This window comes from Campylobacter aviculae (genome assembly GCF_005406215.1).
GTDB lineage: Bacteria > Campylobacterota > Campylobacteria > Campylobacterales > Campylobacteraceae > Campylobacter_D > Campylobacter_D aviculae.
Genome location: NZ_NXMA01000005.1, coordinates 1 through 54,412, shown reverse-complemented (window position 1 = coordinate 54,412; position 54,412 = coordinate 1). Strand labels below are relative to the sequence as shown.

Annotated in this window: 68 protein-coding genes, 8 tRNA genes and 3 pseudogenes (1 of these 79 cut by a window edge); 16 read left to right on the top strand and 63 right to left on the bottom strand. The window is 29.0% G+C overall.

Annotated features, from left to right (window positions below):
* Both CQA76_RS03775 and CQA76_RS03770 read right to left on the bottom strand, forming a co-directional pair.
* On the bottom strand, positions 1-607 hold the 5' portion of the coding sequence (locus tag CQA76_RS03775; protein ID WP_137622117.1) for a fla regulon two-component system sensor histidine kinase FlgS. 425 nt of this gene lie to the left of the window's left edge; 607 of the gene's 1,032 nt are visible here — the first part of the coding sequence; it begins with the start codon at positions 605-607; its stop codon lies beyond the left edge, outside the window.
* On the bottom strand, positions 600-1,352 hold the full coding sequence (locus CQA76_RS03770) for a DUF234 domain-containing protein (protein ID WP_137622116.1): 753 nt from the start codon (positions 1,350-1,352) through the stop codon (positions 600-602). The genes CQA76_RS03775 and CQA76_RS03770 overlap by 8 nt, the downstream gene beginning before the upstream one ends.
* 175 nt (positions 1,353-1,527) lie before the next feature.
* Here CQA76_RS03770 and CQA76_RS03765 point away from each other — a divergent pair, with 175 nt between their 5' ends.
* On the top strand, positions 1,528-2,802 hold the full coding sequence (locus CQA76_RS03765) for an aminotransferase class V-fold PLP-dependent enzyme (protein WP_137622115.1): 1,275 nt from the start codon (positions 1,528-1,530) through the stop codon (positions 2,800-2,802).
* Between the two features lie 8 nt (positions 2,803-2,810).
* On the opposite strand, the gene CQA76_RS03760 is transcribed toward CQA76_RS03765, so the two are convergent.
* From CQA76_RS03760 to CQA76_RS03725, 8 genes are all read right to left on the bottom strand, one after another.
* Positions 2,811-2,887: transfer RNA gene (locus tag CQA76_RS03760), tRNA-Asp, on the bottom strand.
* 15 nt (positions 2,888-2,902) lie between these two features.
* Positions 2,903-2,978: transfer RNA gene (locus tag CQA76_RS03755), tRNA-Val, on the bottom strand.
* Between the two features lie 6 nt (positions 2,979-2,984).
* Positions 2,985-3,060, bottom strand: a tRNA-Arg gene (locus CQA76_RS03750).
* 12 nt (positions 3,061-3,072) lie between these two features.
* Positions 3,073-3,148: transfer RNA gene (locus CQA76_RS03745), tRNA-Lys, on the bottom strand.
* A 5-nt stretch (positions 3,149-3,153) separates the two neighbouring features.
* Positions 3,154-3,230 (bottom strand) — tRNA-Asp (locus tag CQA76_RS03740).
* A gap of 15 nt (positions 3,231-3,245) precedes the next feature.
* A tRNA-Val gene (locus CQA76_RS03735) sits at positions 3,246-3,321 on the bottom strand.
* A gap of 6 nt (positions 3,322-3,327) precedes the next feature.
* Positions 3,328-3,403, bottom strand: a tRNA-Lys gene (locus CQA76_RS03730).
* A 59-nt stretch (positions 3,404-3,462) separates the two neighbouring features.
* The gene (locus CQA76_RS03725) at positions 3,463-4,236 is read right to left on the bottom strand and encodes an amino acid ABC transporter permease (RefSeq protein WP_137622114.1); all 774 of its coding nucleotides are present in this window, start codon (positions 4,234-4,236) and stop codon (positions 3,463-3,465) included.
* Positions 4,237-4,348: 112 nt separating this feature from the next.
* Here CQA76_RS03725 and CQA76_RS03720 point away from each other — a divergent pair, with 112 nt between their 5' ends.
* Entirely contained in the window at positions 4,349-4,723 is a 375-nt protein-coding gene (locus CQA76_RS03720) for a hypothetical protein (RefSeq protein WP_137622113.1), read from the top strand.
* A gap of 1,418 nt (positions 4,724-6,141) precedes the next feature.
* Positions 6,142-7,949 (top strand): annotated as a pseudogene (locus tag CQA76_RS09470) (putative barnase/colicin E5 family endoribonuclease); the annotation flags it as partial.
* Between the two features lie 336 nt (positions 7,950-8,285).
* Here the strand turns inward: CQA76_RS09470 and CQA76_RS03705 are convergent.
* The 3 genes from CQA76_RS03705 to CQA76_RS03695 all read right to left on the bottom strand — a co-directional run bounded on the left by CQA76_RS03705 (position 8,286) and on the right by CQA76_RS03695 (position 9,265).
* Positions 8,286-8,777: a hypothetical protein gene (locus CQA76_RS03705; RefSeq protein ID WP_137622112.1), complete on the bottom strand. Its 492-nt coding sequence runs from the start codon at positions 8,775-8,777 to the stop codon at positions 8,286-8,288.
* Positions 8,774-9,004, bottom strand: a complete 231-nt coding sequence (locus CQA76_RS03700; protein WP_170999708.1) for a hypothetical protein — start codon at positions 9,002-9,004, stop codon at positions 8,774-8,776. Before CQA76_RS03700 ends, CQA76_RS03705 begins: the two co-directional genes overlap by 4 nt.
* A 90-nt stretch (positions 9,005-9,094) precedes the next feature.
* A complete protein-coding gene (locus CQA76_RS03695; protein WP_232364889.1) occupies positions 9,095-9,265 on the bottom strand; it encodes a hypothetical protein in 171 nt (56 codons plus the stop codon).
* Between the two features lie 134 nt (positions 9,266-9,399).
* Between CQA76_RS03695 and CQA76_RS09325 the strand changes: the two are divergent.
* A pseudogene (locus tag CQA76_RS09325) lies at positions 9,400-10,054 on the top strand (SU10 major capsid protein); the annotation flags it as partial.
* A gap of 246 nt (positions 10,055-10,300) precedes the next feature.
* Here the strand turns inward: CQA76_RS09325 and CQA76_RS03685 are convergent.
* A complete protein-coding gene (locus tag CQA76_RS03685; RefSeq protein ID WP_137622109.1) occupies positions 10,301-11,290 on the bottom strand; it encodes a c-type cytochrome in 990 nt (329 codons plus the stop codon).
* 164 nt (positions 11,291-11,454) lie between these two features.
* Here CQA76_RS03685 and CQA76_RS09400 point away from each other — a divergent pair, with 164 nt between their 5' ends.
* On the top strand, positions 11,455-11,595 hold the full coding sequence (locus tag CQA76_RS09400; protein ID WP_408608971.1) for a hypothetical protein: 141 nt from the start codon (positions 11,455-11,457) through the stop codon (positions 11,593-11,595).
* Here CQA76_RS09400 and CQA76_RS03680 read toward each other — a convergent pair.
* From CQA76_RS03680 to CQA76_RS03660, 5 genes and pseudogenes are all read right to left on the bottom strand, one after another.
* Positions 11,583-12,215: a hypothetical protein gene (locus CQA76_RS03680; protein ID WP_137622108.1), complete on the bottom strand. Its 633-nt coding sequence runs from the start codon at positions 12,213-12,215 to the stop codon at positions 11,583-11,585. The genes CQA76_RS09400 and CQA76_RS03680 overlap by 13 nt on opposite strands.
* Positions 12,212-12,457, bottom strand: coding sequence for a hypothetical protein (locus tag CQA76_RS03675; RefSeq protein WP_137622107.1), 246 nt, complete (start codon positions 12,455-12,457; stop codon positions 12,212-12,214). The genes CQA76_RS03680 and CQA76_RS03675 overlap by 4 nt, the downstream gene beginning before the upstream one ends.
* On the bottom strand, positions 12,438-13,490 hold the full coding sequence (locus tag CQA76_RS03670) for a DHH family phosphoesterase (RefSeq protein ID WP_137622106.1): 1,053 nt from the start codon (positions 13,488-13,490) through the stop codon (positions 12,438-12,440). Before CQA76_RS03670 ends, CQA76_RS03675 begins: the two co-directional genes overlap by 20 nt.
* An 8-nt stretch (positions 13,491-13,498) precedes the next feature.
* Complete coding sequence (gene flhA, locus CQA76_RS03665) at positions 13,499-15,676, bottom strand: flagellar biosynthesis protein FlhA (RefSeq protein WP_137622105.1); 2,178 nt, start codon at positions 15,674-15,676, stop codon at positions 13,499-13,501.
* Positions 15,660-16,075 (bottom strand): annotated as a pseudogene (locus tag CQA76_RS03660) (Rrf2 family transcriptional regulator). Before CQA76_RS03660 ends, flhA begins: the two are co-directional and overlap by 17 nt.
* Positions 16,076-16,243: 168 nt before the next feature.
* Here CQA76_RS03660 and rpsO point away from each other — a divergent pair.
* The gene (rpsO, locus tag CQA76_RS03655; RefSeq protein WP_137622103.1) at positions 16,244-16,516 is read left to right on the top strand and encodes a 30S ribosomal protein S15; all 273 of its coding nucleotides are present in this window, start codon (positions 16,244-16,246) and stop codon (positions 16,514-16,516) included.
* 68 nt (positions 16,517-16,584) lie between these two features.
* Here the strand turns inward: rpsO and CQA76_RS03650 are convergent, their stop codons facing one another.
* Both CQA76_RS03650 and flgL read right to left on the bottom strand, forming a co-directional pair.
* Positions 16,585-19,521: a DNA translocase FtsK gene (locus CQA76_RS03650; RefSeq protein WP_137622102.1), complete on the bottom strand. Its 2,937-nt coding sequence runs from the start codon at positions 19,519-19,521 to the stop codon at positions 16,585-16,587.
* Positions 19,522-19,628: 107 nt separating this feature from the next.
* A complete protein-coding gene (gene flgL, locus CQA76_RS03645; protein ID WP_137622101.1) occupies positions 19,629-21,875 on the bottom strand; it encodes a flagellar hook-associated protein FlgL in 2,247 nt (748 codons plus the stop codon).
* Between the two features lie 153 nt (positions 21,876-22,028).
* Between flgL and CQA76_RS03640 the strand changes: the two genes are divergently transcribed.
* Both CQA76_RS03640 and CQA76_RS03635 read left to right on the top strand, forming a co-directional pair.
* Positions 22,029-22,115, top strand: a tRNA-Leu gene (locus tag CQA76_RS03640).
* 208 nt (positions 22,116-22,323) lie between these two features.
* On the top strand, positions 22,324-23,499 hold the full coding sequence (locus CQA76_RS03635; protein ID WP_137622100.1) for a tyrosine-type recombinase/integrase: 1,176 nt from the start codon (positions 22,324-22,326) through the stop codon (positions 23,497-23,499).
* On the opposite strand, the gene CQA76_RS03630 is transcribed toward CQA76_RS03635, so the two are convergent.
* From CQA76_RS03630 to CQA76_RS03510, 25 genes are all read right to left on the bottom strand, one after another.
* Entirely contained in the window at positions 23,496-23,696 is a 201-nt protein-coding gene (locus CQA76_RS03630; RefSeq protein WP_137622099.1) for a helix-turn-helix transcriptional regulator, read from the bottom strand. The genes CQA76_RS03635 and CQA76_RS03630 overlap by 4 nt on opposite strands.
* A gap of 1 nt (position 23,697) precedes the next feature.
* The gene (locus CQA76_RS03625) at positions 23,698-24,051 is read right to left on the bottom strand and encodes a hypothetical protein (RefSeq protein WP_137622098.1); all 354 of its coding nucleotides are present in this window, start codon (positions 24,049-24,051) and stop codon (positions 23,698-23,700) included.
* 18 nt (positions 24,052-24,069) lie between these two features.
* The gene (locus CQA76_RS03620) at positions 24,070-24,873 is read right to left on the bottom strand and encodes a DNA cytosine methyltransferase (protein WP_137622097.1); all 804 of its coding nucleotides are present in this window, start codon (positions 24,871-24,873) and stop codon (positions 24,070-24,072) included.
* On the bottom strand, positions 24,870-25,232 hold the full coding sequence (locus tag CQA76_RS03615) for a YopX family protein (RefSeq protein ID WP_137622096.1): 363 nt from the start codon (positions 25,230-25,232) through the stop codon (positions 24,870-24,872). Before CQA76_RS03615 ends, CQA76_RS03620 begins: the two co-directional genes overlap by 4 nt.
* Before the next feature lie 61 nt (positions 25,233-25,293).
* Positions 25,294-25,569, bottom strand: a complete 276-nt coding sequence (locus CQA76_RS03610) for a hypothetical protein (protein WP_137622095.1) — start codon at positions 25,567-25,569, stop codon at positions 25,294-25,296.
* A complete protein-coding gene (locus CQA76_RS03605; RefSeq protein WP_137622094.1) occupies positions 25,544-25,924 on the bottom strand; it encodes a hypothetical protein in 381 nt (126 codons plus the stop codon). The genes CQA76_RS03610 and CQA76_RS03605 overlap by 26 nt, the downstream gene beginning before the upstream one ends.
* Positions 25,925-26,146, bottom strand: a complete 222-nt coding sequence (locus CQA76_RS03600) for a hypothetical protein (protein WP_137622093.1) — start codon at positions 26,144-26,146, stop codon at positions 25,925-25,927.
* A gap of 10 nt (positions 26,147-26,156) precedes the next feature.
* A complete protein-coding gene (locus tag CQA76_RS03595) occupies positions 26,157-26,918 on the bottom strand; it encodes a hypothetical protein (RefSeq protein ID WP_137622092.1) in 762 nt (253 codons plus the stop codon).
* Positions 26,876-27,163: a hypothetical protein gene (locus tag CQA76_RS03590; protein WP_137622091.1), complete on the bottom strand. Its 288-nt coding sequence runs from the start codon at positions 27,161-27,163 to the stop codon at positions 26,876-26,878. Before CQA76_RS03590 ends, CQA76_RS03595 begins: the two co-directional genes overlap by 43 nt.
* A gap of 82 nt (positions 27,164-27,245) precedes the next feature.
* Positions 27,246-27,557 carry a hypothetical protein gene (locus CQA76_RS03585; protein ID WP_137622090.1) on the bottom strand — a complete coding sequence of 104 codons (312 nt, stop codon included), beginning with the start codon at positions 27,555-27,557 and terminating at the stop codon, positions 27,246-27,248.
* Between the two features lie 147 nt (positions 27,558-27,704).
* On the bottom strand, positions 27,705-27,941 hold the full coding sequence (locus CQA76_RS03580; protein WP_137622089.1) for a helix-turn-helix domain-containing protein: 237 nt from the start codon (positions 27,939-27,941) through the stop codon (positions 27,705-27,707).
* A 227-nt stretch (positions 27,942-28,168) separates the two neighbouring features.
* Positions 28,169-28,405: a transcriptional regulator gene (locus CQA76_RS03575; RefSeq protein WP_137622088.1), complete on the bottom strand. Its 237-nt coding sequence runs from the start codon at positions 28,403-28,405 to the stop codon at positions 28,169-28,171.
* A 264-nt stretch (positions 28,406-28,669) separates the two neighbouring features.
* Positions 28,670-28,894, bottom strand: coding sequence for a transcriptional regulator (locus CQA76_RS03570; protein WP_137622087.1), 225 nt, complete (start codon positions 28,892-28,894; stop codon positions 28,670-28,672).
* 491 nt (positions 28,895-29,385) lie between these two features.
* Positions 29,386-29,616: a transcriptional regulator gene (locus CQA76_RS03565; protein WP_137622086.1), complete on the bottom strand. Its 231-nt coding sequence runs from the start codon at positions 29,614-29,616 to the stop codon at positions 29,386-29,388.
* 84 nt (positions 29,617-29,700) lie between these two features.
* Positions 29,701-29,931: a transcriptional regulator gene (locus CQA76_RS03560; protein ID WP_137622085.1), complete on the bottom strand. Its 231-nt coding sequence runs from the start codon at positions 29,929-29,931 to the stop codon at positions 29,701-29,703.
* Positions 29,932-29,978: 47 nt separating this feature from the next.
* Positions 29,979-30,437, bottom strand: a complete 459-nt coding sequence (locus tag CQA76_RS03555) for a type II toxin-antitoxin system PemK/MazF family toxin (protein WP_137622084.1) — start codon at positions 30,435-30,437, stop codon at positions 29,979-29,981.
* Positions 30,438-30,500: 63 nt separating this feature from the next.
* Positions 30,501-30,890, bottom strand: a complete 390-nt coding sequence (locus tag CQA76_RS03550; protein ID WP_137622083.1) for a hypothetical protein — start codon at positions 30,888-30,890, stop codon at positions 30,501-30,503.
* Complete coding sequence (locus CQA76_RS03545; RefSeq protein WP_137622082.1) at positions 30,875-31,117, bottom strand: hypothetical protein; 243 nt, start codon at positions 31,115-31,117, stop codon at positions 30,875-30,877. Before CQA76_RS03545 ends, CQA76_RS03550 begins: the two co-directional genes overlap by 16 nt.
* Positions 31,117-31,347, bottom strand: a complete 231-nt coding sequence (locus tag CQA76_RS03540) for a hypothetical protein (protein ID WP_137622081.1) — start codon at positions 31,345-31,347, stop codon at positions 31,117-31,119. Before CQA76_RS03540 ends, CQA76_RS03545 begins: the two co-directional genes overlap by 1 nt.
* Before the next feature lie 9 nt (positions 31,348-31,356).
* Positions 31,357-31,734, bottom strand: coding sequence for a hypothetical protein (locus tag CQA76_RS03535; RefSeq protein ID WP_137622080.1), 378 nt, complete (start codon positions 31,732-31,734; stop codon positions 31,357-31,359).
* Positions 31,735-31,781: 47 nt separating this feature from the next.
* Positions 31,782-32,537, bottom strand: coding sequence for a DNA-methyltransferase (locus CQA76_RS03530; RefSeq protein WP_137622079.1), 756 nt, complete (start codon positions 32,535-32,537; stop codon positions 31,782-31,784).
* Positions 32,538-32,723, bottom strand: coding sequence for a hypothetical protein (locus CQA76_RS03525; RefSeq protein ID WP_137622078.1), 186 nt, complete (start codon positions 32,721-32,723; stop codon positions 32,538-32,540).
* Between the two features lie 73 nt (positions 32,724-32,796).
* A complete protein-coding gene (locus CQA76_RS03520; protein ID WP_137622077.1) occupies positions 32,797-33,528 on the bottom strand; it encodes a phage regulatory protein/antirepressor Ant in 732 nt (243 codons plus the stop codon).
* A 362-nt stretch (positions 33,529-33,890) separates the two neighbouring features.
* Positions 33,891-34,184 (bottom strand): hypothetical protein, encoded by a 294-nt coding sequence (locus CQA76_RS03515; protein ID WP_137622076.1) that lies wholly within the window; start codon positions 34,182-34,184, stop codon positions 33,891-33,893.
* Positions 34,181-34,384 carry a hypothetical protein gene (locus CQA76_RS03510; protein WP_137622075.1) on the bottom strand — a complete coding sequence of 68 codons (204 nt, stop codon included), beginning with the start codon at positions 34,382-34,384 and terminating at the stop codon, positions 34,181-34,183. The genes CQA76_RS03515 and CQA76_RS03510 overlap by 4 nt, the downstream gene beginning before the upstream one ends.
* 71 nt (positions 34,385-34,455) lie before the next feature.
* Between CQA76_RS03510 and CQA76_RS03505 the strand changes: the two genes are divergently transcribed.
* The 8 genes from CQA76_RS03505 to CQA76_RS03470 all read left to right on the top strand — a co-directional run bounded on the left by CQA76_RS03505 (position 34,456) and on the right by CQA76_RS03470 (position 39,421).
* Positions 34,456-34,764 carry a hypothetical protein gene (locus CQA76_RS03505; RefSeq protein WP_137622074.1) on the top strand — a complete coding sequence of 103 codons (309 nt, stop codon included), beginning with the start codon at positions 34,456-34,458 and terminating at the stop codon, positions 34,762-34,764.
* 255 nt (positions 34,765-35,019) lie between these two features.
* On the top strand, positions 35,020-35,664 hold the full coding sequence (locus tag CQA76_RS03500) for a hypothetical protein (RefSeq protein ID WP_137622073.1): 645 nt from the start codon (positions 35,020-35,022) through the stop codon (positions 35,662-35,664).
* Positions 35,665-35,906: 242 nt separating this feature from the next.
* Positions 35,907-36,548: a S24 family peptidase gene (locus CQA76_RS03495; protein WP_232364888.1), complete on the top strand. Its 642-nt coding sequence runs from the start codon at positions 35,907-35,909 to the stop codon at positions 36,546-36,548.
* A gap of 237 nt (positions 36,549-36,785) precedes the next feature.
* A complete protein-coding gene (locus tag CQA76_RS03490; RefSeq protein ID WP_137622072.1) occupies positions 36,786-37,205 on the top strand; it encodes a hypothetical protein in 420 nt (139 codons plus the stop codon).
* Positions 37,187-37,984, top strand: a complete 798-nt coding sequence (locus CQA76_RS03485; RefSeq protein WP_137622071.1) for a hypothetical protein — start codon at positions 37,187-37,189, stop codon at positions 37,982-37,984. Before CQA76_RS03490 ends, CQA76_RS03485 begins: the two co-directional genes overlap by 19 nt.
* A complete protein-coding gene (locus CQA76_RS03480; protein ID WP_137622070.1) occupies positions 37,960-38,367 on the top strand; it encodes a protein-export chaperone SecB in 408 nt (135 codons plus the stop codon). The genes CQA76_RS03485 and CQA76_RS03480 overlap by 25 nt, the downstream gene beginning before the upstream one ends.
* A gap of 18 nt (positions 38,368-38,385) precedes the next feature.
* The gene (locus tag CQA76_RS03475) at positions 38,386-39,039 is read left to right on the top strand and encodes a DNA/RNA non-specific endonuclease (RefSeq protein WP_137622069.1); all 654 of its coding nucleotides are present in this window, start codon (positions 38,386-38,388) and stop codon (positions 39,037-39,039) included.
* Positions 39,040-39,133: 94 nt separating this feature from the next.
* Positions 39,134-39,421, top strand: a complete 288-nt coding sequence (locus CQA76_RS03470; protein WP_137622068.1) for a hypothetical protein — start codon at positions 39,134-39,136, stop codon at positions 39,419-39,421.
* A gap of 6 nt (positions 39,422-39,427) precedes the next feature.
* Here CQA76_RS03470 and CQA76_RS09175 read toward each other — a convergent pair whose 3' ends face one another.
* From CQA76_RS09175 to CQA76_RS03385, 17 genes are all read right to left on the bottom strand, one after another.
* Entirely contained in the window at positions 39,428-39,625 is a 198-nt protein-coding gene (locus tag CQA76_RS09175; protein ID WP_137622067.1) for a hypothetical protein, read from the bottom strand.
* On the bottom strand, positions 39,543-39,962 hold the full coding sequence (locus tag CQA76_RS03460; protein ID WP_137622066.1) for a hypothetical protein: 420 nt from the start codon (positions 39,960-39,962) through the stop codon (positions 39,543-39,545). The genes CQA76_RS09175 and CQA76_RS03460 overlap by 83 nt, the downstream gene beginning before the upstream one ends.
* A 235-nt stretch (positions 39,963-40,197) precedes the next feature.
* Positions 40,198-40,587 (bottom strand): D-Ala-D-Ala carboxypeptidase family metallohydrolase, encoded by a 390-nt coding sequence (locus CQA76_RS03455; RefSeq protein ID WP_137622065.1) that lies wholly within the window; start codon positions 40,585-40,587, stop codon positions 40,198-40,200.
* Between the two features lie 12 nt (positions 40,588-40,599).
* Positions 40,600-41,628 (bottom strand): hypothetical protein, encoded by a 1,029-nt coding sequence (locus CQA76_RS03450; protein ID WP_137622064.1) that lies wholly within the window; start codon positions 41,626-41,628, stop codon positions 40,600-40,602.
* Between the two features lie 3 nt (positions 41,629-41,631).
* On the bottom strand, positions 41,632-41,997 hold the full coding sequence (locus tag CQA76_RS03445) for a DUF1353 domain-containing protein (RefSeq protein WP_137622063.1): 366 nt from the start codon (positions 41,995-41,997) through the stop codon (positions 41,632-41,634).
* The gene (locus CQA76_RS03440; RefSeq protein WP_137622062.1) at positions 41,987-42,451 is read right to left on the bottom strand and encodes a hypothetical protein; all 465 of its coding nucleotides are present in this window, start codon (positions 42,449-42,451) and stop codon (positions 41,987-41,989) included. Before CQA76_RS03440 ends, CQA76_RS03445 begins: the two co-directional genes overlap by 11 nt.
* Complete coding sequence (locus CQA76_RS03435; RefSeq protein WP_137622061.1) at positions 42,448-43,062, bottom strand: DUF4376 domain-containing protein; 615 nt, start codon at positions 43,060-43,062, stop codon at positions 42,448-42,450. The genes CQA76_RS03440 and CQA76_RS03435 overlap by 4 nt, the downstream gene beginning before the upstream one ends.
* A gap of 9 nt (positions 43,063-43,071) precedes the next feature.
* Positions 43,072-43,440, bottom strand: a complete 369-nt coding sequence (locus CQA76_RS03430; protein WP_137622060.1) for a hypothetical protein — start codon at positions 43,438-43,440, stop codon at positions 43,072-43,074.
* A 1-nt stretch (position 43,441) separates the two neighbouring features.
* Positions 43,442-44,737 carry a hypothetical protein gene (locus CQA76_RS03425; RefSeq protein ID WP_137622059.1) on the bottom strand — a complete coding sequence of 432 codons (1,296 nt, stop codon included), beginning with the start codon at positions 44,735-44,737 and terminating at the stop codon, positions 43,442-43,444.
* A gap of 9 nt (positions 44,738-44,746) precedes the next feature.
* Positions 44,747-45,232 carry a hypothetical protein gene (locus tag CQA76_RS03420; protein WP_137622058.1) on the bottom strand — a complete coding sequence of 162 codons (486 nt, stop codon included), beginning with the start codon at positions 45,230-45,232 and terminating at the stop codon, positions 44,747-44,749.
* On the bottom strand, positions 45,229-45,543 hold the full coding sequence (locus CQA76_RS03415; RefSeq protein ID WP_137622057.1) for a phage head completion protein: 315 nt from the start codon (positions 45,541-45,543) through the stop codon (positions 45,229-45,231). The genes CQA76_RS03420 and CQA76_RS03415 overlap by 4 nt, the downstream gene beginning before the upstream one ends.
* On the bottom strand, positions 45,543-45,980 hold the full coding sequence (locus CQA76_RS03410; protein WP_137622056.1) for a head-tail connector protein: 438 nt from the start codon (positions 45,978-45,980) through the stop codon (positions 45,543-45,545). Before CQA76_RS03410 ends, CQA76_RS03415 begins: the two co-directional genes overlap by 1 nt.
* Positions 45,977-46,261: a hypothetical protein gene (locus tag CQA76_RS03405; protein ID WP_137622055.1), complete on the bottom strand. Its 285-nt coding sequence runs from the start codon at positions 46,259-46,261 to the stop codon at positions 45,977-45,979. Before CQA76_RS03405 ends, CQA76_RS03410 begins: the two co-directional genes overlap by 4 nt.
* Positions 46,262-46,271: 10 nt before the next feature.
* A complete protein-coding gene (locus tag CQA76_RS03400) occupies positions 46,272-47,435 on the bottom strand; it encodes a phage major capsid protein (protein ID WP_137622054.1) in 1,164 nt (387 codons plus the stop codon).
* Between the two features lie 10 nt (positions 47,436-47,445).
* Positions 47,446-48,000, bottom strand: coding sequence for an HK97 family phage prohead protease (locus CQA76_RS03395; protein ID WP_137622053.1), 555 nt, complete (start codon positions 47,998-48,000; stop codon positions 47,446-47,448).
* An 85-nt stretch (positions 48,001-48,085) separates the two neighbouring features.
* Complete coding sequence (locus CQA76_RS03390; RefSeq protein WP_137622052.1) at positions 48,086-48,955, bottom strand: hypothetical protein; 870 nt, start codon at positions 48,953-48,955, stop codon at positions 48,086-48,088.
* An 11-nt stretch (positions 48,956-48,966) separates the two neighbouring features.
* On the bottom strand, positions 48,967-54,412 hold a 5,446-nt coding region (locus CQA76_RS03385; RefSeq protein WP_137622051.1), incomplete at its 5' end, for a hypothetical protein.

Sequence of the window (54,412 nt, the reverse complement as noted above, 5' to 3'; positions counted from 1 at the left end):
AAATATTGAAATTTAAAGTATTTATATGCACACCTTTTGTAAATAATAAAGTTGAATTTACTATACGTTCTACCCTATCAATGGCTTTTTTCATCTCAAGTACTATATGTTTATTTTTAAGCTCACTTCGCGAAAAAAGAGTGGAAGCAAGTAAAGATATAGAACCTATTGGATTTCTTATTTCGTGTGCTAAATGTGCAGCAACACTTCCCATGCTAGCAAGTCTTTCATTACGCTTTTCATCGCTAATATCTGTAGCTGAAATAATAGTTTTTTCATTATGTGCTATGATTTTTACAGCATAAAACTTGCTATCAAACTCTAGCTCATCACGTGTTTTTTCAAGGCTAATACTATTTAATAATTTAGGATTTTTTAAAGCTTCTTGATTTTGTAAAATAATGTTTTTTTCCTTATCCAAAATCCAAAGTGCACTAGGCAAAAATTCAATGATTTCATCAACCATAGCACGTAAAGAATTGTAATTTTCATTTAAAATCTTATATTCATTTTCTATAACATAGGTTTGTTCTATTAAGCTTTCTAATCCTTTTTGTAAAGTTTCTTTTTCGTTTGCATCCAAACTTTTTAAAATATTTTCATTCATTTTCATCATCCTCTAGTAAAATTTTAAAATCATTAAAATCCAACAAAAATAAATTTTGTTCGGACATTTTATAAAATTCTTTACTGAAACCATTCTTTGAAATAATAATATAATAATTAGGTATCAAATTTAAAGATTTTGCTTTTAATTTCAAAAGATTTAAAATATTTTTGCAAATTTTTTTATTTTTAAATTTTACCTCCCCGATTAAACTCAATTTTTCATCTTGGTAGTATAAATCTATTTCTAAATTTTTATTCCAATAGCTCTGTACTCCATGAATCTGAAATTTTCTCTCAATCAATTCTCTTGAAAGCTGTTCAAAACAAAAACTTTGATAAAGTTCAAATTTTTCTTTAATTATTTTCATAACTTCATCATATTTCTCTTGTAAGATTAATTTTTCATTAGGTTTTAAAAAATAATAAAAAAAACGTGTAAAATGATTTTGAAAAATAATTTTATCTTGTATCACATAAGATCTTAGTTCTTTTTTTAGCTTTTCTCTTTTATTTTTAGGTTTTTTTATCTCTTTACTATATTCAAGTTTTAAAATATTATTTTTCAAAAGATATTTCAGTATAAAATACGCTTTAAAGTGCTGTATATTTCTATTGATGGAAAAACGCTTTCTATTATTTTTTGCCAATAATGAAAGAGCATAAGAGGTAATTTTATCAAAATTAAAACTATTATTAATTTTTATATAATTTTTAAGCAAAAGATTTTCAATATTTTCAAACACATTCTGATCTAAATTTATTTTTTTTAGATCTTCAAAACCATCAAAAACACTATAAAAATTAAAAATTTCTGTTAAAACCGAAGTATTACAAAAATTTGCAAAATCTTTAAATTTTATATTTTTCCTTTAATCAAAAATATTTTTATAGTATAATTCTAGCAAAATTTCATAAGGATTGTATTTGCAAATTTCGGATTTAAAAAAAGAATTGATACTTAAAAAAGGTGTCTTGCATTTTGATTTTACTGCAAGCGCTTTAGCCTTAAAATGCGTAGAAAAACAAATTGAAAAAATACTTCCAACCTATGCAAACACGCATTCTGATAGCTCTTTAAATTCTTTTAAAACTCAACAATTTTATGAGCAAGCTAGAAAAGATATTAAAACAAGTCTTAAACTCAATAAAGAATTTGCACTCATAGCTTGTGGAACAGGATCAAGTAGTGCTATAAAAAAATTTCAAGAATTACTTGGAATTTATGTGCCTCCACTAGTTAAAGAAAAATATTTCACTCAAATAAAAAAAAACGCTTTACCCTTAGTAATCGTTGGACCATACGAGCACCATTCTAATGAACTATCCTTTAGAGAAGGCTTATGTGAATGCATAAGAATACCTTTAAATAAATTTGGCGAAATCGATTTCGATTTTTTAGAAAAAATTTTAGAAAAAAATAAAAAAAGAAAAATCATTGCCAGTTTTTCTTTAGCCTCCAATGTAACTGGGATATTGAGTGATTATAAACGCATAAGCGATTTGGTGCGTAAATATAAAGGTATAGTAGCTTTTGATGCTTCTAGTTTTATCCCCTATAAAAATATATCTTGCAAATATTATGATGCTTTGTTTATAAGCTCGCATAAACTCATCGGAGGCATTGGTGGCTCTGGACTTTTAGTGGTTAAAAAAAATCTTTGCGGAAGTAAGCCTAGCTTTGCCGCAGGAGGAACGGTTGGCTATGTCTCAAGAACTTCTCAATGCTATCTTTGTAATGAAGAAATTTTAGAAGAAGGTGGAACTCCTGGAATTTTACAGCTTATCCGTGCTAGTTTAGCTTTTAAAATAAAGGATTCTTTAGGAATTTCTCAAATAGAAAAAAAAGATAAATATTTAAAAAACTATTTTTTTAAACAAATTCAAACAATACCCAACTTAATCCTTTATGCTAAAAATTTAACCGATCGCCTACCTATTTTTTCATTTAATATTAAAGGAATTTCTCCTTATGATCTTGCCTATGAATTAAGCAAAACCCATCATATAGAAACACGTGCTGGTTGTGCATGTGCTGGACCTTATGGGCACGATTTGCTTGGTTTAAAAGACAATCAAGAGCTTAAAACAAAACCAGGATGGCTGAGAGTTAGTTTGCATTATACACACGAAAAAGAAGATATAGATTATTTTATTAAAGCTTTAAAGCAAAGTATAAAAAAATTAAAATTTTAAAATCTAAGTGGCGCAGCGGACGGGGCTCGAACCCGCGACCTCCGCCGTGACAGGGCGGCATTCTAACCAGCTGAACTACCGCTGCACCTAAGCAGTAAAATGGTGGTCACTATAAGACTCGAACTTATGACATCCACCTTGTAAGGGTGGCGCTCTACCAACTGAGCTAAGCGACCTAAAAGTGGCGACCCCTAGAGGATTTGAACCTCTGTTTCCACACAGAGAGAGTGTTGTCCTGGGCCACTAGACGAAAGGGTCTAAACCCGAAAGTGGTGTCCCGTGTTGGATTCGAACCAACGGCCCCCTCCTTAAAAGGGAGATGCTCTACCGGCTGAGCTAACGAGACAAAAGTGGCGCAGCGGACGGGGCTCGAACCCGCGACCTCCGCCGTGACAGGGCGGCATTCTAACCAGCTGAACTACCGCTGCACCTAAGCAGTAAAATGGTGGTCACTATAAGACTCGAACTTATGACATCCACCTTGTAAGGGTGGCGCTCTACCAACTGAGCTAAGCGACCTAAAAGTGGTGTCCCGTGTTGGATTCGAACCAACGGCCCCCTCCTTAAAAGGGAGATGCTCTACCGGCTGAGCTAACGAGACAAAATAAAAATGTGATTATGCCAAAATATATCTTAATTTGTCAAGGATCTTTTTTATTTTTAATATTTTCTTTCTAAATAACGTGAAAATAAACTTATAGGCAAAGTTAAAATGAGATAAGTTATCGCTAAAACAATATAACCTTCAAGTGTAGCAAAAACATAAGAATTAACCTCTTGAACATTTTGTGTTAATTCATTTACAGCGATCACACTCAATAAAGAACTATCTTTAATAAGATTAGCCAATTGTCCACTAATAGGAGCTAAAATATTTTTTAAAGCCTGAGGAAAAATCACATAAAATAAAATTTGTCTTTCGCTTAGTCCTAAAGCTCTTGCACTTTCTATTTGAATCAAAGCAATGCTAAGAATTCCTGATCTAAAAATTTCAGCCAGATACGCTCCAGAAAACAAAGAAAGGATAAATATCCCTACAAAATATCTATTATCAAAACCTAAATTATTAGCGATAATATAATAAATCAATAACACCTGAACAAGCAAAGGTGTTCCACGAATGATTTCGATATAAAATAAAGCAAAAAATCTCACTACTATAAATCTACTCAAGCTAAAAAAACAAATCATCAAACCAAAAAAAATACTACATCCTAGAGCAAAAAAACTGATCAATAAAGTATTTAAAAATCCACTAAAAATTGTTTTTTTATATTCCAGCAACAAAGTAAAATCGAAATGATAAATACTCACTTTAAAACTAAAGTAAAAAAATAAGATTAAAAAACAAAGTAAAAGTGTTGCATTCAACAACCAAACTATCTTAGAAATTGGTTTTATAGGCCTAAAATTTTTATGCTCCTGAATAAACAAAATATCCTCCTATTTTCTTATAAAAATATTTTATTTATAATTTCTAGTATGCAAATTTTTTTATAAGTAAAATTTAACTAAAATTTTAAAAATCATTTAAAGGCGAATTAATATGCTAATTCTTGGACATCCTTTGGTAAAAAATTTAAGTTTTAATTTTATAAAAAAAATTGAAAATTTGCAAAACGATCAAATTTCTTGTTTTTTTTATGATGAAAAAATTATCCAAAAAGCAAAAAATGAAAATTTGGATTTTGCTATTTTTATACAAAACAAAAATGAAATTTTTTTAAGCAATGCACTTGAGGCAAAATTTTTAATCTTTAAAGATGAAAAATTAGCAAAATTTGCTTCAGAAGTAGCTGAATTCTACCTTTTTGATAGCAAAATTTTAGTAATAGTAGAAAATTTTGATAACTTGGAAAAAGCTTATAATTTAAGAGTTGATGGGGTTATTTTAAAAAATTTTATAAAAAACTATCGTTAAATTTTAAAGCATTTAATAATACAAAACTCTATATCAAGTAAAAACTTCTACACCTTAACATCCACACTTCTATGTTTAGTTTTAGAACTTAATTTATTAAGATGATTGGTATTGGAATTGTTATCATTAGAATTATTGTTATTGCTATTAGAATTGTTATTTGTATTGTCATTATCTATTTTTACATTAAAAAGAATTTCTAACTCTTTTGCTAAATCAAATTTATTTTCAAGAAGTTTTTTAAGATCTGTAAGGGTATTTTCAAAAGAACATGTAGCTATCTAAATATAATTTTAGCAAACAATCCTAAGTTAGCAAATAAACTAGGAACTTCTTTACACTTGCAAGATGAAGCGATATTAAAAGAGCTAAATTTGAATAATATTTCTAAAGCTGATGAACTTTATACTTTAAGAGATACTAGAGCCAAAAGAGCTTATGAGGAATTTGGAAAAGGACTTGAAGAATTAGATAAATTAAATCAAAAAGGTGTAGTTATAGACAAACAAGCCTTAGATGATATTGCAGAAAATTATGGAATTTATAGTGAAGCAACTCCAGCCAAAATAAAAGAATTTATGAATGAAGCTAGAAGGGGTGATTTAGATGGCAAAAGCGTAAAAGAAATTTATGATAGAATAGACGCTATAGGCAAGAAAATAAAAGATAGTTCAAGTCATAACTATAAAGGTTTTTTAAATAGTCTTAAAGATGAGTTTTTAGAAAGCATGGTTAGAAATTCAGACAATCCACAATTAGCAAGAAATACACTAGAAAAGATAAGAAAAGATTATGTGGATTTTAAAACCTATGATAAAAGCAAAATAGGAGAAAAATTAAAGGGAAGTGAAAAACAAATAACAAAAGAAATAGAAAAACTTCTAAACGAAACCAATCCTAAAAAGAATTATGAGGCTATAACCAAAGGGCTTAATGATGACGAGATTAAGACTTTAGACAATCAAATAATAACTAGAGCCTTAGAAAAACATAAAATAAACATAGGGGATAATGCTAATCCTAAATATATAGTCAATTATAAAGCATTTATGGATAATTTGGAGAATTATAAACCAAAAAGTAAAACAGGACAAGAACGAATGGAAGTTTTAAGATCTATAAACAACATACGTTCTAATTTTGAAACTATAATAGATGGCATTTTAAATTCAAAAGCAAAAGAGCTAGGATATGGAATTAGTTCTAATTTTATAGAAAGAGCTAAAACAATGCTTGTGAATAGTTTTACAGATCATATAGCCTTTTATTTTGTAAGATTATTGGATATAAGCAAAAGAGCAGGAACAAGAATACAAATGAGAAGAGCTTTTGCAAATATTAACACTTTACAAGGTTTTAATAAATCGGCTAAAGAATTTATTTCAAGCATTAAGGATAAAACACTCAAAGAAGAAGCAATCAAAGCTAGAAAAGAATTTAATTCTAAAACTAAAGGTTTAATCAAAGGCGATAATTTCTTTATAGATAAAGCAAATCCTAAAGAAGCTAAGAGTGATTATACTGCTAAATTTAATGTAGAAAATGGGTTAATGATGTGTCTGGTGTTTTAAATGATGAATGGGTTGTTAATCTAAAAGCTATGGCTAAAAAGCACCCTGAAATGTTTAAAAGCGAAGCAGATGTGTTTAGAGTAATTAAAGAAATAAAAAACAATCCTACTCATTTTTTTAAAAATTATGATGATAAGGTTACACTAATAGCTAAGCCATTAAAAGATGATAAAGTGGGCAATATTGCTATAAAAAAAGACAGTGGCAAAATCATACATATTAATAAAACAAAAAATAAAGATCTGGAAAGATTAAATCGTAGAAATAAAAAAATGCTGACAGGGACGCCAACTCCTGCAACCACTAAAGGTAAAAATGCCAATGTGGAAGGCGATTTATTACAGCATTCTTTGAAAAATTCTACCCAAGCTAAGCCTAAAAAAACTTAATGGATTTAATCAAAGGCGATAATTTTTTTATGAATAAATCCGATTCTAAAAATAATACTTTAAATTTTATAGGTAAAAATGGAAAAGAATATAGTATAAATAAGGAAGTTAGAAACGAATGGTTGAAAACATTTAAGCTTAAAAATATCGATGATGATTATATCCCTAATATACCAAAAGAAGTAAAAAGAGCTTTAAAAGATAGAGAAGTAAAACTTACAAAAGGAAGCTTATTAAAACTAATTGAAAAGATAGGGTTAAATACATACCACATATAAAAGAAACTTTAGAAAATCCACAAGTGGTATTAAAAGATAAGGATGATTTTATATTTATTAAAAATATAGACAACCAAACTTATTTTACAAGCATAGGTAAAGACTACGAAACCCACTTGACTATAATTAGCAACTCTCCTAAAAAACAAAATAATATAAGAAATAAAATTAAGAATGCTAAAGTAGTGTATTATAATAATGCGAGAGCCTTACCGACATCTAGGGCATCTTCAGAGACAAAGCAAGTGTCGTTCTCTGGCAAACATTCTACCCAAGCTAAGCCTAAAAAAAACTTAATGGATAAATTAAAAGAGAATGTTAAGGCTAAAAAACAAAGAAAAAGAACAAGAAAAGTGTAAAAGAAAAGTTAGATGAGAAAATAAAGATAGATAAAAAGGATAATAGTGATGATATGCTACAAAGGTATGATGATTATTTGGATGAAAATAAAAATTTTAATTTAGATTATTTAGATGAAATGGATTTAGATCCGATTCATTATAATCTAACAAGAAGGTTTATAATCAATGCCAAAAAAGACACTCTCAAAGGAATTAAACATGATATTCCAGAACGTATGAGAAAGCAAATCGAGGAAAAGCTAAATATCAAACCTATAAAAGAATTTGGGGATAATTACGCAGAGTATTATCACGACGGAAATGGTGCTTTACAAAAACTACTCATTGAAAAACAAGGACAAGTGGCAGGTGCTTTTTATAGAAAAGAATTAGGCGATGTTGATTTGGTTTGGGGAGAAGTAACAGATAAAATAAAACATAAAGGCTATGGTTTATCTCATATTATCGATAAGCATCCTGAGTTGGATTTAAAGCTAGTATCCGAAATTATCAAAAATGGCAAATTAATAAAAGATAATAAGGGTAGAATTAGAATACAATTTGATAACAAAGTTGTAGGTATAAAAGATAACTGGAAAGGAGATAAGACAAATACATGGATAGTTACAAGCTATGAATTACAATAAGAGAAGTGAAAAGTTTATATACATCTTTCACAATTACAAAGGGCGAGATTCTGCCCTTAAACTCTTAATCAAAATTCTAACAAACAAAGTTAAAAATAAAATTAAGTTGGTTTTAACCTATCCTATTTAAAAATGCAAATTATATCATAGGTTTAAGCAGTGAATTTAAAGGAAATAAAAGAACTTTTATAATTACGGCTATTGAAAGATACAAAGGATAAAAACAACACTTTCACCGATTGTTTTTTTGCGGTTAGCTCGGACAATTTGCTAACCAACCTTTTGTTAATTATAGCATAAATTTAACGGATTTTTAAAAAGATAAAAATAAACGAACTATTCTTCGTTGCTACTCTTTTGTTTAAATAGAGAGTTCTGGTAAGATATTGCCCTAAAAACCATATAAAAGCCATTCATACCCAACCCTACATTTGTTTTACCTTCTAATTCTGATCTAACCATATTGATTACTTTAATCTGTATTTCTTTATGTGTTTTCATATATTCTTTTTCAAGTAAAAAATCCATAGCTAATATAGAAGCACTTAGTATTTTAATAGCATAATCTTTATTGGTTTTCCATAAATTTTCACATAAAATATAACCACTCCAAGACAATATTTTATAAGGACAAACACCTTTAACGCTTACGCCATGCTCTATAACATGATCATAATATTGACTAATTACACTTTCTAAAATAAACTCTTGTGCTTTGTCAGGAATTTCTAACTCATAAAGCTTACAAAATTCATTCCAAATATCAATAAGATTAGCAACTTCATCAAAATTAAAAGATGCTTCTGTTAATTTCTGATGTGTACTCATTTATTAATACTCTCAAAAAGCTTTTTTGCTTCATCTTTTTTTGATTCAATTTCCAACACAAACTCTTCTTTATTAGTTTTATATTTTTCTAAAAATTTTGATACTTCGGCATCAATACCATTATGCAAACTATCTTCATACTCTTTCATATTGGTCGAAGTAACATTAATTTTTTCTTTTTCTTCAATAACTTTTTTAAAAATATTTCTTGCTATTTCTGCCGTCATTTTGGTTTTCTCCTTTTCTTTTATATATTTTAGCATTTTTTACTTTAAATTATCAAGCAAAAAATATTCCAAGCTGTATTAATGATGTTTTTAATCTTTTTTATACTTTTCTAATATTTTCAATAACTCATCTAAAGCTAAACCTTTTTCGTAGTAATATAAAAAAGGTTCAACCCAAGCGGGTGTTTCATCTTTGGATTTCCAATTCATTAATGTTTGATAAGGCATTCCTATAATTCCCACAAAATCTTTTTTACTCAATTTTAATTCTTGTGGTTTTTTCAAAAAAATAGCAAAATTTTGATAAATTTTTTAATTTTGTTTCAAAACACCCTAGTTTTGAAACAGCCATTTTTATTAAAATCCTCCAAAACTAAACTAAGGAGAATTTTAAAATGGCATTACCTTCATTTGGTTATACACCACCAGCTACAGAAAACGTTAAATTAAAACCTTCAATTTATGAAAAGATTATTAAAGTTGGAGCAACAGATACTCCTATTTTAAATAAAATCGGAACTTCAAATGCTACAAGTCCTCTTTTGCATTCTTGGATTACTGATACTTTTGAAAAACCAAAAAAGAATGCGAATTTAGAGCTTTCTAAATTTGTGGGTGAAACTAAAAACACAACTCAAAAAACCTCCAATGCAACACAAATTTTTATTTCAGAAGCTATGGTTTCAGACGCACTATTAAAAATGGCGGAAATGAAATGGAGTATCAGATCGATAAAAAAACTATAGAGCATAAAAGAGATATGGAATATGCTTTGTTTGGCTTAGGTCGTGATACTGATGTCAAAAATCAGTTTTTAAAAGCTATATTCAAGCAGGAGCAAGCACAAGCGGAGAAATGGCAGGTATTTTTCATTTTGTGGCAAAAGATAAAGAAAGCTTTGAAAACAAAAGACGTGGAAATGTTTTAGCTTTTGATGAGGCAGGTGATTGGAGTGGCACTGCAACTGAATTAACAGAGGATAAACTCAATCAAATCTTACAAACCATTTGGGATAGTGGAGTAACTCCTAAAGATGTGTTTTTGGGTGCTGTAAGATTACCAAAAAATGTTTAAAAGATACGCAAGTTGCAAGCGACTTGATATTTTTTAGAAAATATGCAAAAGACAAAGCAAGGGATTTAGCTATAGAAGATGAAGTGAGTTATAAGAACAAAATTTTTTAAAGTGCTGAAAAATACTTATTGTTGCATAATACAACATTGAAATAAAATGCTCTTCATGAAATAAATTTAATAGTAAAAATTTTAAAGGCAAGAAATTTTCCTTGCCTTTAAATTACTTTTTCAACATTGGCTTATAAGGGCCATAGCGATGTTGGGTTGTAGAAAAACTATCATCATAAGGTCCTACATCCATATCCAAAGGTTTTACTTTTCTATCTGGAAAATCTTTATCTCTATTTGCTTTAATTGGGCGAGTTTGCGAATTCATATAAGCAGCTACATCATAAGCTTGCTCAAGAGTTAAATCTGGTGCACCTTGTGGCATATTTTCTTTTATATAAGAAGCTGCCTTGATTAAACGATACATTCCAGCTCCGGTATTATAGCTATCTTTTCCCCATAATGGTGGATATAAATAATATGCTCCAGCACTGTCTTCATTTTTAAGACCTAACCCATTTTCTTGATGACAAGCAGCACATTTTTCTTGATAAATTTTTTCTCCTTTTTTAGGATCTGCAGCTCTTGAAATATAATCTATTTTCTTAAGACTTTGTCCTTGAATTTTAGCACCGACCGGAATACCTTGAGAAAGCCATTGCATGTAAGTAAGCATTGCTTTCATTTCAGGAGAATTTTCTGGCATACGCTTACCATTCATAGATCTTTCATAACAGCCATTGATTCTGTCAGCTAAAGTTATAACCTTATCTGCTCTTGCATTATATTGCGGAAATCTTCCCCAAATACCCACAAAACCGGCTTGATTTGGAATACTTCCAGCTGCCGCATGACAACTAGAACAAGAAAGATTGTTTCCGGCAAATCTTTTTTTAGGATCTTTCGCCTGTGGTCCTGTATATTTACTAGTCTCATTTAGAATTTTATTTCCAAAAATTACCATTTGTGCATATTTAGAATTTTTTGGCATTTTGCTTTCATCTATAGTACCATCCTCATTTAGCGCTTTAGGCAAAACCCACTTAGCTGTAGGTAAATCAATACCTGTAACACTTTTAGTTTTCTCTAATGTTTTATCAAGTGCAAATGCACAACTTCCAAATAGCATTAACGCTAAAGCCATAGAAATCTTTTTTTTCATAACTCCTCCTTAGATTTTTGTATCAACATTAATTATATAATTTTGATTAACAAAAGTCAATGTTTAAAAATTTTAAATATCTTGAATAATAAATTAATAAAAAACTAAAGTATTTTAGAATAAAATAGCACTCGCAATATTTTTAAATTTAAGGTTTAATTTCAATGAAAAATTTAAGCATTCAGGAAAAAAGAGATTTGGATGTTTGCGTTTTCCAGGCTTTAGGGAAAAGAAGTGCTTACACCAAAATAAGCTTTTTGAAAAAAGTGTTTTTAAAAATCAAAAGTATTTTTTACTCTAAATAATACCAATTAAAATCTTTCATTGTATAGGAAATATTTTTAAAATCTGGTGATTCTATAAAGAGTTTACATTTTTTATCTAAATTTTCTATACCATAAATTTTCATAGCCATTTTAGAATTATGTCTTAAAAGTTCTATACCGACACATGCTTGATTATTGACTTTATAAAGTAAGGTTCCACCCTCTTTTGGATCTATATTTAAAATATCTAAATTTGGATTTTTACTCATATCATCTTTGTTTTGACTAAAGCTATAATGCAATTTATAATAAATCATAATATCTTGCATAGCATTTTTTAAATCCCGTGTTATTTGACGGATCATTTGTCCATCATTTTTATATAAAGTTAGAAAATCATGATTTAAAAAATTGTTAAAATTTAAATCTTTTTCTAAATTCTTGCAAGAATTATAAGTTTTTAAAATTTGCACTTGATTTGGGCCGATTAAAAGATCTAAGCATTCTTTACTATTTTTAAAAAAATGCACTATTTTAGCACTTTCAACTTTAAAATTTTTATCAGAATTTTTTTTATAAGCAAAATCACTTAAATCTTCATATATATTAGCATAACTCAAGGAATATAAGCTTAAAATTATCGTAGCTATTTTTTTCATAAAAATAAATCCTTATATTTAATTTTTAAAAATTCTACAACTTCTAAAATTTCATCAACGCCCTCTTTTTGAGAATCTTTTAATACTAAATCTATATTATCTATATACGCTTCGATAGCTGATTCTAATTTTTCTCTTTTAACACCAGCATATAAAAGCATAGCCTCTAAAACAACACTTAATTCATACTTTAAATCTTCCAATTCATCATTTAAATTCTTTTTATGTGTTTGTTGTAGCATTCATATTTTCCTTTTTCAACTCTTTGCTTTTAATAAGATCAAGAAATTGGGCTTTAATATAATTATAGTTTGCACTATCTTTATAACCCGAAAACAATCCCCCACTAGCGTTTTTATGCCCTCCTCCACCTACTAAGTTTTTAGCCATTATGCTTACGTCTATTTTGCCATTAGCTCTAAAACTTAAAGTTTTTCTCGAACTTATATCAACAAAAAAATCATAATCTGGATTTTTAACCAAAAAATCATTTCCTATAATAGAAGTACTCCCTATATTTACAGTTAAAATCCCTTTATATCCTTCATATTCTATAGTAAAATCTCCTTTTAGTTCGCTTAATTTTTCTACTACAAAATTAGAAATTAAATTTGCAAGAGTATCATCACGATCTTTAGTGAAAAAATCTTTTTTTATAAAATGCGTGGCATTATCGAGTAAAACATTAGAATTTTCTTTGTCAATAAATTTACGAGCCCTTTCAAGCAAAAAAAACATATAATAAACTTGCATTTCCTTAAACATAACCCGATTGATTTCTTTGGCATTGGCAATTAAGCCTAAAAAAACTTTACCGAGTTCAAAATTTTTATCTTCATTAAGCCAAATATCTACAGAATTAACCACATCTACAAAACGAGAAAGTTCAGAATCGCAATGACAAATTTTAGAAAAAAAATCATAGGTGATTTTCGTAGCCGATCTTTTTGAGTCCAATAAATACCAGGAATATTTTTTTGCACACTCTTCCCCACTTTGATGATGATCGAGTAAAAAAATCTTGATCTTTTTTTCTTGACATATTTTATTAAATTCTTCACATTGAGAAAGAGTTAAATTTAAATCCGTGATCAAAATAATTGCTTTTTCAAAATTTTCATCTTTTTCAATATCGCTTAAAATAGCATTAAAATTATCATTGATTTCTTTTCCGTAGTTTGAGTTGTAAAATTTCACATTCTTAAAATAAAAATGAGTGATAAATTGACAAGCATAACCATCAAGATCTGTATGTGAAAGATGATAAATTTTCATTATTTTCCTTAAAGTTCTATCTTAATAATACCTTCTGTATTAAAATTGGTATTTTCAGCAATTTCAGCAAAGCTTAGCACAACAATGTTAATATTAAAGTTATAGCAAATATCAGCAATAAATTTTCTAAGCTGTGGTTCAACGCAAAGTATGAAAGGTTTGATGCGACCATTAGAAACCGCGGCCACTTCAGCTCTTAAAGTATCCACTAAAACACCAGTTTGTGCCACACTTAAAGGCAAATGATAGCTACCATCTCTAAATTGGACATTTTCCATTAAAATTGCCGAACTAGCAGAATCTAAAATAAAAATATCTAAATTTCCTTTGTCGTCTAGATACATATTTGTAATCATTCTTGCTAGTGATGCCCTAACATGCTCTATAATCATATCAAAACTTTTGCTCACTTCAGCAATATCACTAACTGATTCTAAAATAGTAAGCATATCTTTAATCGGTATATGATACTTGAGTAAATCTTTTAAAATCTTTTGAATAAGACTTACAGGTGCTACACTTAAAGCACCTTCAACTATAATAGGATAATCGTTTTTAACCTTATCTAAAAGGTTTTGCACTTCTTGACGTGTTAAAAGCTCGCTTGCATGTGATTTAATAAGCTCACTCATGTGAGTTGAAATCACACTCGCAGGATCGATCACTATATAACCATTAAGAGTTGCTTCATCTTTTAAATTCGCATCAATCCAAAGTGCATCGGAATTAAAAGCAGGTTCTTTTGTAGCTATACCCTCAATTTCTTCGGTGATAAATCCACTATCCATAGCCAAATATTTATCCGGATAAATTTCAGCACTCGCTATAGAAACTCCCTTTAGCTTAAAGCTGTATTCATTAGGCTTAAGTCTTAAATTGTCACGAATTCTTATTTTTGGCATTAAAAATCCTAAGCTCTCTGCGATACTTCTTCTCATGGATCTAATTCTTTCAGTCAATTCGCTTTCAGCCAGTTTTATAAGTCCATATCCAAGTTCAAGTTCTAAAATTTCAACTTTAAGAATATCATTAATTTTATGCTCTTCTTCTTTTAAAATTTCTTCTTCGCTTTTTTTGGCAGGAGCTGCACCTGCTGCATTTGATGTAGTAGCTCCACCTGCAGCGGCACTTGGTTTTGTCTTTTTAGCTGCCATGATTTCTATTTTACCTTCTTTAACTTGTTTTGTTAGATATCCAAGTCCTAAAAATACCAAAGACATAAAACCTAAAGATAAGTGAGGCAAACCCGGCACCAAAGCAAAAATAAACAAAACAAAACCTACGATTAATAAAGTTCTATATTCACTTAAAAGTTGATTCAAGGTTCCTTCAGCAAAATTATCTTCATCCTTGCTTGCACGAGTAATGATAATAGCCGTAGCTGTAGAGGTTATAAGGCCAGGAATTTGAGATACAAGACCATCTCCTATAGTGAGTATAGTATAGGTTGAAGCGGCTGTAGATAATGGCATATCATGCTGAAAAGAACCGATTAAAAAACCACCGATAATATTAATAATTGTAATAATAATACCGGCAACTGCATCACCTTTGATAAATTTACTCGAACCATCCATTGCGCCATAAAAATTTGCTTCAGCGATAATTTCTTGACGCCTTGCACGCGCTGTTTGTTCATCTATAAGACCTGCATTTAAATCGGCATCAATAGCCATTTGCTTACCGGGCATTGCATCGAGTGTAAATCTTGCTTGTACTTCAGAAACTCTGGTACTACCTTTAGTTACAACCATAAAATTGATTAAAACTAGGATACAAAATACGATTACCCCTATAACCATATTTCCACCAACCACAAATTCACCAAAAGAAGCAATGATTTCACTTACAACTTCAGGTCCATTTTGACCTTCGCTTAAAATCATACGCGTTGTGGCAATATTTAAAGAAAGCCTAAAAAGCGTTATAATTAAAATCAAAGTTGGAAAAGTGGTTAAATCGGTTGGTTTTGGAATATAAATAGAAATTAAGATAATTAATACTGACAAAGCAATACTTAAAGCTAGAAAAAAATCCAAAATAGGACTTGGCAAAGGAACAATAATAATAGCTAAAATACAAACTATAAAGCCGACTATAGTAAGACTTTTTGCTTTTAAAACTGGTCCAATCAACGGCCCTAAGAAGGGAAAAACAAGGTCAAATATTTTATTTTTTTTTGCCATTTATTTTTTCATAATATCTGCTAAAGTAATAGAATTTAAAAATTCATCTATTTTATCTTGTAATTTTGTAAGCATAGGCATCAGTGTGCAATCTTTTTCTTTATTGCTTGGACACACTCCGCTACTGCACTCAAAAACACTTACATCTTTTTTTTCTACACTATTTATAATTTCTTTTATACTATATTCTTTAGGATCTTTTATTAAGGTAAACCCTCCTTTTATACCTTTAAAAGATTGAAGCAAATTATCTCTAGCTAAAGTTTGTAAGATTTTTGCTAAAAAACTTTTTGGAATATTAAGCTCGGTAGATAAAAAATCTACATCTTGAGGTTTTTCTTTTTGGGCAATATAAATCAAAGAAAGCAAAGCATATTCACTAGCTTTAGTAAGTAGCACAAAATCTCCTTAATATATTATACACAAAAACTCAATTATAATAAAAAAATCTTAGAAAACGGCTTAAAATTTACAATTTTAGAAAATAAAATATACTTCAGTTTATTTTTTGTTTTAATTCGATATAATCAAAGCTCTAAAAAATTTAAACCAATCAGGAGGTCTATTATGGCTTTGGATTCGGCTAAAAAAGCAGAAATTGTTGCGAAATTCGCCAGAAAACCAGGTGATACTGGTTCAACAGAAGTTCAAGTGGCACTTTTAAGTGCAAGAATTGCTGAACTTACTGAACATTTAAAAATTTATAAAAAAGATTTTTCTTCAAGATTAGGACTTTTAAAACTAGTCGGTCAAAGAAAAAGACTTTTAGCCTATCTTAAGAGAAAAGATTACAATTCTTATAGCAAATTAATTACAGAATTAAATCTTAGAGATAAATAAAAAGCTCGCAAAGAGCTTTTTATATTTTTAGTTCTAATTTTGATACATAGAAAATTTTTATTTAAACTTTATAAAATCTCTCTTTGTCCTTTGGCATTTGGATCACTAAGAACCCCACCCTCTGTTAGTTGATCAATAATATTTGCGGCACGGTTGTAGCCTATATTTAACTTTCTTTGCAAATAAGAAATACTTGTTTTTCTATCTGTTAAAACTATATTTTTAGCATCTTCATAAAGCTCGTCATAATCGCTATTATTAAAATTTGTTTCACTTGTAACTCCTGCACTTTGCTGATCTTTTAAAAAGCTTTCATCATATTCTACGCTTTGTTGATCTTTTAAAAAATCTACAATTTTTTCTATCTCAAATTCACTTGCAAATGGAGCGTGTAATCTTACAATAGAACTAGTTCCAGGAGGGGTAAATAAACAGTCCCCTCTTCCCAGTAAGCTTTCGGCTCCCATAGCATCTAAAATCACCTTAGAATCTATTTTCTGCCCTACTTTATAGGAAATTCTACTCGGTAAATTTGCTTTAATAAGACCAGTTACCACATCTACAGAAGGACGTTGAGTTGCAACAATTAAGTGAATTCCACTTGCTCTTGCCATTTGTGCAAGACGTCCTATGTAAAATTCCACATCTTTGCCTGCAGTCATCATTAAATCAGCCAACTCATCAATAATAACAACAATAAAAGGTAACTCTTCCTCTCCTATTTCTTTCATCTTTTCATTATAATTTTCTATATTTTTAGTTTTTGCATCCGCCATTAATCTATAGCGTCTTTCCATTTCTGCTACCATATTAGAAAGAGCATTGATAGCTTTTTTAGGATCTGTAATCACTGGGGTTAAAAGATGAGGAATATCATTGTAAATGCTAAATTCAAGCATTTTTGGATCGATCATCATTAAACGTAGAGTTTTTGGAGAATTGCGATATAAAAGACTTAAAAGCATAGAGTTAATACCTACACTTTTTCCACTTCCAGTTGTCCCAGCTATCAATAAATGAGGTAATTTTTTAAGATCGGTTACAAAAGCATTTCCTACTATATCTTTTCCTAGGGCTATTGTTAAAGGACTTTTGGAATTTTTAAATACTTCGCTTTCTAAAATTTCACGCAAATAAATAGTCTGTATTTCTTCATTTGGGACTTCAATCCCTACTACATCTTTTCCAGGAATTGGAGCTTGAATACGTATTGATTTTGCCATTAAGGCCATAGTTAAATCATCTTGAAGGTTTAAAATTCTACTTACTTTTACATCGGCACTTGGACGAAATTCAAAGGTAGTCACTACAGGCCCAACATAGGTTCTAGTAACATCACCCCCTATTTTAAAGCGACGTAATTTTTCAAGCAAATTATAAATTTTTTTATCTATTTCGCTTTCATTGATATCCTGTTTGTATTGATTAGAATTGCTTAAAAAGTCAAGTGAAGGGAGTTTAAAATCTTTTGGTTCCTCAAGCTCTCCTTGCTCAATTTCTCTTAAAAGAGTTTTATTGAGTTCAATTTCTTTAGCTAAAATCGCCTTTTGTTCAATGATTTCATGCTTATCATCTTGTAATTTATTTTCTTTAAAATTCTGGTTTTTTTCACCCTCATCCAACTGCTGTAAAATTACCCTATTGTCTTGTGTTTCATTTTTCTGACTATCATCAAGTTTTATTATAGGAATCGGCTCTATATAAGGATGATTTAATTCTTCAACTATAGGCATAAAATCATCCGTATTTTCATTCATAAGCTCTACTTTTTTGGATTCAAATTCTTCTTCATTAAAGTCTAGAACTTCAACCTCTGCATCATTAGTTGTATTTTGTTTATTTGGATTTTCTTTCTTTGCATCAAAAAACTCTTCTCTTTGATTCTGCTCTTCATTTGTTTGATTAAAAGTATATTTGTTTCCTTGAATTATATTTAAACCAGATTCTGTTTTATCATTCTCCTCTAATTCTTTTATCCTTTCTTGAACTTTGTTTTCTAAAATTTCATTTTGATAAGCTTTGTATTCTTGTTCTAGTTTTGCTTTTTGTAGTAACTCTTCACTTAATTCTAGCTCTTTGCTAAAAATTTTTGTCTTTATCTCTTGCTTTGGAATAGAAATTTGGATATTTTTTCGCTTATAGCTTGGCTCATCTAAATTTTTATTTATTACATCTATTTGTTTTATATCTTCGGGTTTTTTAGGTTTTAAAAAACGCTCCGGAATCATATTTACCTCTTCTTTTAAAATAAAATTAAATTCTTCATCAAGACTGATACTTGATCGACTAGCTTTTTGGGCAAAATTTCTAACTTGCGGTGAATTTTCATAAACAAAACTTTTAGCTTCTTTTAAACTTTCTTTATCAACCTCTACTTTTTCATCTAGAATTTGACTTTTTAGTTTTTCAAAATTTTCTTTAGCTGTTACAATAGAATTTTCACTAGCATTAATATTGCTTAATCTTACAAGCTCTTCTGTCTGAGTTAAGGCTGTTTTTTTTACCATTGAATCACTTTGTTTGATTTGAATTATAGGAGCTTGTGGTTCGGATTTGCCTATATCATCTTTATCATTATCTCCGCCAAAAATTTTCATTAAACGTAGTTTTAAAATATTTTCAATTTTTAATAAGATCTCAAAATTTAATTCGATTCTAAAAAGTTCTTTTGCAAATTTTGGAAATAATAAAATAAGTGAAAAAATAAAAAGCAAAAGTGCAAATATCCCACTACCAGTATGTCCCAAAATAGTAGAAAAAACCATATAAATAATTTCTAATATATAGCCAAAATCCTTATAAAGTACAGAAAATAATAATAAAATTGAAAAAAAAGCAAAACCTATACCAAAAAGCTCTTGACGTGAAAAATTTTCTATTTGATAATTTTTTTTATAATAAAAATAATTTAAAACAAAAAGCGAAAAAGGGTAATAATATCCAAATTCTCCAAATAAAAATAAATTTATTTTATAAATCCAACTTCCCATGCTAGGAGTTAGCATACAAAGACATAAATAGAAAATACCAAAAGTAGAAATAGTAAAAATGGCTTCTTTTTTGATGTTTTTTCCTTAAAAATAATTTTCCAAGAAGCCATTATAACATAATTTTACATATAATTTAATAAACTCAGTTGAGATATGGTTGTACTAGCTTTAAGAGAAGCTTGGTATGCAAGTTGGGTTTGCATTAGATTTATCATAGCTTCACCAAAATCTATATCAATAACATTTGATTTAATACTTTCAACATTAACACTTAAAAAACTCACTCGAGTATTTACTCCATCTATGATATTATGATAAGCACCCAAGGTTGTATTAAGTTTGCTTACGTGATCGGCTAAATGATCAAGTCTTTCTAAAGCACCTTGCATTCCTGTATTTCTTGGATCGCTTGAATCAGCATCAGCTCTCATGTTTCCATTTAAAACTGCTTCAATCATACTATCAAGATCTTTTATAATATCAACATTAGGTTCATCAATAATCAAAGCATTATTCGCGCTAAAACTAAAATTCGGTCCATCAGTAACTTGTGCAGTTGTGCTTAATGGAGGTTTAGGAAATTGACCGCTTTGAGAATCACTTAAAGAAATTTCAATGTTAGTTCCTGAAGAAAGCTTATCTGTAACACTGATGCGCCCCTTATAATCCATGCTAACATCCACTGTAGCTTGAGAATTTTTCATAAGTTGTTGAATAGTGTCATAACCTTCTGCATCAACTTTATTATTATTGGCTGCAATGCTTTGAGTAGGAACTTTATCAGAAGCAAACATTCCGATAATATCGTTAATTTGTCCATAGGTAATATCATTAGGTGCTGTCACTACCCCACTGTTTCCTGTTGTTGGATCTGTATGCATAATAGGAAAGCTTATAGTTTCACCAGGATTAGCAGGATCAGGATAACTTACTGTAGATTTTCCTAAATCTATAGTTACATCATAAGTTTTTCCGCCTTTAGAATTTACTTTTAAATTTAAAACTGAATTATCAAGACTATCACCTGCCATAACCTCACTAAGTTTAGTTGAGTCTGTTGCATAAGCATTACTTCCCTTGATTACTTGAGAAACATTACCATAAACCGTATTTCCATTTTTTTCAAAATAAACATTATCATAATCTGCACCATTGGCTTTATTGCCATCTGAATCAGTCATATTGCTTTTAATAAAGTCAGTTTGAGCCAAGCTAAAGGTGAATTCTTTTTCAGTTCCATCTTTTCCTGTTAATTTGATTGTAACCGGAGAGGTAAGGTTTGTGATATCTCCGCCATTTTTGGTAGCTTCTTCCATAACTTTATTTGTAACATCATCCATGTTAAGGTCATTTTCCTTAACAAATTTTTCCATTACCTTAAAATCTTCAGTTGTTTCCATTTGAGGAGTGTATGCTACAGCGTGAAAATCTAATTTATTATTGCCTTGCTTTAAATCTGTGATTTGAATTTGGCCACTGTTATTAATACTTACTTCTACAACCTTATTGTTCGGAGTATTACCATAAAGGGCTCCAATTTGCTCCATTACATCTTCTATTTTATCATCTGGCTTTACTAAAACGGCACTTTTGAAACTCGTTCCGTCTGGTCTAGTTCCTTGAACATAAAGCGTTGATGATGGAAAATCAAGTTTTTGATCTTTATCTTCAAAATCTTTGTAAGCATCTAATTTTCCATCTTGAACATAATTTTGCCCGATAAGCTGTTTCCAAGCAGAATCTCCATTTAGATACTCAGTTTTATCTGTATAACGATTATCTGTAAAACTAACATTGGTTGTAATTTGTTTTTTATAATCTCCATCAGCTTTAAAAAATAAATCCCAGCCTGGAATATTATAGGGGCTTTCAGTTCCAGCTCCTGTTACAACATTGATATTATTTTTATCTCCATAATAATTACCATTAGAATCAAAAGGTTTATTTGCAACTTGAGATCCAGCAAAAAGATATTGACCATTGACACTAGTATTTGCAAGCTGTATAATGCTTTCTTTGATACGTTGCAATTCTTTTGCTATTGCTTCTCTTGATGTTTGAGAATTGCTATCACTTGCTGCTTGAGTAACCTTGACTTTAAAATCTTCTAAAAGCTGAACCATATCTTTCAAAGCCTTCATGCTATTTTCGGTTAATTCTTTTGCTGAACTTGTTGCATCTTTAACTTGCTCTAAAGCCTTTAATTCATACTCTAAACGCGTATTGTCTATATAAACACTTGCATCTTCATAAGAATTTTGTATTTTCGATCCAGAAGAAATCTGTTGAGAAATTTGATACAAAGCATTTTGCCCACCCATTGAAGTATTAACAGAATTTGTAAAATTGAGCTTATTTGTAACTCTCATTTGCATCCTTAAAATTTAAAGTTAAAATCTTTTCAAATATTTGCTAAAATTAATACAAGCAATAAGTGTTCCAAATTTGTTAAAACTTGTTCAATATAAAACAATAATTTTAAATTGTTTTTTAGTCTAAATAAGATATAATTCAAGCTTTAAGCCCAAGTGGTGAAACTGGTAGACGCGCCAGACTCAAAATCTGGTAAGGGCAACCTTGTGTCGGTTCGAGTCCGACCTTGGGCACCATTATACTCCTATATATAAATCCTCTAAAATACTTCAAATCGTAGTCAGATATCGAAAATAAAAGGTTTTAGTTAATTGTGCTGTATTGTTGCTTTATGTGGCAATTTGTGCTAAAATGTGGCGTAAAAAGTGGGTTACTTTTAAAAAAGTGGGTTACTAAGTGGGTTACTTTTTTACAAAAAAAAGACACTAAAATACAAGGAAAAAAATGACAAAAATTACTAAACTAACCGATAGTTTTTTAAAAAATATTAAATGTGAAGATGGGAAAAAATTTATAAAATTTGCAGATCCGAGTATTAAAAGTTTGTATATTTTTGTTTATCCAAGTGGTAAGAAAATTTTTAAAATAAGACAAGCAAATGATACTTATATAAAAATAGGAGAGTATCCTTTGCTTTCTTTGGCAGAGCTTAGAGAATTAGCATTAAATGCCTTTAAAATGAAAACAAAAGGACAAAATATAAAAAATGCAAAAAGGCAAAAATTTGGAGAAATATATGATGAAGTATTAAATTTAAACATCAAAAATAATTTTTCTAAAAAAACGATCCAAAGAGGGCTAAATTACAAAAAAAGTATCTTCAAGTGTTTTGAAAATAGGAATATTACTGAAATAAAAAGAAGTGAAATTGTGGAAGTTTTAAAACTCTTAGAGGATAAATCAGCCACTCTTGAAAAAGCTAAGGTCTGGATCAATAAGGTTTTTGAATATGCTTTGCAACTCGAAATAATAGAATTTAACCCTGTTGCTTCTATTAAAAATAGTATTGTTTTTAAAAAACCAAAGGCTACTATCCACCAACCTACTTTATTAGATGAAAAAGAGATTAAAAAATATATCCATACTTTAAAAAATGCGGATATTAAAGAAAGCCATAAAAGACTTTTAATGTTTAATCTTTTAAGCGCTCAACGTCCAGGTAATGTTATAAATGCAACTTGGGATGAATTTGATTTAAAAAATGGTTTGTGGATAATATCGGCTCAAAAAATGAAAATGCGTAGAGAGCATATTATAGCTTTAAACACTCAAGCACTTAAAATCTTAAAGGAACAAAAAAAAATTAAAGTCAATGATTATGTATTTGCCGGAAGTTCTAAAAAAGGTCATAATAGCGAAAATATTACTTGTAATCTAAATAAACGCTTAGGATACAAAGGGATTCAAACAGCACATGGTTTTCGTGCCATGTTTAGAAGTATAGCCAATGAGCAACAAAAAGAACATGGTATTAGTATGGATATAGCCGAACTTTGTTTAGCACATGAACAAAAAAACGCTATTTTAAAAGCTTATAATCGTGGGGATAATATAGAACTTAAAAGAAAGTTGATGCAGTGGTGGGGAGATTATATAGAAAGAATTGCAGGGAAAATTTAACTCACCCTGCGACTTTTATACCATTGATCTATTTCTGATTTTTCATATTTTATAGTGCCTCCAATTTTAAAACCTTGTGGAAAATTATATTTGCTTTGATTTTTTCGCATTCTCATTTTGCGTATTGTATCTTTGTGATAGCCTAAATACTCTGCCACCTCTTTAGTTGATAATAATGTTGATAATAATTTTACCATTTCATTCTCCTTTTTCTAAATCAAAACCTAATTTTGCAATAATTGCTTTTTGCTCTTCATAAACTAAAAAATTAGAAATCAATACTAAAACATCACCGAAACAAAAGCGATTATAGCTCGTGCTTTGTTCTAGTATCTTGATCTCTAAATTATCACTTGATTTTTCAAGTGAAGCAGTTATTTTCCAATTTTTTTCGACAATCTTTGACACCTCATCTTTTGCCCCTTGCATAAAAGCTTTATCATCTCTTAGAAGTAACATTTCTTTTATGCTTTGTTTTAACACCTCCTTTGTATTTGCCAGCTCTTTTTCTAAAGCTAGTCTTGCTTTTTTATATTCGTTAAATTCTTTCATGTTTTTTTCCTTTTTATATTATTTTTTCATACTAAATAAACATTCTCTTATTGTTAAACCATAAATTTTTACAATTAAAGGAATAACAGCGTTACCTAAAGCCTTAATTGCGTCCAAAACTTTGGATAACCCATCATCTCTTCGTATATCGACACAATTAATTTCATAATCTTTTTCATATCTTCTTTTTCTATACAAGCTATATAAGGATATAATCTCTTTTGATGGCATTTGTGGGCTTTCATTTGAGTAGAAATAGAAAAATTCTTTATGCAAAAAGCATCCGATGCTAAGGGAGTCGGTAGAAAAATATTCTTTATTCCAACAAATAATATAAGCTCGTTCTCTTTTATGCGCGTATCCAAAGGACTTAGCACATAGTATTTGCCACCAACAATCATACCCGATTGCTTGAAGCTCTTTTGTAAATTCTTCTCTAATATTATCTCGCCGAATAAGTTCTGAACTATTTTCAAACAAAATAAATTTTGGTTTTGTAAATTTGATGATTCTAACAGCCTCATAAAACAATCCACTCCTTTCTCCACTAAGTCCTTTTTTCATACCGGCTATGCTTAAATCTTGACAAGGAAAACCAGCCGTAATTAAATCAATTTCTACATTCTTAAAATCTCTTTCATTAAGATGCTTAACATCTTCAAAAACATGGCTTTGATTAAAATTTTGTCTTAAGATTTTTTGACAATAAGGATCGCATTCGCAAAAATATAAAGTTTTAAATAACTCATTATCTGCCATTTGCAAACCTAAAGCAAAACCACCAATACCACTAAACAAATCTAAGTGATTAATAACACTCATTCTAAAAGCTCCTTGTTTGCGTGGATATTGCCTATTATTTCTAGTTCTATTAATAAAAATTCCCTCATTAAATCTTCGTAGCCACTTTCAATATTTGATAGATAAAAAGCACCTTCTTTGAAAACGACTTTATAAATATCCTGCCCGTGTGAGTCTACATTCTCCAATATATCACCTTCAAAAATCTTTTTACGATTTCTATCATAAAATCTAGTCCAAAGTTCTAATTCATATTCTTGATTAAGATGCCCCATTCCTTTTAGGGAATCAAGTATTAAAATTGAAATAAGTGCATAATTGGTTTCATATTTATTGAATTCATTATTCCAAATTCTAAAATCAAAATCTTTTAGCTTCATTTTTACTCCTTTATAAGCTAATAAATATAAAAACAAATAAGTCTGATAATTAACTCAAATATCATTTTTCTTCCTCTTTTTCCTCACCTTTACTTTGCTCTTGATTAAAAAGATTAGGTTGTTTTAAAAAATCTATATCTTGCATAACTCTTTTAAATTGTTCTTCATAAGACTTAATGCTTTCATTAATAGCCTTTCTTTCCTCTTTTAAATTATTTAAAGTTCTAAATAAATTTGCAGCCTCCATAGCAAGTCTTTTTAGTTCTTCGTTAAATTCCCCTTGTTTTTCAAGCTCATTAAGCTCAAGTTCGTTAAACTCTTGCTCTAGTTTTTCCATTTTGTATTCCTTTCAATAAATTTTCTAGTCTTTTTATGCCACGATCTAAGACTTCTTGTTCTTCTTTTGTTCTTGTTTTACTTTCTTGTATATTTTTAGCTTCTATGCCATAAAATACAAAGTCTATACGCTTGTAAAAATCTAGTTTGGTTTTATAAAGCTCTCTTAGTCTTTTTAAAATGCTTTCTTTTTGTCTTTGAAATTCAGCTATTAAAAAAGCACTATTATAAAAAAAGCAAAGTTTTCTTTCTTTTTCATGTCCTACTATACGAACATCAATTAAGCATTTATTTAAATCGCCCTCTAAAACAAGTTTTGCTAAATCATTAGCTTCTAAGATCCACGTTACACTCATTTAGCACCTCATCAAATAAATCTTAGTTAATTCTCTTGTGATTTTTTCGCATTTAAAACCTATCTTTAGCTTATAATCACAAGCAGGACATTCTCCATTTAAAATACATTCTTTGCCTTCTTCTGCGTTTTCATTTCCTTGTATGAATTTAGAATCAGGGGCAAAAAGTAAGTCGCAGTTTGGACATTTTATAACACCTTTAAAAATAAATTTTGTTTTCATTATCTCTTCCTTAACTTGCCAAAGCGTAAGGTTTAAAAACCTTAGCCCATCGTGGATTATTTAAAAATTTAGTTTGTTCTAGTATCACTTCTATATTAAAATGCCAAATTCCGATCATTCTTAGATAATCTTGCATAAAATCAAAGGCTTCATTGACATCGCTTTCTATGCAATCTAAAAATTTATTTTTAAGTCTAAATCTTAGCTCTAATCTTTTCCATCTTGTAAATTCTGGCTTTAATTTCTCTTTGTGATAATAAGTTTGTTTTTCGTATTTATCATAGATCAAAACACGTTTTAAATTGTAGTATTTGCTTTTGGGTGAATTGACATAAATACTTGTTTTATAAGCGTGAATTTCTCCATCGATTTTAAGTTTTTTAAATCTGTTGGCGTGTTCGTATTCCCTTGCTTTAGATACTGCTAAATTATCATCAAAATCACAAGCAATATCTACGCTGTAAGCTTTAAATCGCTTGATCATTTTGCTTAAGATTTTCCAAACCTCAGCTTCTATTTGTTTGCTTGGCTGATAAAGTCCATTAAATTGAACTTCTATATAAAAATCTTTTGATTTTTTATTCTTTTTAGATAACTCAAAACAATCTTTTGAGTGATCAAGGATAATTATCGTATTTGAAAGACTTTTATTTCTTGGCTTTAAGTTAATATAACGCATCTTAAAAGGATAACGCTTATCGTTTGTTTTTAGACTTTTGAATTTTTCTTTTACAAATTCATCGATACTTTTGTTTCTTGTTGTACTTCGCATTTTTTCAAACAATCCCCACTTTTTAAGGTATTTGTAAAAGGTTGTTTTTGAGATAACAAAGTGGAAGCTATCGTATCCTGTGCTGTGTTGCATAAAATATCCTTTTCAAATCCTTTTTTCATTATAAAGCCATTGCTACTTATCTTTACAAGTGCATAGCCACGCATTGCTAATTTTTCTATCAGTTTTGCTCTGTTTGCATACTCAAGAGCTTTATTGTTTTTCTGTATGGGTTTAAAACTCATTGATTTCCTTTTTTTAGACATTAAATGAGTGTTTAGGGTTTGTGAAAATGTCCTAAACACTGATAAATTAGTGATTTTTTATTTAATGGTTGAAAAGTTTTCTTTGTTTTTCTAATTTAAATACCAACACATCGCAAGCTTTTTTACTTAGCTCATCATTGGCACTTAAAATTTTAGTTTTAAGTTCTCGCATTAAACTTTCTACCCAAAGAAAAAGTTCATCATCTCTAAAAACAAAAAGCTGATTTTTAGCAAATTCTGCTTTTAATTTCTCGTATCTTTCTCCTTGTATGTTTTTAAGGTTATAAACCTTTTCTTTGGTTTTTTTGTGTTTTTGCTTTTCGATTAAAAGCTGATATTTTAAAGCTTTTATTTCGTTTTCTAAATGTTGCATTTAATTTCCTTTTTTGGTTTATAAATACTTGATAAGCTTCTCAAATATGTTTCAATATCAAATTATAACTTATTTAAGAAATAAAGTCAATATATTTTTATATGTTTTATAAGTCTTTGGTAGAAAATTTATTTATTAAAGAAGTGATTATTTAGAAATATCTTTTATAATCTCTTTTAATAGATCAAATTGCTTAAGCTGTTTTTTAAGCTCTAGGGTCTCTAAATATAAATTAATGGCTACTTCTATTGTTTTACTTATTTCACCAGTAGAGGCATTCTTATTTAAAGTAGCTTCACTATATCCAATTTTTTCTCCAAGTTGTTTATAGGTTAGCCCTAATTCTTTACAGGTTTTCTTGATAAGATTATCATTTTTTGCCATTAATTATCCTTTTCTTAAAAAACAAATTCTACCAAAAACATACTTAAGCTTTAACTATCATTTAAAGCTTTTATTTCGTTTTCTAGGCATAGTTCGTTACTCATTTTTTACTCCTTAGTTTAAAAACACTTTATTTGTGTTTTAATTATTAAATAATACACTAATTTTATGTTATTGTCAATAGTTAATATATATAATTTATGTTTTTAGTAGAAATTCAAACACTTTTAAAGTGTTTTTGTAAGAATTTTTTTAAGAGTTCTAAAATCTTCTAATTCTTCTTTGAGTTTTAAATTTTCTAGATATAAATTAATAGCAAATGTAAGCGGCTCACTTATCTTTTCCTGTCTTGAAGCATTATTTAAAGCACTCTCGCTATATCCAATCTTTTCTCCAAGTTGTTTATAGGTTAGCCCTAATTCTTTACAAGTTTTCTTGATAAGATTGTCATCATTTTTTGCCATTAATTATCCTTTTTTCAAAAAACAAATTCTACCAAAAACATACTTAAGCTTTAACTATCAGCTTTTATTTCGTTTTCTAAATGTTGCATTTAATTTCCTTTTTTGGTTTATAAATATTAGTTTTACTCCATTCTTTCATATATTTATAAATGCTAATTTTCTTAACATTTATAATTAAATTATACAAAGTATCTTATTAATTAATGCTTAAAATTGATAATTATTTTTGTGTTTTAGTAGAATTTTTGTTAAGTTATTTAACAATTAAATATTTTTGAAAATAGATTTAATCGTTTCCCAATCTTTAAGTTGTTTTTTGAGTTCTATTGTTTCTTTTAATAAATTTATAGCCGCGGAAGTTTGCTCGCTAATCTTTCCACTTGCAATAGTAGCCCTTAAACTCGGTTCGCTCCAACCTAATTTTTGTGCTAAATCTTTATAAGTAAAATTATTTTCCTTGCAAAAATCCTTAATCTCTTGTGCTGTCATTCAAAACCTTTCTCAAAAAACAAATTCTACCAAAAACATACTTAAGCTTTAACTATCATTTAAAGCTTTTATTTCGTTTTTTTAAGTATTACATTTGCTTCCTTTTTCGAGTTCTTTTACTCTCCTTTCAAGCTTATAAATTTTTATAGATAAGCCACAAATCAAACTAGATATTACTAACACTAAAAGTTCTAAAACCATTTTTACTCCTTTTTTGCTATAATAGAAAAGGTAAAAGATGATAAGGGCTTTCGCCCTTTGCTTTAATGCTTTCTTGCTTGGATAATTGCAGTTATCAAGCAGATTAAAGCAGTGATTAACTCGAGCACATCACTGATATTCATCTTTTACTCCTTTCTATAAGCCGTATTAAATCCGACTTATGAAAGAATTATAACAAATTTAATACTTATTTGTCAAGATTAAAAAAGTAAATTATAAGTTTTTTTATAAAAAAAAGCGTATTTAATACAATCCAAAAATGGATCGTATTATTTGGAAAGCTGTTTTATAATGTCTGAAAGCGTATCTAATACTTTTAATTTTTCTTTTAGATTTATATTTTCTAAATATAAATCTAAAGCTTTTTGCATTTGAGTTGAAATATTTCCAGTTCTTGCAGCTTTTGATATAGCTTCTTCGCCAAATCCTACCAACTCCCCTAATTGCTTATAAGTAAGCCCTAATTCTTTACAAGTTTTTTTAATGATGTTTTCGTTCATATCTCTCCTTATATTTTAGTTAGTTATTTTATAAAAAAGATGGTTTTTAACCAGCGGAAAATTCCGCCCGTTGATTAAAAAAGCCTAAAGTAAGGCTTTTTTAAGTATTTGTTTTAAATTCTCATAATCTGCTAATTGCTCTTTTAAATTTTCTATTTCTTTTAAAAGCTCAATCGCTTTAGCTGTTTGGTCGCTAATACTATTTTTTTTAATTGCGTTTTGCAACCCCCCTTCACTCATTCCTATTAACTCACCAAGTTCTTTATAAGTTAAATTTCTTTCTTTGCAAAAATCCTTAATCTCTTGTGCTGTCATAGCTCTCCTTTATCAATTTTTAATGTTTTTTAGTTATAATTTTTGCATTACTTTTCAGAAATGAAAGGAATTGGCTCATTTTTTGAGTTTCCCTGTCTTCGTGCAGGGCTTATTATTTTTTCTGCGATTTTATTCTTAATTTTTTCAAAATCATCATTATTTATTTTTCCTATGTAAGTTCTTATTCTTTTAGTATCAAAAACTCTCATTTGTCCTAAAAGTGCAACTTGCAAAGTGCCTTTATTGTCCTTAAACTTGTGGAATAAAAAGCCTTTCTTATTCTTAGTCTTAGAACTTAAAGGAATACCTAAAAATGTGCCATTATAAAAGCTATTTAATACCAAAACAGGACGGGTAAAAAATTCATCTTTACCATAAACTTCAGCTCCGACATTCAAGCCCAAGCTAAGCCAATAAATCTTTTTTACTTTTGCTTTTTTGGTTAATTTTATATTATTGAGCTTCTTTTTATGTTTGTTCCATTTATCATACTGATCTGTATCCATTTCACTCCTTTGCAAAAACTAATTTTATCAAATTTTACCCTTCTTTCTCTGCTTTGCTGTTGATTAAAAAAACTTATTAGCCAAAGAAAAAGCTAAGCTTATACTTTGTTTTATAGCTTCTTCATCTGCTAATTTTATACTATCTCTAAGTTTATCACCTAAAGTTTTATTATTTTGTAGTGTTTTTGGGATTGATTTTAAAATTTCTAAAGACTTAAGGGTTAATCTTACACCAAAGAAACATTCTTTTACCTCTTCATTAAAACTTATAAAATCAAAATCTCTTAATGCTATAATCGTTTCATAAACAAATTTTACATCTTCTTTGGTTGCATCACTATCCTTGATAAGATCTTTTAAAATGTAAATATCTTTTTTTATAGGAAAATTATCAAGCAAGATAGCTAATACTTTTGCACTATAAAAATCGAATTTTTCTATATTGCTTTGCATGAATTCTCCTTTTCATCGCAAACAAAATAAACTTTTACATTCTTATTTTTGTTAATTAAAAGAATTTGTTCGTGTAAATTTTCAAAAGGACTTTCTAAATTGTCATAAAATTTCAATCCACACACGGGACAATTTTTAATGCTACAATGAGTGTTTATAATGATTTGTGTTTCACAATTTTTACATTCTAATTTAAACTTTTTTATTTTAGCGATTTCTTGTTCCATCACATTCCTTTTTTACAAACAAAATAAAATTCTGCATTTTTATTTTTATCAACGCTTTTAAACAATTCAATTAAAATTTCAAAGGGATTATATCCTAAATTTTCATCTATAAACTTTATTCCACACTGCGGACAAGTTTTAATAACATTGCCTATTTTTGTAATGATTTTTGTGTCGCAATTTTTACATTTTATTTTTAATTCTGTGATTTTTTTTAAATTCTTATCCATATTTAAACCTTATTTTATTAGCTCAAAAATATAACTAATGGTATTTTTTAAAATTTCATTATTTGTTTTGTGAGAAAAGTTTAAAATTCTATCTGCTAAACTTTCTTTACTTTGGATACTTTTTGGTGTGGCTCTTAATACGCTTAAACCCTTAGCACTCAATCTAACTCCTAAAAATGCACTCGGACTTATTGTTTTTGTTTCTATTTTTATAAGTTCTAATTCTTCAAGGTATAAAATACTATGATAATATATTTTATCTAAGCCTGTGGTATTTTTTTCAAGTATAAGATCTGAAACTACAATATCACTCTTAAGTGGAAAATTTTCAAGTAAGATTTTAAAAACACGACCGACGCATATATCAAAATGTTCTAAATTATCCATAATTTTACTTTTTTTCAAATTTTACAAAATTAATTTTATCAAAATTTTTAAGCAAATAAACATCTTTGTATTTGTTTAAACATCACCTCATTTGCACTTTTAAAAAATTCTTTTTTTATCTCAAAGCCGTATGCTTTTCTATTTAAATTTGCAGCAGCTAAAAGAGTGCTTCCACTACCCGCACATGGATCGATGACTACATCATTACTATCTGTAAAAATGCTTATAAGTCTTTCTAAGAGTTTTACGGGTTTTTGTGTGGGATGAATTTTTGGAATATCATCATCTTTGATCCAATCCATACAATTATAAATCATCTTGCCGTCGTTGTTAAATTTTGGCAATTTATCCCTATAAAGGATTAAGGCATATTCACAATTTCCAACTATTTTCATATTTGCTTTTAAAACCTGTGATGAAGTTTGTTTTCTAAAGACTAGATTTATATAATGGTTAAAGCCGTATTTTTTAGCTACCTCTATAAGCATAGCTTGTTGCTCGAAAGAACAAAAAACGATCATGCAAGGACTTTTTCCACATTCTTTGGGTTCTTTAATCAGCATTTTAGAACAAAAATGCATGAATTCGCTTACCCTAAAATCATTATCCGTATCAAAAAAAGCTTTATTTGCTTTTTTACTTTCTCCGTTTTTATTATCGCCACCAATATACCACTCAGGACTTGATGCATAAGCATTATTTCCTAAGTTATAAGGAATGTCGGCAATGACTAGCTGTGCTTTGGGTATATTATACCTTTTGAAATTTTGAAAATGATCGTTATATAATTGTGGTTTAAACATTTATTTTCCTTTTTTTATTTCATCACACATCTTTACAAAATCATAAACATTAGTTTTAAAAACAGCATTTCCGCTTTTAAATTCTAAAGGTAAGTATTTGAGTAGTTCTATTTTATAAAGAGTGTTTGAAGTGTCTATTAAAGAGCAGGTATCGCTCAACTTAAGAATTAATGCGTATTCACTCATATTTGAGTAAATATCTGCACTCGCATTCAGTGCTAAGATAACAAAAATATTAGTCTTTTCATTATAAATTCCTTTAACCTGCTTTTAAAATAGACTTTAATACCGCGATTTGACCCTTGCCTGTTATTTTGGTTGTGCTTACAAGGCGATCGCCTTTAATGGTGCTTATGGTGGTTTGGCTTACTTTAAAAAGTCCTTGTTCGATGTATTTTTGATAAGGTTTATTGTCGTTCATTAGAAAGCCTTTTTCACGTAAAATTTTAAAAAGTCTTTTTTCTCCAATTTCTAAGTGATTTTTTTCGTGTAAAATTTTTGCATAATCTCTTATTAAAATAGCATCGTTACTTTCTTTTATGCGATTTGCAAAATGGATTAGCGGTGCGTTTTGTTCGGCTTCATTTTTTAGATTTATGTTTTCTTCTTGTAGCTTTTCATTTTTCTCCAAAAGATCTAATTGCATTTTCAAACTTTCTTTCAATGAAAGCGGTTTGTAGCTTTGTTTTCTGATTTCATTTTCTAAGTATTCTAATCTATCGATTATCTTTGCTCTTAGTTCTACACTATACCCACTCACTAAAATCAATACTTCTCTTTTTGGTAAGCGGTAACACTTGTAAAATTGCTTATTTTGCGGGTTTTGGTGGGTATGCCCAAATTTGGACACACCCCCTTCAACTACTTTTTCTAAGTAAGTTTCTATATCTCTTATAACATGCTTATGTTCTTTTCCCGTAAGCTCTGCGATTTCCAAAGAAGTTAAGCTTATTTCTTTGTTTTCATCTTTTTTAAAAAGCTCTAAATTCATTTTTTTTATCTCCTTTTTTAGTGCTTAAATGAGGATTTAATAAGGTTATTATGAAATAAAGAAGACTCGAAGGAGAAATTCTGATGATAAAAAGTGACTTTTTATACCTTATAAACCCCCATTTAAACACTAAGCCAAAACTTAAGACCTGCATTCGAAGTTAAAAACTTCTGGAATTTTGGCGATTAACAAAGACTTTTTTAAGTCCCACTTTCCCAGCCGTCGCCCTAGAGTGCAATAAGTAAAAGAACGCTCTAGCTTTTAAAAAACTAGAGTAGAAGAAGTTTTATAAGCTTTTGGCGATAAACGCAACTTGATTAAAAACCCTTTAAGCACACTTTAAAATGTGCTTAATGAGGCTTTTACGCTGCCTCGATTTCTTCTAATAAAGCTTTAATCTGTGTAATAGCTCTTTCGTGTGCCTCTTTAAAGGTTACATTCTTTTTATACTCACTTTTTAAATCTTCAATCCTTTGCATTAGCCTCTCGTCGTCTCTTATTCCAAGCTTTAAAAGTGCGGTTTCTACTTTTGAATTACGCTTAGTGGGAGTGCTAAGCCATACAGATAAAGTCCTATTTGTAAGATCTAGTTTTTTTTCTGCTTCTGCTATGGTTCCAACATCTAAAATTTGTTTGATTTTTTCATATAGTTTCATTTTGTGCTCCTTAAAGAAATGATTGTTTTTTCAAAAAGTCCATCACTGATCGCTTCTATGCTTACCTCATCGTTTTGATGTAAAAAATGGAGTGCTTTTTCAAATACCTCATCACTAAAACTGAAACATTTTCTAAGCTCTTCCTTTTCTTCTGTTTTTCTAAAACTCAAAACTTCCAAAATTGATCTTGCTTCTATCATTTGATAACTCCTAAAAACTTGTTAAAAGCTTTTTTGTGATATAATCTAAAAGCTTTTAAGAAAGGTTTTAGATGGACTTTTATACTCCTATTAAAGATATTTTTGGTTCAAGTGTTGCTGCCTTTTTCTTTGGTTTTATACTTGGTTTCATGCTTTGCAAAATGGTTTCCTTTATAAAATTTTTTACTCGATTTTTAAGCAAATTAAAAACTAATACTTGGCACACTACCTGCCCTCTTGCCTCGCAAAATGGCAGACCTCTAGCTATTTCTTACGAAACACGAAATAGAAAAACAATACAAGTAAATTGTCCTTGTTTTAACCACTCTAATAAAACTTGCTCTAAAGCAGGTTTTATTTGTCCTTTTTATAGTGATTAAACGCTAAAGCTGTTAAAAAACCTACTACAAAAAAACAAGCTAAAATTACATCTTGCATTTTATTTCCTTTAAATACAACCTTTGTTTTTAATTTAAAACAATTTGTAATTAACTTTTTTATATTGTTGGTGATATTATAATAAAAATATACTCATTTTGTCAAGTTATATTTTTCATTTTGACAAAAAATACTAAATTTTTGAGTATAAAGATTTTTTATAATATAATTTCTAAAAACATAAAAAAGGAGCTAAAATGAAAGAAAACATTTCATACGAAAACTATGAAAAGAATTTGAAACTACAGCTTGAAAGCAAAAGAAAGGATTTAGATATTCAATTAACAAGTGTAATTCCCGGGCAATTTCAAACTATAAAATTATACATGTGGCTTTGCACTCTTATAATAGCCGGTGATATCACTATACTTAATAGTTATATCAAAATAACCCACATAAGTGTATTTGTTATTATTCTCTTTGGTGGTTCAATTGCATTTTTAGGATACTCTGCCTTCTTTTCCTTAATTGCATTAAAAAGTAATAACATGATAGCTTTTCCACAAGATCAGTATGAAAAGATGTCTCAGTTAAATTTAGATAATTTAGAACATACAAATGGAATTAATGCCATGATATCTTCTGTATTAGATGCTTTTAATAAAAACAACAAAATCATTAACAATATGAGTGAAGATATCAATAAAATTTATCGCTCTCTTATTATTGGAGCTAGTGTATCTTTTTTTGCTATAATATCAAGTGGCACACAAATCGTAGCAGGAGAAATAATTATGTCAGATAATAAAGAAAAAATAGTGAAACCAACCCCACAAACTGGAACTACTACTCCTATTATCCCAAAAACTAGAGGAGATAAACCACAGCAAGAAAAAAAATAATTTTTAAGGCGATTTAGCCTTAATCAAACAAAATATAACACCCAAAAAAGAAAAACGCAAGTATAAACCAAAACTCCATTTTTCAGCCTTTTAAATTAAAATAATATAAGTTTAAATTAAAACTTGGCATACTTATTGCTTAGGTTTTAACAAACGATTTAATTTTTTTATATTGTTGGTGATATTGTAATAAAAATATACTCATTTTGTCAAGTTATATTATAACTTTTGAAAGGATTTTTATGGATGTTAAAGAAATATTAGATCAATGGAAATCAGAACAAAAACTAAAAACTTATAAAGATTTGGCTATTTTTTTAGGTGTAGCACCAAATACACTCGATGTTTGGAAGCAAAGAGGCAGCATACCTCCCAAAAATATACTCAAATATATTCAAATGCATTCAAGTATAAAATCCTCAGATACAATTTCAATACGTTATTTTCCAGATATTTACGCAAGTGCGGGATTTGGCAATGCAAATGAAAATGAAAATTTTCAAATTATCAGCGTAGATAAGACTTTTTTAACTGAAGTTTTAGGAGTGCCTTATCAAACTCAATATGATATGATTAAAATCCATGGTGAAAGCATGGAGCCTTTTATACAAAATGGGTCTTTTATCATCATAGATACCACTAGAAATTCATTAGATAAAATAAGAAATGCCGATGTGGTAATTTTTCGCAATAGTGATAATGAACTTTTTTGCAAACGCATCCTTAAAAATGCTTTCGATGATGATATAGTTATTAGTAGTGATAATTTTAATTTTGGAGATAAAAAAGTAAAGAAGAGTGCTTTAAAAGATCATGTATTTATAGGTGTAGTAATTTGCTCCTGTAATGCCAAAATATTTTTAAATCAAATTGAAAAGGTGTAAAAATTTTAAATAAAATTATTAAAAAAAATATAAATTAATTAAATTTTTAACAAAAAATTCGATATACTTTTTATCAATTAAAATTTACCAATTAGTTAAATTTATTTAAATGAGTGTTGATTTTTAAAAATGGAAAATCGATTTGTTTTTTTGAGGGATATGCAAGGTTAAATGTTAAAATCAAGTCCTGTAATTTTTAGAGATGACAATCAAATATAATTTTATAGAGTTTGTAGGATGAATATAAAAGAAAATATTCAAAGTATAGATATCAATAAGTTTGCTAAAAAACAAAAGAATTTAAAAGAAATATTTTGTGAAAATAAGTATAATAATCTAAACTTGCTTCATTATTCTATTAATATGGTAAAAAATAAAGATGAAATGGTTAAAGCACAAAAAGTAGATAAAGTAGATAAAGAAAACTATTTAACAAAATTTCGCATCAAAGAGGAGCTTTCCTTTTATATTGTAAACATACTAGAAACAGAAATAACTAAAAGTCAAATTAAAATTGCAATCAAAAAATTAAAACAATGTGTTATAATTTACCAATCAATAGACAGTTTGGTTATAGAAAGAGACGAAATTGAAAAAACTCAAAAATTTTCAAAAAATGGACATGAGGAATCGACAAAATGGCAAGAAGAAAACTAAACCCAAAAAAAAGATTTAAGATTTTTAAAAAAATACTACTAGAAGAAAATAAAGAATATTGGCATAATGTTGTATTATTAGAAAAACTTTGGAAAAAGATACCTCAATGCAATACAAACGCTTTAAATGCCGATGAAGTATTTAGCATTATTGAAAAAGAAAAAGTAAAAGCAAATGTATATAGTATTTGTAAATTTTTTAAAATAACGTTAAATAAGACCAATGGTAAGAAATTTGTTATTTTTAATAAAAACAATAATTTAATAATAAATTATCGCAATGAAAATGATATATTTTACTTTTTAGGGCATATTTTTCATAATTTTTTAGATGGGGCATATTTCAAATATCCTTTTAAGAAGCATACTTGGGATTCAGAATATAGAGAAAAATTGGCTAAGAAATTTGCAGTAGAATTAAAATCATTGTTTAATAACGATACCAATAAAATATCTAAATCATTATTAGATACCAGCAAATTAACAATAGCTACCAAATTATTAGATATACATCAACCTGAAATAATAAAATTAAATAGTAATAAAGACTTGACACAACAATATAATCGTAACAATTCTGCTGATGATTTATTACTAGAAGATACCAAATTATTAGATATACATCAACCTGAAATAATAAAATTAAATAGTAATAAAGACTTGACACAACAATATAATCGTAACAATTCTGCTGATGATTTATTACTAGAAGATATACAGTATCTTTATATTACACCTATAATAAGGAGAAATTCATGCCAAAAAAATCATTGTTTATAATAGAAACAATCCAGCTTAAAAAAATTTCTTTTGAAAAAATAAGAAAAATTGAAATAAAAGATCAAAACAGTAAAATAAAAGCTGATGTTAATAATTCAGTGATGAAATTAAGCGACAAAAAATACTATTTGCAAATGATTATTTCTCATTGTATTGTCAATGAAGATAAAAACATTGCCGAAAGTGAAATTGTTCTTGAAGCAATATTTCTAATACAGGAAGGTTATGAACAAGAATACAAAAGAATAATAACAAATGTTTTGGAAATATTATATACAAAAGGCACTGAAATATTAAATTCTACTTATCGCGAAGCACATCTGCCTATAAATTGTTATGAATTTGCAAATTTTGATGAACCAGAAGACAAAGATATTAAATAGAAATTAATTGTAAACACAATGAAAAAACTTGCAATCTTATTCTTACTAGCAACTCTAGCTTTTGCCGATTATACGCAATATAAACCAAGCGAAGAGTTTGCTAAATATTTTACGACACAAAATTGCTCGATTATTCTAGATAAATTCTATTATCTAAATTGTTACGATTATGGTTATAAAGGGACAAAAGCAGCAGCTTATAGATTAGAAGCAGAAAATCTAAAAGGCAAACAAATTAAAAAGCGTCCTCGTTTTGAAGATGATACCAATATTCCTAAAAAATACCGCACTACTTGGAGCGATTATAAAAACAGTGGTTATGACAGAGGACATACTCTTTCTAATGCTTCTATGAGAAAAACCACTCAAGCACAAAGAAGCACCTTTCTAATGAGTAACATTACTCCACAAAATCCACAAATTAACCAGAGAGTTTGGAATAAGATTGAAAAAAGAGAAAGACAATTAGCTTTAAAACTTGGAAGTTTAGAAGTTTTAAATTTAATCAATTATGATAATAATCCACAAAGAATAAAAAACAATATAGCTATTCCAAGCTCTTATATTAAGATCTTAAAAGGTGATAATTTCAAAGAATGTTATCAAGTGCCAAATCATAAAGTGGATGATGAGAGTATAAAAAAATATAAAGTTAATTGTGATAGATTTTAATCGTTTTTAATAGCATAAATTGTTTTATTATAAATTAAAAAAAAAAAAAAATAAAATAAGCTTTTTTAAATTATTTAAATTAAAAGGAGTAAAAATGGAATTTTTAGGTTTGGCTTATTTTATTGTAGCTATTTTGGCAGCTGTTAACATCTCTAGCGATGCAAAACAAAGAAATATGAGTGGCTTATGGTGGGGTATCGGTGCTTTTCTTTTAGGAATATTTGTATGGATTTTATACATCGCAGTTAAAGAACCTTATAAAAGAGAACAAAAAATGTCTAAAATGAGAGATTTAGAATTTTTAAGAGGATTAAAAGAAAAAGGTGTTATCAGCGAAGCCGAGTATGAAAAACACAAAGCAGAAGTTATAGAATGGATGTAATGAGGATCAATCCTCATTCAATTCCCTAATCTTATTTATTTGTATCTCACATTGCTTGTATTTATAAAAAAGCAAAGAATAAGCATTTAAAATATCAAGCTCATTTTTTACTTGTGGTTTTTCAAGGGGGCTTAGGGTTAATAGCTCTTTTGGAATTTTCACCTTTTGAATTTGTATTTTGCTCACTACTTGTTGTGTTGTCATCCCACAACCTATCAATAACATTGTTAAAAAGCTTAGTAAGATTATTTTCATTGCTTTTGTAGATATATTCTTTAACATAATGTATCCTTTCTTTGATCTGATTTTTTTGATTATTGCTTTCATTTAAAGCTTTGAGTTCTAGCTCGTGTCTTTGTGTAAGTTCTTTAATTTTTTCTTGATTGTTTTTATTAATTTCTAAAGCTAAGGCTAGATCGTTTTGACTTTTTTCTAATCTTGATTGAGTGCTATCAAGTCTTAGATATAAATAACCAGATAAAACAGCCATTAAAGCTAAAGCGATATAAAGTTTTACATTGCCAAATAAAAAGTTAAACATTTGATATTTAAGAAGTTTAAGTATAATTTTAAGGGTGCAACGCCAAAGGGTTGCCGCCCTTTAGCGTTAATCAACGCCCAGAAAGGAGTTGATTTATGTGTCAAACAAAATTATAGTTATAATTATACTACTTTGTATAATTATAGTCAAGTGTTCTTAACATTTGATTCCCCCTTGAAAAAGGGGAGCTATAATTTCCCTTTGGCTTTAAACTTCTTTTCTCCTTTCTAAAAAATTATGGATAGGTCCATCTGGCTTTTTTACCTCTGGTATCAATATGCACAAAACCACCAAAAGGATTTTCAAAATTATGCTTTATAGCAATTCCGAAAGGTTTATCGCCGTATTTTTCTAAAACGTATTGATGCACTTCTTCGGTTTTAACACCTTTAACTACAATATCAGCCGCACTGCCGATGGTGTGTTGGCTTTTAGCAGCTCCACCTACTTCCGCATTATGTTTTTTGCAACGATAACCGCTATTTATAGTAATAGGTGCATCATAATGCTCTCTGATCTCACAAAGCACATCGACCAACTCATCGCTTGGAACATTAGGTGGTAATTTACATTTACCGCATTTACATTTAAATTCGCTTTCTTTAAAGTATTTGTTTTCTTTCATTTTAACTCCTTGTTATTGGTTTAATTTTTCTTTAAAATTAAATAAAAAAGCATAATCTCCATATGCATCTGCTTCTTGCATAATTCCTATATAATCTTTAGTCTCTATAATCTCTCCTGAGGCTTTTGTTATTATTTGCATGGTTACATTTGAGATTTCTACCTGACCATAATAACCTGTTCCTTTTGCAAATAAATTTAAAGGCATAGTCTCTGTATTAAGTTCTATTTCGACTTTGCTTTCTAAAGAATTCCAAAGGCAGCATTGATCCGCTCCACCTTCATATTTTTTGAAAATGTTTGTGATGCAGTGATATCTCGCATCATCATAAATACCACTTGTTTTTACCTTGCCCTTTATTTGATTTTCTAAAGGTTCTTGAAGTTCTTCTACTTCTTGATAATCACACACATCCAAACCTTTTCCATCTTTTGTAATCAAAAAAGCACCCTCGTTTAAACCTTTTATGATTTGATTTGTCGAGGCAAAACCATTTTCAAAACCTATTCTTAAATCACTTAAACAGCCACCATACTGACCGCTCTTTTTTACTCTATCGAAAGTGATAATGACTTTTTTTTCTAAATTGCTAGAAACCTCATCGCCTAATAAATTAATCCATTTTGTAAGGTTTTGTTCATCTTTTTCAATACAAAGCCAAATTTGCTTTTTAGAACCATCATAACGGATAATCAAATCATTTACGTTTGCTTTTGTAAGCGCTGTTGGAGGTTTGGAGGAAAAATTTATTTTTTGATTTAAATTTAAATCTCCTATTATCTCTTTGATCATAGTTTTAAGCTCTTCTTTGCTGGGCGCTTTAAAATTTAAATCTTTTAATTTTTCCTCGACTTTATCTTCTAATTCACTTTCTTTTATAAAAGAATTTTGTGTCAATATTGTTTCAATAGCCTTATTAATACTTTCTTCACTCGGCATTACACCCTTATCTAAAAGTTCCAATATTTTACTTTTGATGATTTCAAAATCTTTATTAATAGCTTTAGAATTTTCAACAATTGTTTTTAAACTTTCATCCATCTTTTAATCCTTTACAAAGCATTTTAAAAAATGAAAAATATTACAAGCATGATAAAAAATAAAACATTTAAACTTAGAACATTTAAGTTCTTGCATTGCCTCTTTTAAAGCAAGATCGGCAAGTTTATAATCTTTTCTTGAATTCGCTTTTTCGCATAAATAATCATGTATCACACAAGCTGTAAAATACTCACTTTGAAAAGGCGGATAAAAACTCCAAAAGATACGCGGAATACTCGCTCCATCTGTTTTAAAACCTTTTGGCACTACTCCATTAAAACTAGGCAAGGAAAAAGCATAATCATTAATCACTTCAAACCTATCTTTGTCATAAGGTTTTACACAAACTCTTTTTAACTCATTTTTCATTGTTAATTTCCTCTAGTTTTAGATATTTACTGGCTATCTTTTTAAATTTTTCAATAAAAAGATTGTAAAAATCTACTTCTTTAATATCTTCTTTTTTTCTAATGCTTTGTATGCTAATTAAAAATGCGAAAAATTCTCCGATGGTTAAAAAACTGAAAGAATAATCAACTAAATAATAAAAAACGCTGATTTGTTTAGCCATAACTGCCAAGATAAAAGGGATAAAAAATACTAAGGTTTTACTTAAAATATCCGTGGTTAAAAAAGCTCTAACATTTTTATTCAAAGCTAAAGTTTTAATAATAGAAGCAATACCACTAAATGTAAAAATTATAAGCAAAACTATAACCTGTGCGATTTCGATTTTAAGATAGGCTAAAAATTGATAAATTAAAGCCAAAATGGCACTTCCAAAAATTAAAATAAAATTAGCGTTATTTTCTAAATTACTCATTCTTTATTCTCCCATTGTATTTTTTTCAACTCTTCTAAAGAACTCGCATTTTTAACCTTATCTCCAAGAATATTATTTTTAAAAATAACTTCTTCTGTATATTTTGCAACGCTGACGCCAAATTCTAAAAATTCACTCGTGGTAAAAGTAATAGCCTTATTATTTTTATCAATCCAGCTGATATCCTCTAATGTTTTTTGATTAAGCTGTGCTAACATTATTTCGCTGATTTTTCCACTTATATTGATTTTAGCATCTGTATCAATTTGAAAAATTGTATTTTTGTAAGGCATAAATAAAAGCTTTTCTTCTTTGACAGCTTTTAATTCTTTTAATTTTAGTTCTTTTAATTCTTCTAAACTTTTTAACTCCGCTTTATAGCTTATATTAAACTCATTTTTTACCTCATCATAGGCTTGAACTAAATTTAAATTTTGTGTGCTTTTATCGTATTCTGGTATTTCATGTTCGATTACTTTTGCCAAATCTAATTTTCTTAAATCTTCATTGTCAAGATTTGTTAAAATCCAAAAATTCTCGCCTCCATTTTCTAGTTTTTGACAAAATGTATTTTCATAATAAAACTTTTTTTCTTTAATTTGATAAAACATTTATTCTCCTTAATAAATTTTTTTGGTTTTAAAGTCTGGTAAATTTGAAGTGTAAGTATCGTTTAAAAAAATTCCTGCAATTATCCTTAAACATTTAGTTCCTTGATTAGGAGCAAGTGAAATTCTTCCTTTTCCTACAGCAAAATCTTGAATATAATAAACATTGCCGTTATCTAATTCACCATATAATTGAAGAAATATAATGCCAATATTTTCCCCTAAAACAAATTCATAATTAAAAGTTGTATAAACTCCTAAAGCTTGACTTTCATAATAAAAATTCTTATATTTACCACTAATAAAACTAAAATTTATTGTGATAACTTCATTCAATACTTTCTCTTCTTCAGCAGAATTTAAAAGCATAGCATTAGCCATTTTAACTCCTTACAAGTCTTATATGAGAAGATGAAACTACAAAATAAGCAAAAATTTCGGTTCCGCTAAAATTACTTTGTGTTGCTCTAAATTTAAAAGGTGTATTGAAAGCGGTTATATTGTTAGCATTGTTAATAGTAATTGTTCCACTTTTTCCTATCAAAGAACCCCAATTAGCTACACTTATAGCAGATTTTGCACTCAAGGTTATATTAAAATGGACGCCTTTTCTAAAATCTATTGCGGCAGTTGAAGCAACTAAACCCCCTTGATGATCTGTATATTTTTTAGTCGCGGCTTGATTGTCAGCTTTTGGGTCATTGATTACAATCTCTTTTTTAAATGTTTTTATCCCGTCAATTGTCTCATTACCTTCTAAACCTACCTTATTTTCAATTTCATCATTTATTGAATTGATTAAATCATCTATATATTTTTTATTTACTGCATCGGTAGGTTTTGTAGGTTCTTTTTCGATACTCGGCGGCTCATTATAATTTGTTTCTGGCCTGTTTGTTTTTTGCCAAATATAAGCCTTTATTCCAAGATCTGTTTTTAAAACCCATGTATTTGTATCGGTTACTCTTGTATAAACTAAATACTCTTTTGTATCGCTTTTATACCATACATCACCCAAATTTGGATCTTGCGGTTTTTCTTCGGTGTTAAATTTAGCGCTAAATGTGCTTGGGATTTGTGGGTTAGCCCAAAAATTACCGCTTGTAGTTTTTACATAGACTAAATATTCTTTTGTGTCGCTTCTATACCAAATATCACCTAATTCCACCTCATCATCTTTTGGTTGTTCGCTTTGATTAAATTTAGCTTTAAAAGTTGCAGGCAAAGTAGGATCTATCCAGGCTTTACCTTCTACGACTTGTTCGGCTACGTAAAATTGTCCTTCGTGAAAGTCTTCGTCGTTTGTGTTTTTAAACCAAATATCACCCGTGTTTGAGGTTTTAGGTGTTTCTTTTCCAAAGTGCGCAATGTCTGGATTTTCTTTATAGATATAAATTTCGGCTGTGTCCTTTTTAAACCAAATTTCACCTAAATTCGGTTTATAAGGTTCTAAATCACTTGAGTAATCAAATGGATTAACCACTCGGTCGTAAAGTTTTCTAAGTTCTTCTATTTTTTGCTCTACTAAATCTTTATATTCTTGTATGGTTGCGTCTTTTTTCTCATCAATAAAAGCTTCTAATTCGTCCATAATTCCATTTAATTTAAGTCTGATCGCTTGAATGTCTTGTGCTATTGGACTTAAAAATTTATACTCTTCAACGCTAGTTAATTGCATATTTTCTCCTTAATTTCTTTTCAATTTAATTAGATTGTTTTCAAATAAATATCTTTCTAGTGATATAACATGGGCTATATTTTGACAAATTGCTATGTAATCTGCTCCATTCTCATTATCTTGTATAGCTTGCAATGCCGAATACTTCTTAGAATTTATTTTTTCAATACATTCATTAGTATATTTTTCAAACTCTAACTTTGTTGCGTTTAGCGTTTTTTGCTTTATCTTAAGGCTTTCAAGTTCTATTTCAAAAATAGCATCTATTCTTTCTTTTTTGATATCTTCGAAAAACAGATTAGCCATGTTTTGAATATTTTCACTAGAGCTTTGTATAAAAGCAATAAAGCCATTTAATTCTTCTATTAAAGCGTTTAATTCTTTTCCAAAAGGTGGTAATGCTGCGACAAATCGATCAGCTTCAGCATCAAAATTTACCGGTTCTTGCATATTTGGAGCTTTTGGCAAATCGCTTATATGTATAGTTATTTTCATTGCAATCTCGCCTTAATTTTTAGAAATTGTTTATTTTGATCTGTATCTTGTATGCTTAAAATTTCATATTTTTTTTCTCTAAAAACTATAAAATAAGAAAAGTCAAGCTCTAAAAATCTAAGTTCAAATTCGTGTGTAGCGATTTGACTTACTCCATCATCTAAATTTTTGCTTTCTACACTTAGATTTTTACAACTTGCATAAACTTCTTTAAAAAGTAATTCTTGAGTAAAATCAAGTTCATTAAATTCATTTTTGCTTTGCTCTTTTTTATAAATTTTAATTCGATGTTTAAAGGTATTTGCTTTCATTAAAAAAATGCCACCTTATATCTGCTTACTAAGGCATTTGAAATTTTTGGCATACTTGCCCCATCAAATGCCATTAAAACATAATTTTTAAGCCAAAGTTTTATATCTTGTGGTAATTCTTCATAGCCTAAATTTACTATCAAGTTTCCATTTCCTGAGACATAAAGCACACCACTATTTGTTTTAAACTCGGCTTTAAAATTTGCATTTTTTAAAGCATTAAAAGGAGCTAAAATCACTCTTTCGTTAAAAAATTCCACTTCATAATCATTCAAGATTAAAATTCTATTTGTCCTTGTCTCAAATTCGCTTATTCCTGCTTTTAGGAATTGCTTTAAATTTTCATCAAAAACATCGCTATCAATTCTCAAAAAAGCTCTTAATTCTTCAATAGCTATGAGTTCTTTTTCGCTTTCCTTAAATGCCTTTAATTTCATTTTTTACCTTTTTTAGTATTTTTTAGTTTTTCAGGATTGTTTTGTGAAATTTCTTGCTCTTTTTCTTCGTTTTCTTCTTCATTTGTTTCGCTTTCTTGAACTTCTTGAGCTTCCTCATTTGTTTGATCTTGTTCTTGAACTTCCTCATCATCATTTGAAACAAAATCAACCACACCCTTTTCTTTCAGTCTTAAGGCTTCACTGAGATTTAGCAAAGCCTCATCACCTTTTTTATAAAACACATTGCCACTAAGACAAGTTAAAAAAATAACTTTTTTCATTTTTTACCCTTTAAGCTGGACAAGAAATTTTACAAACTGCAGATTCATCCATAAGTTTAGCATCGAGCCTTAAGCGAACTTTGATACCTATAAGATCATTTTGTGCGTAAAGTTCGTTTAATCTTGTAAAACTCATGTTCGAACGATCCCAAATTTCATAAAAGCTAAAATCTCCAAAGAAAGCAGGAATTTTGTTAGCTCCAAATCCATCCAAAGCGGAACAATACACTACTTTTTTACCTAATATAGTGTCATATCCTCCAGAACTCAAAGCAGGTAGCCATAAAGGACGCCCATCGTTATCGGTAAGCTTATAAACTCCTTTCATAAAATCATCACTTACAAGCCAACATGCATTTTTTCTATAAGCACTATCTAGATTAAAAAAAGCATCAATTAAATCATTGCTTGTAATGCCTGAATTAGAAGCGAGTTTGAATTCATTTGTAGCTTTAATTAAGCCAGTTGGTTTTTTGTCTCCATCTCCTCTTATAAAGGCATCCTCTTCAGTCTTAGATATCTTTTCGGCAGCTTTTCTGACTATAAAACTTTCAAGATTTGAAATATTATCGCTTAGAAGTTCTTCGCTAATCTTAATAATCCCGCCAAGTTTATAAGCACCTATACTTAGCTTTGTAAAGTTTGCTGATACTTCGTTAAAAGTTGCCATTTCATCAATCCAAGAAAAATCACCCATTCCATCAAATACAGGTATAGTTTGATTGCTTGAGCTTTTTTGTATGGTTGCTATTTTTCTAATCACACTTAAATCTGTAAGTTTTTCTCTAATCTTGCTTTGTAAAATAGTAGGAACTAAAACTCCGCCTTTTTCTGCGGTAGTTTCATTAAGAACGTCTCTTTGTAGATTTTGATCTATTAAACCATTTCTTAGATAATTTACAAAAGAACGCATATATTCTTCTTCATTTGCTTGTCTTTGTTCTTGTGGATTTTCTGTTAAAGTTGGACTAATAACTTGATTTAAATATTTTTCCCTTTCAGCTTCAGCCTCCAATCTTGAAAGCTCACTTCTTTTTTCTTCAAAATCTTTAACTAAAGATTCATATTTGGCATTTTCTTCAGCACTAAAGCTTCTTTGCTCATTTTTGGCTAAATTAGATAAAGCCACCATTTGTTCATGAATATTTCCGATTTCTTGTCTTAATTTTTGCATTTTTATCTCCTTAAAAAATTGATTTTCTTAAAAGTTCTATTTCTCTTTCTCTTGCTTCCGTTAAAGCTTTGATTTTTCTTTTTTCATTATCCTCTTCAAAACGTTTTTTAGCGTTTTTATCGGCGCCTTTCCAAACTGCACTAAGCTCAAAAATATCAAATTCGGTTACAACAACTCTTTTAGGTGTGCTTTGTTTATCGATATTGTGTTTTAAAATGCGATATCCAATTGATACATCACTTAAGATTCCATCTTGATATTTTTTAAAGATTTCTTGGCTTTTTTCATCTTTAGCAAATACACAATCACAAACAAGCTCATCATTTTCTATCCTTATATTTTCAATTCTAGCAATGGCATTATCCACGCTAGGATTATGATCTTTAAAAAGAGTTTTTAGCCCTTCAAATTTTGCCCCTTTGATGTCTAATTCTTCTATATAATCTCCTAATTCCCAATCAAAACGCTTACAAGCGTTAGAATTAGAAACCATAACAAAACTTAAAGTGTTATCTTCTTCGCTTATGTTTCTTAATCTTGCAGCATCAGCCCTAATAAAATTCATTCTAAAATCCTTATTTTGTAGATTTTAGAAATTTTAAAAAAAGTTTGAGGCGTTAAAGTGCGTGTTAGAGTTTTTTTGTGTTTTTTTAGATTAATCCTTGTATATTTAGCTTATATTGGACATAATCTTCAACTTCTAAAGGTGCGGAATAATCTTTTAAAATTCCAAAAGTAGTTAGCTTTTTAAATCCTAATTCGCTTTCATCACCTATAAATAAAGCTTTAACGTTATAGATTTCAGATATTAGCTCATCATAATAATCAAAATCTTTTTTTTGTATAGCTACGACAAATTCTAAATATTTTGCTTTCTTACCTGAAACAACGTTAGTAATACCCCATTCATTTGTGGAAGTTTTCGAGTAGTTTAAATAAGTGCTGCTTGCTGGATAAATTGTAATCCCTGCAAATTCTTTTTTTCCTACTAAAATATGTCCTACATCACACCCAGTTTTTGCAGGTTCAAAGCTAATCAAAATTTCACTATTGATCGGATAAGGTAAAAAAACAAAATCTTCTTTATTGACTTTAAATTTTCCAAAAAAATATTCCCACCATGTTTTTGTTTTTTTATGATACATTGATTTTTCATAGATTATTTTTTTATCTATTGTTTGAATTTTTATTTTTGAAACATTTAAATTTAAAAAAGCTAAGGTGTCAAAAACTCCATCCATTTTTAATCGAACACTCCAAGCTTTATCGCACTTTGTTTGTGTATTTACCTCATCATCAAAAAAAGCATTTTCATTTATAGGAGCAAATTTTACCCATTTATCAAAATAAACATCGGGTTCTTCGTGTGTATCTTCATCACTTGCACTTACCCAAATAAATCCTTTAAATTGAACTTTTTCATCACTCTTGTATGTTTTTTCTTTATCCCATAAAGGTGTTTCATCTTTAGTTGCTGAATTTTGTAAAACTTCAAATTCTAAGGGTTTAACTATAGTCATATTTTTTCCTTTTAGATGTTTTCAGCTATTTCTCTTGTCTGTTTGGTTAAAATGCTTAAGTCCATATTGGATCTTTGAACACTTTTATTGACATTGTCTGTTTTTGAAATGATTAGATCTAATTTTTCTTTCAAGCTTTCAAAACCATTTTCTATAGCTTTTTCAAAGGCATTTCCCATTTTGTCAAAAACTCCGCTTGTATCTATTTTTAAACCTTTTCCATTTTTTAAAGGGATAATTGCTTCAGGATAGCCATTTTCTCCTATTAAAGCATTTGTTGGACGTGTAACTATGCCTCCATCTGCAAAAGCTCTAGTATTATTCAAAGCAGTATTTAAATCTTTATTTGCTCCACTATAGTTATTTTTATATTGTAAAATTGCATAGGTTAAATTTTTTAGTGCCGCATCGCTTAGCTTAGTTCCATTTTTAATTTCTTTTATCATATTTTCTAAATATTTTGCTATGGGTGAATTTGCTCCTAAATATTTAATCATAGCATCGATTTCTTTTTGGCTTTCATTGATTAAAGTTTCTCTATAAGCTTTTAATTCTTCTAAGGTCATTGAGCTTGTATCTTTTATAGTTTCTTGTAATTTCTCTTGTAGTTTTTCATTTTCTTCGGTAATTTTTTTAATCTCATCTTGTATAGAATTAAGATCAGCTTCTCCACCTAAATCTTTCATTTCATTTGCCATTTTTAACATTTCTAGTTGATAGGAGGCGTAATCACTGGCTGAATTTTTAATCTCATTTGCCTTAGAAGTAGCAGCATTTTGTAATGCACTAAAGGCTGAAGAACTAAAATTTTTATCTTTATAAGCTTTTTGTGCTTCTTTTAAATATTTATCATAATTTTTACTGATGCTTTCACTTGTTCCTATGGTTTGATTTATAAGATTGGTGCTAAAATTTCCTAAAGAACTTAAAATACTTTGTTGTGAATTTAAAGTTTGTAATAAAGCATTATTCTCGTTGAGCTTTACCTGCGCGTATTCTTTTGAATTTTCGTCTTTTTTTTCATAAGCTGCGATGAGTTTATCTACCTCAGCTAATTTGTTTAAATGTTCGCTTGAAAAAATTAAACCTCCTTGAGCATCAATACTTTGCTTAAATTGGGTCAAAATTTGAATTAATTGCTGTCTTACTTCAGTATTTCCAGTGCTTAAAAAATCATTTAAAGCATTAAAGCCACCTTGCAATAGTTTATCATTAGCGCTAAAAATATCACTTAGCATTTCTTTTTCTTTAGAGCTTAGTTCATCTGAAAGTTTATTCATAAGCACTGCATATTGATTAATAAGATCATTTATTGCAAAAATATTTCCTTGTAAATTGTTTGCATTTGCAAAATTTTGGCTTATTTGCATGATTTGGCTTGTTTTTTGAATGATGGTATTGTATAAATTTTCAATTCCTTCTTGTGCTTGATTAAAAATTTGTATTAAATTTTGCCAAAGATCCAAATTCTCTGGTGTAAAATTATCTCTAAGACTATCATTAAAAGCTTCATTTAATTTATCGACTGAAATTTGAGATATGTTTGTAAAACTATCCTCACTCAATCCAAAACGTTCAAATCCTCCATCTATATTTCGCATGAGTGTTTTAAGCGTAAAGGTTAAATCTTCTAAATTTTGTTTGGCTACCTTTACGGGATCGCCTTTATACATTTGATTTAAAATACTAGATTGTAGATTAATGAAAGTTGTAAATTGATTCCCTAATTGTTCTGCATAACTTATATTATTTTTCTTTGCTTCTTCGTAAATAGAACTAATTTGTTCTGCAATTTTAACCGGATCGCTTATATTTAAAAAAGCACTTAGCATTGCGTTTGGAATGGCAGTATCTATTAAAGAATTTCCAGAGTATTTGCCTGCGTTAATATTAAATTTATCTATACTTACGTTTAATTTTTCTAAAACTGAAAATTGATTAGATAGATAAAGATTTAGTTTTTTTAATTGTTCGTTATTAATACTTTGATACTCACTCCAATCTTTTTTAGAAAACCAACCTTTCTTTTGATAATCAACATAAGAACTTAAATCGCTACTGCTTAAATAATTGCCCCCATTTAAATTCCCCCAAAGTTGCAAACCGCTTCCTGTTACTTTGGTTTTTCCAAAAATACCACCAATTACTGATCCTAAAAGACCTCCTACTATAGTTCCAATGCCAGGTAAGATTAAAGAGCCTAACGCTCCACCAATCGCACCGCCTGTTCCTGCATGAGTATCTGCTTTAAAAAGCCAATCGCCTAAACTTCCTATACCATAACCTAAAAGCCCACCCATAGCAGCATTAGCAACCAAACCACCCGCATATCCAAGTCCGCCACTTAAACCAAAAGAAAAGGCACCATTAGCACCACTTAAGCCCATCCCTGCTAAGGATGCTCCGGCGCTAAAATTTCCACTAAGTCCGATTAAATTCGCAAGGTAAGCCGATGAATTCGCTAAAAGATTACTTCCAAAAGTTCCGATTGAATTGATATAACTTTGCAAGTTCTCAAACAAAGAATTAAAACCATTTCCTACATTATCTATTATATTTGAACTTGAACTTTCAATTGTTGTGCTTATATCGCTTGACCCTAAAAAGTCGCTAAAACCATCCGCATTTAAAGCATCACTAAAGTTTGCATTTTCACTACCTCCAAACCAATCCATCACTTTATCATAAGTAGCGTTTGCCTTATCTATCCAATCTCCACTTACAACGCCTTCTAATTTATTTGCATTGTCTATAATATTAACTACGTCGTTAAAAGCACTATTTCCTTTTTCTATAGTGCCTGTTTTATCCATAACTACCTCAACACCATTAACCACACCTTGATATTTGCCATCATTGTTTAAACTTAAGCCTTGATCTTTTGCAAAATCTACAACAGAACTTAAAACATTACTCTTTTGCGTTGTGCTAACCGCTCCGCTAAAACTTGGCATAAGCCCACCTAAAACTCCAGTTCCTGCACGAGATAAAAACCCACTAAGAGAAGAAATATAGGGGTTTAAAAAATCTTGCAAAATAGTTTTTCCTAAATCCTTAAACAAATCCTTTAAATCTTTAATCTTTCCATTGATAAAATCAAAAAAGCTACTTTCTATGGTTTTTTGCATATTTGCAATCATCTTTTCATAATATACCCTTGTGTTATCCATTGCATTTTTAGCGTCTTTGTTGATTTGCAAATAACTTTCTTTGTTAGCTTTAATCATTTTGTCAAAATCTTCTTCTTTGATAAGATTTTCGCTTAAAAGTTTGGCGTATTTTTCTCTAAGTTCTATTTCTTTTAAAGCCCAAGCTTCTTGTTTATTTCCTATGCTTTCATAGTATTCTAGCATTAAGTTTTTTGCTTCGTTAAAATCCTTGTTAGATTGATCTAAATCGAGTTTGATTTTTAGGTTTTCTTCTGCTTGTTTGATTTTATTTTTATCCAGTCCTAATTTTTGCCATTCTTTTAATTTTTCATTGATTTCACTTAATTTTTTATCGTATTCACTCATACCAATTTGTGAAATTTCTTTTAAGGCTTCGTTTTGTTCTTTGAGACGTTCTGCCCATTTTTGATTAGCTAATTCTTTTTCTTGTTTTAATCTTTGTTCTTCTTGTTTGTTAATATATTCTTCATAATGCGTTCTTTGTGCTACTAAAGCGTTATATTGTTCTAATTTTCTTGCATCTTTATCCCAATTTGCTTTCTCTGTAATTTGCTGGATAGTTTCTCCTATAAGTTCGTATTGCAATCTTAAATTTTTAGCCTGTTCTTCTGCACTTGGTGGGATTTGTAATCCTTTTAAGCTTTCTATCGCTTTTTGAACACTGGCGGGTAAATTTTCTATGCTTTCAAGTTTAAATTCCTCTTGTTTTGCTTTTTTTGCGGCTTCTTCTGCGATTTTTAAATTCGCTTGTAATTGCTCGTAAGCTTTTTTAGCTTCTGCATTCATTGTCATTTGTTTTCCGCTTATTGCTTCGTATTGATCTTCTGCCAGATTTAAAAGCCCTTCTACTCCCTCTTTTATATACCAAAAATCAAATTTTGAAGTTATCTTTGCTCCTAAAACACTTCCGTTTGCCTCTAAAGCTTCCATTTGGCTTTTGATGTTTGTAACGTAATCATTTAATTCTTTAGCACTTTTATTTTCTAATTTTTTTGCTGATGTTTTTTCTAAGGCGTTATCAAAATTAGACCAATTTGTATAAATTTTTTCTATAAGTGTAAATAAAGCCGTGAGTGCCACAGTGGGTCCTAAGCATTTTATAAAATTTAAAGCGGAACTTGCTAGTTTTCCCATAGTACCTTTAATAGTCGTTAGCATAGGATTTCTTTTTAAAATAGTTTCATTAATCAAAGTTTCGTTTTTTTGAATTTCTTGTTCTAGACTTTTAATTTGTTGATAAGTTTTAATTGAAAAGATTGGTTGTTCTGTGTTTAGCTTTGTTTGTTTTAAGTTTTCTTGTTTTGCGGATGTCATAAAAACAGTAGGGGTGCTTGTGCTTTCTATCTTTAAGCCTCTTAGTTTTTCCACATCACTAAGCACTTCCTTAAGTCCTTCTACTCTAAATTTTAAATTTCTTTGTTCATTTATAAGTTCAATCATTTCTTTTTGCTTTGCGATTAAATCACTATAATCTTTTCTCATATTTACAATAAAGGGTAAGTTTTTTATCGTGCTAAAAGTTTTAAAACCTGCATAGACAAGTCCTATATTAATTGCCAAATCCTTATAAGATGTTGCAAATTCAGTAATGCTTTTAATACTAGCTTTTATCTCTTTCTCATTATCTTTGATATAAGTATTTATGTCAATGAGTGAGTTTTTAAGAGCATCAAAAATAGGTTTTGATAGTTCAGCCTGTAACATTTGAATATTGGCTTCAAATTTTTGCATTTGCTTTTCATAGGTTTGGGTGGTGTAATCTGTATATTTTGTGAGTTCTTTTGTTTTTTCTATGAAAAGATCATAAAGTTTTCCATTTTTCTTTGCCTCAGCCATTGCTTCGTTGGTAATTCCTAAGCTTTCAGCAAAACGTCTTAAATCTCCACTTGCACTAAATACACCCGCTCCTAAGCTATCCATAGTCATTGAAAGTTGCTCTGTGCTCATGGAAGTATTTGAAGTTGCTATCAAAATACTTTCAAAAGCTTTTTTAGCTTCATCAAAATTCATATTATTTAAGGCTGTAGAAGCAAAGGATTGAAACATGCTTGCTAAATCTTGCAAAGAATAACCCGTTTTGGTGTGTAAATCGTTAAATTCTTTAAAGGTTTTTTCACTGCTTTTTGTAGCGGCTTGCCATTTTTGAAGTTGTGAAATCGCTTTGCCTGTAGCATCTACGTTTGCGTGCGTGGTTGCTGTAATGAAAGCCAGTTGTGTTTTTGCAGTTTCAAAGGCTTTACTCGCATCAATAAAAGAGCTTCCAAAATCTTTTATATCTAAAAATAAA

What these genes read in the sequence shown, in the direction of transcription:
- CQA76_RS03720 (WP_137622113.1), top strand. Translation starts at nt 4,349, where the DNA reads ATGCTAATTCTTGGACATCCTTTGGTAAAAAATTTAAGTTTTAATTTT.
- CQA76_RS03705 (WP_137622112.1), bottom strand. Translation starts at nt 8,777, where the DNA reads ATGAGTACACATCAGAAATTAACAGAAGCATCTTTTAATTTTGATGAA.
- CQA76_RS03700 (WP_170999708.1), bottom strand. Translation starts at nt 9,004, where the DNA reads ATGACGGCAGAAATAGCAAGAAATATTTTTAAAAAAGTTATTGAAGAA.
- CQA76_RS03685 (WP_137622109.1), bottom strand. Translation starts at nt 11,290, where the DNA reads ATGAAAAAAAAGATTTCTATGGCTTTAGCGTTAATGCTATTTGGAAGT.
- CQA76_RS09400 (WP_408608971.1), top strand. Translation starts at nt 11,455, where the DNA reads ATGAAAAATTTAAGCATTCAGGAAAAAAGAGATTTGGATGTTTGCGTT.
- CQA76_RS03680 (WP_137622108.1), bottom strand. Translation starts at nt 12,215, where the DNA reads ATGAAAAAAATAGCTACGATAATTTTAAGCTTATATTCCTTGAGTTAT.
- CQA76_RS03675 (WP_137622107.1), bottom strand. Translation starts at nt 12,457, where the DNA reads ATGCTACAACAAACACATAAAAAGAATTTAAATGATGAATTGGAAGAT.
- CQA76_RS03670 (WP_137622106.1), bottom strand. Translation starts at nt 13,490, where the DNA reads ATGAAAATTTATCATCTTTCACATACAGATCTTGATGGTTATGCTTGT.
- flhA (WP_137622105.1), bottom strand. Translation starts at nt 15,676, where the DNA reads ATGGCAAAAAAAAATAAAATATTTGACCTTGTTTTTCCCTTCTTAGGG.
- rpsO (WP_137622103.1), top strand. Translation starts at nt 16,244, where the DNA reads ATGGCTTTGGATTCGGCTAAAAAAGCAGAAATTGTTGCGAAATTCGCC.
- CQA76_RS03650 (WP_137622102.1), bottom strand. Translation starts at nt 19,521, where the DNA reads ATGCTAACTCCTAGCATGGGAAGTTGGATTTATAAAATAAATTTATTT.
- flgL (WP_137622101.1), bottom strand. Translation starts at nt 21,875, where the DNA reads ATGAGAGTTACAAATAAGCTCAATTTTACAAATTCTGTTAATACTTCA.
- CQA76_RS03635 (WP_137622100.1), top strand. Translation starts at nt 22,324, where the DNA reads ATGACAAAAATTACTAAACTAACCGATAGTTTTTTAAAAAATATTAAA.
- CQA76_RS03630 (WP_137622099.1), bottom strand. Translation starts at nt 23,696, where the DNA reads ATGGTAAAATTATTATCAACATTATTATCAACTAAAGAGGTGGCAGAG.
- CQA76_RS03625 (WP_137622098.1), bottom strand. Translation starts at nt 24,051, where the DNA reads ATGAAAGAATTTAACGAATATAAAAAAGCAAGACTAGCTTTAGAAAAA.
- CQA76_RS03620 (WP_137622097.1), bottom strand. Translation starts at nt 24,873, where the DNA reads ATGAGTGTTATTAATCACTTAGATTTGTTTAGTGGTATTGGTGGTTTT.
- CQA76_RS03615 (WP_137622096.1), bottom strand. Translation starts at nt 25,232, where the DNA reads ATGAAGCTAAAAGATTTTGATTTTAGAATTTGGAATAATGAATTCAAT.
- CQA76_RS03610 (WP_137622095.1), bottom strand. Translation starts at nt 25,569, where the DNA reads ATGGAAAAACTAGAGCAAGAGTTTAACGAACTTGAGCTTAATGAGCTT.
- CQA76_RS03605 (WP_137622094.1), bottom strand. Translation starts at nt 25,924, where the DNA reads ATGAGTGTAACGTGGATCTTAGAAGCTAATGATTTAGCAAAACTTGTT.
- CQA76_RS03600 (WP_137622093.1), bottom strand. Translation starts at nt 26,146, where the DNA reads ATGAAAACAAAATTTATTTTTAAAGGTGTTATAAAATGTCCAAACTGC.
- CQA76_RS03595 (WP_137622092.1), bottom strand. Translation starts at nt 26,918, where the DNA reads ATGCGAAGTACAACAAGAAACAAAAGTATCGATGAATTTGTAAAAGAA.
- CQA76_RS03590 (WP_137622091.1), bottom strand. Translation starts at nt 27,163, where the DNA reads ATGAGTTTTAAACCCATACAGAAAAACAATAAAGCTCTTGAGTATGCA.
- CQA76_RS03585 (WP_137622090.1), bottom strand. Translation starts at nt 27,557, where the DNA reads ATGCAACATTTAGAAAACGAAATAAAAGCTTTAAAATATCAGCTTTTA.
- CQA76_RS03580 (WP_137622089.1), bottom strand. Translation starts at nt 27,941, where the DNA reads ATGGCAAAAAATGATAATCTTATCAAGAAAACCTGTAAAGAATTAGGG.
- CQA76_RS03575 (WP_137622088.1), bottom strand. Translation starts at nt 28,405, where the DNA reads ATGGCAAAAAATGATGACAATCTTATCAAGAAAACTTGTAAAGAATTA.
- CQA76_RS03570 (WP_137622087.1), bottom strand. Translation starts at nt 28,894, where the DNA reads ATGACAGCACAAGAGATTAAGGATTTTTGCAAGGAAAATAATTTTACT.
- CQA76_RS03565 (WP_137622086.1), bottom strand. Translation starts at nt 29,616, where the DNA reads ATGAACGAAAACATCATTAAAAAAACTTGTAAAGAATTAGGGCTTACT.
- CQA76_RS03560 (WP_137622085.1), bottom strand. Translation starts at nt 29,931, where the DNA reads ATGACAGCACAAGAGATTAAGGATTTTTGCAAAGAAAGAAATTTAACT.
- CQA76_RS03555 (WP_137622084.1), bottom strand. Translation starts at nt 30,437, where the DNA reads ATGGATACAGATCAGTATGATAAATGGAACAAACATAAAAAGAAGCTC.
- CQA76_RS03550 (WP_137622083.1), bottom strand. Translation starts at nt 30,890, where the DNA reads ATGCAAAGCAATATAGAAAAATTCGATTTTTATAGTGCAAAAGTATTA.
- CQA76_RS03545 (WP_137622082.1), bottom strand. Translation starts at nt 31,117, where the DNA reads ATGGAACAAGAAATCGCTAAAATAAAAAAGTTTAAATTAGAATGTAAA.
- CQA76_RS03540 (WP_137622081.1), bottom strand. Translation starts at nt 31,347, where the DNA reads ATGGATAAGAATTTAAAAAAAATCACAGAATTAAAAATAAAATGTAAA.
- CQA76_RS03535 (WP_137622080.1), bottom strand. Translation starts at nt 31,734, where the DNA reads ATGGATAATTTAGAACATTTTGATATATGCGTCGGTCGTGTTTTTAAA.
- CQA76_RS03530 (WP_137622079.1), bottom strand. Translation starts at nt 32,537, where the DNA reads ATGTTTAAACCACAATTATATAACGATCATTTTCAAAATTTCAAAAGG.
- CQA76_RS03525 (WP_137622078.1), bottom strand. Translation starts at nt 32,723, where the DNA reads ATGAGTGAATACGCATTAATTCTTAAGTTGAGCGATACCTGCTCTTTA.
- CQA76_RS03520 (WP_137622077.1), bottom strand. Translation starts at nt 33,528, where the DNA reads ATGAATTTAGAGCTTTTTAAAAAAGATGAAAACAAAGAAATAAGCTTA.
- CQA76_RS03515 (WP_137622076.1), bottom strand. Translation starts at nt 34,184, where the DNA reads ATGAAACTATATGAAAAAATCAAACAAATTTTAGATGTTGGAACCATA.
- CQA76_RS03510 (WP_137622075.1), bottom strand. Translation starts at nt 34,384, where the DNA reads ATGATAGAAGCAAGATCAATTTTGGAAGTTTTGAGTTTTAGAAAAACA.
- CQA76_RS03505 (WP_137622074.1), top strand. Translation starts at nt 34,456, where the DNA reads ATGGACTTTTATACTCCTATTAAAGATATTTTTGGTTCAAGTGTTGCT.
- CQA76_RS03500 (WP_137622073.1), top strand. Translation starts at nt 35,020, where the DNA reads ATGAAAGAAAACATTTCATACGAAAACTATGAAAAGAATTTGAAACTA.
- CQA76_RS03495 (WP_232364888.1), top strand. Translation starts at nt 35,907, where the DNA reads ATGGATGTTAAAGAAATATTAGATCAATGGAAATCAGAACAAAAACTA.
- CQA76_RS03490 (WP_137622072.1), top strand. Translation starts at nt 36,786, where the DNA reads ATGAATATAAAAGAAAATATTCAAAGTATAGATATCAATAAGTTTGCT.
- CQA76_RS03485 (WP_137622071.1), top strand. Translation starts at nt 37,187, where the DNA reads ATGGCAAGAAGAAAACTAAACCCAAAAAAAAGATTTAAGATTTTTAAA.
- CQA76_RS03480 (WP_137622070.1), top strand. Translation starts at nt 37,960, where the DNA reads ATGCCAAAAAAATCATTGTTTATAATAGAAACAATCCAGCTTAAAAAA.
- CQA76_RS03475 (WP_137622069.1), top strand. Translation starts at nt 38,386, where the DNA reads ATGAAAAAACTTGCAATCTTATTCTTACTAGCAACTCTAGCTTTTGCC.
- CQA76_RS03470 (WP_137622068.1), top strand. Translation starts at nt 39,134, where the DNA reads ATGGAATTTTTAGGTTTGGCTTATTTTATTGTAGCTATTTTGGCAGCT.
- CQA76_RS09175 (WP_137622067.1), bottom strand. Translation starts at nt 39,625, where the DNA reads ATGACAACACAACAAGTAGTGAGCAAAATACAAATTCAAAAGGTGAAA.
- CQA76_RS03460 (WP_137622066.1), bottom strand. Translation starts at nt 39,962, where the DNA reads ATGTTTAACTTTTTATTTGGCAATGTAAAACTTTATATCGCTTTAGCT.
- CQA76_RS03455 (WP_137622065.1), bottom strand. Translation starts at nt 40,587, where the DNA reads ATGAAAGAAAACAAATACTTTAAAGAAAGCGAATTTAAATGTAAATGC.
- CQA76_RS03450 (WP_137622064.1), bottom strand. Translation starts at nt 41,628, where the DNA reads ATGGATGAAAGTTTAAAAACAATTGTTGAAAATTCTAAAGCTATTAAT.
- CQA76_RS03445 (WP_137622063.1), bottom strand. Translation starts at nt 41,997, where the DNA reads ATGAAAAATGAGTTAAAAAGAGTTTGTGTAAAACCTTATGACAAAGAT.
- CQA76_RS03440 (WP_137622062.1), bottom strand. Translation starts at nt 42,451, where the DNA reads ATGAGTAATTTAGAAAATAACGCTAATTTTATTTTAATTTTTGGAAGT.
- CQA76_RS03435 (WP_137622061.1), bottom strand. Translation starts at nt 43,062, where the DNA reads ATGTTTTATCAAATTAAAGAAAAAAAGTTTTATTATGAAAATACATTT.
- CQA76_RS03430 (WP_137622060.1), bottom strand. Translation starts at nt 43,440, where the DNA reads ATGGCTAATGCTATGCTTTTAAATTCTGCTGAAGAAGAGAAAGTATTG.
- CQA76_RS03425 (WP_137622059.1), bottom strand. Translation starts at nt 44,737, where the DNA reads ATGCAATTAACTAGCGTTGAAGAGTATAAATTTTTAAGTCCAATAGCA.
- CQA76_RS03420 (WP_137622058.1), bottom strand. Translation starts at nt 45,232, where the DNA reads ATGAAAATAACTATACATATAAGCGATTTGCCAAAAGCTCCAAATATG.
- CQA76_RS03415 (WP_137622057.1), bottom strand. Translation starts at nt 45,543, where the DNA reads ATGAAAGCAAATACCTTTAAACATCGAATTAAAATTTATAAAAAAGAG.
- CQA76_RS03410 (WP_137622056.1), bottom strand. Translation starts at nt 45,980, where the DNA reads ATGAAATTAAAGGCATTTAAGGAAAGCGAAAAAGAACTCATAGCTATT.
- CQA76_RS03405 (WP_137622055.1), bottom strand. Translation starts at nt 46,261, where the DNA reads ATGAAAAAAGTTATTTTTTTAACTTGTCTTAGTGGCAATGTGTTTTAT.
- CQA76_RS03400 (WP_137622054.1), bottom strand. Translation starts at nt 47,435, where the DNA reads ATGCAAAAATTAAGACAAGAAATCGGAAATATTCATGAACAAATGGTG.
- CQA76_RS03395 (WP_137622053.1), bottom strand. Translation starts at nt 48,000, where the DNA reads ATGAATTTTATTAGGGCTGATGCTGCAAGATTAAGAAACATAAGCGAA.
- CQA76_RS03390 (WP_137622052.1), bottom strand. Translation starts at nt 48,955, where the DNA reads ATGACTATAGTTAAACCCTTAGAATTTGAAGTTTTACAAAATTCAGCA.